General features: G+C 72.3%; 55 protein-coding genes and 1 pseudogene (2 of these 56 cut by a window edge). 37 read left to right on the plus strand and 19 right to left on the minus strand.

The genetic code is table 11. From position 1 onward, the window contains the following. The 3 genes in view from C569_RS0112550 to C569_RS0112560 are tightly spaced (at most 59 nt apart) and all read left to right on the plus strand, a layout consistent with a single transcriptional unit that may run on beyond the window. A protein-coding gene (locus C569_RS0112550; protein WP_026268067.1) for a ketopantoate reductase family protein crosses the window boundary here: on the plus strand, window positions 1-152 show its final stretch. The gene continues 832 nt to the left of window position 1, outside the view; 152 of the gene's 984 nt are visible here — the last part of the coding sequence; its start codon lies beyond the left edge, outside the window; its stop codon occupies window positions 150-152. A gap of 59 nt (window positions 153-211) precedes the next feature. Beyond that, window positions 212-712: a SigE family RNA polymerase sigma factor gene (locus C569_RS0112555; protein WP_018786130.1), complete on the plus strand. Its 501-nt coding sequence runs from the start codon at window positions 212-214 to the stop codon at window positions 710-712. After that, window positions 705-1,577 carry a hypothetical protein gene (locus tag C569_RS0112560; RefSeq protein ID WP_018786131.1) on the plus strand — a complete coding sequence of 291 codons (873 nt, stop codon included), beginning with the start codon at window positions 705-707 and terminating at the stop codon, window positions 1,575-1,577. Before C569_RS0112555 ends, C569_RS0112560 begins: the two co-directional genes overlap by 8 nt. 42 nt (window positions 1,578-1,619) lie before the next feature. Here the strand turns inward: C569_RS0112560 and C569_RS0112565 are convergent, their stop codons facing one another. Continuing rightward, window positions 1,620-3,203 (minus strand): acyl-CoA carboxylase subunit beta, encoded by a 1,584-nt coding sequence (locus tag C569_RS0112565; RefSeq protein WP_018786132.1) that lies wholly within the window; start codon window positions 3,201-3,203, stop codon window positions 1,620-1,622. A gap of 72 nt (window positions 3,204-3,275) precedes the next feature. Here C569_RS0112565 and C569_RS0112570 point away from each other — a divergent pair, with 72 nt between their 5' ends. Together C569_RS0112570 and C569_RS0112575 are read left to right on the plus strand one after the other, a co-directional pair. Beyond that, window positions 3,276-4,148, plus strand: coding sequence for a biotin--[acetyl-CoA-carboxylase] ligase (locus C569_RS0112570; RefSeq protein WP_018786133.1), 873 nt, complete (start codon window positions 3,276-3,278; stop codon window positions 4,146-4,148). Between the two features lie 166 nt (window positions 4,149-4,314). Then, the gene (locus C569_RS0112575; protein WP_018786134.1) at window positions 4,315-4,884 is read left to right on the plus strand and encodes a PH domain-containing protein; all 570 of its coding nucleotides are present in this window, start codon (window positions 4,315-4,317) and stop codon (window positions 4,882-4,884) included. A 51-nt stretch (window positions 4,885-4,935) separates the two neighbouring features. On the opposite strand, the gene C569_RS0112580 is transcribed toward C569_RS0112575, so the two are convergent. Further along, window positions 4,936-5,631, minus strand: coding sequence for a GtrA family protein (locus tag C569_RS0112580; RefSeq protein WP_026268068.1), 696 nt, complete (start codon window positions 5,629-5,631; stop codon window positions 4,936-4,938). Between the two features lie 62 nt (window positions 5,632-5,693). Continuing rightward, on the minus strand, window positions 5,694-6,230 hold the full coding sequence (locus C569_RS0112585) for a GtrA family protein (protein ID WP_036345717.1): 537 nt from the start codon (window positions 6,228-6,230) through the stop codon (window positions 5,694-5,696). Window positions 6,231-6,723: 493 nt separating this feature from the next. Here C569_RS0112585 and C569_RS0112590 point away from each other — a divergent pair, with 493 nt between their 5' ends. The 4 genes from C569_RS0112590 to C569_RS0112605 are packed head-to-tail and all read left to right on the plus strand — an operon-like array spanning window position 6,724 to window position 11,517. Next, window positions 6,724-8,565 carry a phosphoenolpyruvate carboxykinase (GTP) gene (locus tag C569_RS0112590; protein ID WP_018786137.1) on the plus strand — a complete coding sequence of 614 codons (1,842 nt, stop codon included), beginning with the start codon at window positions 6,724-6,726 and terminating at the stop codon, window positions 8,563-8,565. A gap of 40 nt (window positions 8,566-8,605) precedes the next feature. Further along, the gene (locus C569_RS30190) at window positions 8,606-9,496 is read left to right on the plus strand and encodes a hypothetical protein (RefSeq protein WP_018786138.1); all 891 of its coding nucleotides are present in this window, start codon (window positions 8,606-8,608) and stop codon (window positions 9,494-9,496) included. Between the two features lie 13 nt (window positions 9,497-9,509). Further along, entirely contained in the window at window positions 9,510-10,715 is a 1,206-nt protein-coding gene (locus C569_RS30195; RefSeq protein WP_051090484.1) for a geranylgeranyl reductase family protein, read from the plus strand. A gap of 31 nt (window positions 10,716-10,746) precedes the next feature. Next, window positions 10,747-11,517, plus strand: a complete 771-nt coding sequence (locus tag C569_RS0112605) for an isoprenyl transferase (protein WP_026268069.1) — start codon at window positions 10,747-10,749, stop codon at window positions 11,515-11,517. Between the two features lie 16 nt (window positions 11,518-11,533). Here C569_RS0112605 and otsB read toward each other — a convergent pair whose 3' ends face one another. The 3 genes from otsB to C569_RS0112620 all read right to left on the minus strand — a co-directional run bounded on the left by otsB (window position 11,534) and on the right by C569_RS0112620 (window position 13,386). Continuing rightward, window positions 11,534-12,358 (minus strand): trehalose-phosphatase, encoded by an 825-nt coding sequence (gene otsB, locus C569_RS0112610; RefSeq protein ID WP_018786141.1) that lies wholly within the window; start codon window positions 12,356-12,358, stop codon window positions 11,534-11,536. A 70-nt stretch (window positions 12,359-12,428) separates the two neighbouring features. Next, window positions 12,429-12,782, minus strand: a complete 354-nt coding sequence (locus C569_RS0112615; RefSeq protein WP_026268070.1) for a hypothetical protein — start codon at window positions 12,780-12,782, stop codon at window positions 12,429-12,431. A gap of 163 nt (window positions 12,783-12,945) precedes the next feature. Further along, the gene (locus tag C569_RS0112620) at window positions 12,946-13,386 is read right to left on the minus strand and encodes an XRE family transcriptional regulator (RefSeq protein WP_026268071.1); all 441 of its coding nucleotides are present in this window, start codon (window positions 13,384-13,386) and stop codon (window positions 12,946-12,948) included. 264 nt (window positions 13,387-13,650) lie between these two features. Between C569_RS0112620 and C569_RS0112625 the strand changes: the two genes are divergently transcribed. The 6 genes from C569_RS0112625 to C569_RS0112650 all read left to right on the plus strand — a co-directional run bounded on the left by C569_RS0112625 (window position 13,651) and on the right by C569_RS0112650 (window position 18,874). Beyond that, window positions 13,651-13,992: a hypothetical protein gene (locus tag C569_RS0112625; RefSeq protein WP_018786144.1), complete on the plus strand. Its 342-nt coding sequence runs from the start codon at window positions 13,651-13,653 to the stop codon at window positions 13,990-13,992. After that, on the plus strand, window positions 13,989-14,414 hold the full coding sequence (locus tag C569_RS0112630) for a hypothetical protein (RefSeq protein WP_026268072.1): 426 nt from the start codon (window positions 13,989-13,991) through the stop codon (window positions 14,412-14,414). Before C569_RS0112625 ends, C569_RS0112630 begins: the two co-directional genes overlap by 4 nt. Window positions 14,415-14,712: 298 nt before the next feature. Further along, a complete protein-coding gene (locus tag C569_RS0112635; protein ID WP_018786146.1) occupies window positions 14,713-16,119 on the plus strand; it encodes a PhoH family protein in 1,407 nt (468 codons plus the stop codon). Between the two features lie 233 nt (window positions 16,120-16,352). Then, a complete protein-coding gene (locus C569_RS0112640) occupies window positions 16,353-17,042 on the plus strand; it encodes a lytic transglycosylase domain-containing protein (protein ID WP_018786147.1) in 690 nt (229 codons plus the stop codon). Window positions 17,043-17,145: 103 nt separating this feature from the next. After that, window positions 17,146-17,799: a rhomboid family intramembrane serine protease gene (locus tag C569_RS0112645; protein ID WP_018786148.1), complete on the plus strand. Its 654-nt coding sequence runs from the start codon at window positions 17,146-17,148 to the stop codon at window positions 17,797-17,799. A 106-nt stretch (window positions 17,800-17,905) separates the two neighbouring features. After that, on the plus strand, window positions 17,906-18,874 hold the full coding sequence (locus C569_RS0112650) for an NAD(P)/FAD-dependent oxidoreductase (RefSeq protein WP_018786149.1): 969 nt from the start codon (window positions 17,906-17,908) through the stop codon (window positions 18,872-18,874). A 12-nt stretch (window positions 18,875-18,886) separates the two neighbouring features. On the opposite strand, the gene C569_RS0112655 is transcribed toward C569_RS0112650, so the two are convergent. Next, a complete protein-coding gene (locus C569_RS0112655) occupies window positions 18,887-19,573 on the minus strand; it encodes a TetR/AcrR family transcriptional regulator (protein ID WP_018786150.1) in 687 nt (228 codons plus the stop codon). Between the two features lie 140 nt (window positions 19,574-19,713). Here C569_RS0112655 and C569_RS0112660 point away from each other — a divergent pair, with 140 nt between their 5' ends. Next, window positions 19,714-20,652, plus strand: coding sequence for an NAD-dependent epimerase/dehydratase family protein (locus tag C569_RS0112660; RefSeq protein WP_018786151.1), 939 nt, complete (start codon window positions 19,714-19,716; stop codon window positions 20,650-20,652). Here the strand turns inward: C569_RS0112660 and C569_RS0112665 are convergent. Together C569_RS0112665 and glpX are read right to left on the minus strand one after the other, a co-directional pair. Further along, window positions 20,649-21,533 (minus strand): DMT family transporter, encoded by an 885-nt coding sequence (locus tag C569_RS0112665; protein ID WP_231394782.1) that lies wholly within the window; start codon window positions 21,531-21,533, stop codon window positions 20,649-20,651. The genes C569_RS0112660 and C569_RS0112665 overlap by 4 nt on opposite strands. A 92-nt stretch (window positions 21,534-21,625) precedes the next feature. Further along, window positions 21,626-22,657, minus strand: a complete 1,032-nt coding sequence (gene glpX / locus C569_RS0112670; protein ID WP_026268073.1) for a class II fructose-bisphosphatase — start codon at window positions 22,655-22,657, stop codon at window positions 21,626-21,628. 147 nt (window positions 22,658-22,804) lie between these two features. Between glpX and C569_RS0112675 the strand changes: the two genes are divergently transcribed. Continuing rightward, the gene (locus C569_RS0112675; RefSeq protein WP_018786154.1) at window positions 22,805-23,494 is read left to right on the plus strand and encodes a DUF4245 domain-containing protein; all 690 of its coding nucleotides are present in this window, start codon (window positions 22,805-22,807) and stop codon (window positions 23,492-23,494) included. A 93-nt stretch (window positions 23,495-23,587) separates the two neighbouring features. Then, on the plus strand, window positions 23,588-24,427 hold the full coding sequence (locus C569_RS0112680; protein WP_018786155.1) for a hypothetical protein: 840 nt from the start codon (window positions 23,588-23,590) through the stop codon (window positions 24,425-24,427). 40 nt (window positions 24,428-24,467) lie between these two features. Here C569_RS0112680 and C569_RS0112685 read toward each other — a convergent pair whose 3' ends face one another. Both C569_RS0112685 and xseA read right to left on the minus strand, forming a co-directional pair. Next, entirely contained in the window at window positions 24,468-24,680 is a 213-nt protein-coding gene (locus C569_RS0112685) for an exodeoxyribonuclease VII small subunit (RefSeq protein ID WP_018786156.1), read from the minus strand. Between the two features lie 11 nt (window positions 24,681-24,691). Continuing rightward, the gene (xseA, locus tag C569_RS30200; protein WP_051090486.1) at window positions 24,692-25,858 is read right to left on the minus strand and encodes an exodeoxyribonuclease VII large subunit; all 1,167 of its coding nucleotides are present in this window, start codon (window positions 25,856-25,858) and stop codon (window positions 24,692-24,694) included. A gap of 196 nt (window positions 25,859-26,054) precedes the next feature. Here xseA and C569_RS0112695 point away from each other — a divergent pair, with 196 nt between their 5' ends. Next, window positions 26,055-27,044, plus strand: a complete 990-nt coding sequence (locus C569_RS0112695; RefSeq protein WP_026268074.1) for a 4-hydroxy-3-methylbut-2-enyl diphosphate reductase — start codon at window positions 26,055-26,057, stop codon at window positions 27,042-27,044. A 38-nt stretch (window positions 27,045-27,082) separates the two neighbouring features. Next, entirely contained in the window at window positions 27,083-27,499 is a 417-nt protein-coding gene (locus C569_RS0112700) for a hypothetical protein (RefSeq protein ID WP_026268075.1), read from the plus strand. 58 nt (window positions 27,500-27,557) lie between these two features. On the opposite strand, the gene C569_RS0112705 is transcribed toward C569_RS0112700, so the two are convergent. Continuing rightward, a complete protein-coding gene (locus tag C569_RS0112705) occupies window positions 27,558-30,848 on the minus strand; it encodes a S8 family serine peptidase (protein WP_018786160.1) in 3,291 nt (1,096 codons plus the stop codon). A 148-nt stretch (window positions 30,849-30,996) separates the two neighbouring features. Next, window positions 30,997-32,175 carry a DNA recombination protein RmuC gene (locus C569_RS0112710; RefSeq protein ID WP_018786161.1) on the minus strand — a complete coding sequence of 393 codons (1,179 nt, stop codon included), beginning with the start codon at window positions 32,173-32,175 and terminating at the stop codon, window positions 30,997-30,999. A gap of 54 nt (window positions 32,176-32,229) precedes the next feature. Here C569_RS0112710 and C569_RS0112715 point away from each other — a divergent pair, with 54 nt between their 5' ends. Then, window positions 32,230-33,021, plus strand: a complete 792-nt coding sequence (locus C569_RS0112715; RefSeq protein WP_018786162.1) for a hypothetical protein — start codon at window positions 32,230-32,232, stop codon at window positions 33,019-33,021. Between the two features lie 82 nt (window positions 33,022-33,103). Here the strand turns inward: C569_RS0112715 and ppc are convergent, their stop codons facing one another. Both ppc and C569_RS0112725 read right to left on the minus strand, forming a co-directional pair. Continuing rightward, window positions 33,104-35,890 carry a phosphoenolpyruvate carboxylase gene (gene ppc, locus C569_RS0112720; protein ID WP_018786163.1) on the minus strand — a complete coding sequence of 929 codons (2,787 nt, stop codon included), beginning with the start codon at window positions 35,888-35,890 and terminating at the stop codon, window positions 33,104-33,106. Window positions 35,891-36,013: 123 nt separating this feature from the next. Beyond that, window positions 36,014-37,042, minus strand: a complete 1,029-nt coding sequence (locus C569_RS0112725; protein ID WP_018786164.1) for a membrane protein — start codon at window positions 37,040-37,042, stop codon at window positions 36,014-36,016. Between the two features lie 84 nt (window positions 37,043-37,126). Here C569_RS0112725 and C569_RS0112730 point away from each other — a divergent pair, with 84 nt between their 5' ends. Next, window positions 37,127-38,167, plus strand: a complete 1,041-nt coding sequence (locus C569_RS0112730; RefSeq protein ID WP_018786165.1) for a S66 peptidase family protein — start codon at window positions 37,127-37,129, stop codon at window positions 38,165-38,167. A 443-nt stretch (window positions 38,168-38,610) separates the two neighbouring features. On the opposite strand, the gene C569_RS0112735 is transcribed toward C569_RS0112730, so the two are convergent. Continuing rightward, window positions 38,611-39,513, minus strand: coding sequence for a cyclase family protein (locus tag C569_RS0112735; protein ID WP_018786166.1), 903 nt, complete (start codon window positions 39,511-39,513; stop codon window positions 38,611-38,613). A 155-nt stretch (window positions 39,514-39,668) separates the two neighbouring features. Between C569_RS0112735 and mfd the strand changes: the two genes are divergently transcribed. From mfd to C569_RS0112755, 4 genes are all read left to right on the plus strand, one after another. After that, on the plus strand, window positions 39,669-43,334 hold the full coding sequence (gene mfd, locus C569_RS0112740; protein ID WP_018786167.1) for a transcription-repair coupling factor: 3,666 nt from the start codon (window positions 39,669-39,671) through the stop codon (window positions 43,332-43,334). A gap of 164 nt (window positions 43,335-43,498) precedes the next feature. Beyond that, window positions 43,499-44,269, plus strand: coding sequence for a SurA N-terminal domain-containing protein (locus tag C569_RS0112745; protein ID WP_018786168.1), 771 nt, complete (start codon window positions 43,499-43,501; stop codon window positions 44,267-44,269). Beyond that, entirely contained in the window at window positions 44,266-45,255 is a 990-nt protein-coding gene (locus C569_RS0112750) for a nucleoside triphosphate pyrophosphohydrolase (RefSeq protein WP_018786169.1), read from the plus strand. The genes C569_RS0112745 and C569_RS0112750 overlap by 4 nt, the downstream gene beginning before the upstream one ends. A gap of 452 nt (window positions 45,256-45,707) precedes the next feature. After that, window positions 45,708-47,327 carry a DUF885 domain-containing protein gene (locus C569_RS0112755; RefSeq protein WP_018786170.1) on the plus strand — a complete coding sequence of 540 codons (1,620 nt, stop codon included), beginning with the start codon at window positions 45,708-45,710 and terminating at the stop codon, window positions 47,325-47,327. 280 nt (window positions 47,328-47,607) lie between these two features. On the opposite strand, the gene C569_RS0112765 is transcribed toward C569_RS0112755, so the two are convergent. Continuing rightward, window positions 47,608-48,300 carry a hypothetical protein gene (locus C569_RS0112765; protein ID WP_026268076.1) on the minus strand — a complete coding sequence of 231 codons (693 nt, stop codon included), beginning with the start codon at window positions 48,298-48,300 and terminating at the stop codon, window positions 47,608-47,610. A 213-nt stretch (window positions 48,301-48,513) separates the two neighbouring features. Between C569_RS0112765 and eno the strand changes: the two genes are divergently transcribed. The 10 genes from eno to C569_RS0112815 all read left to right on the plus strand — a co-directional run bounded on the left by eno (window position 48,514) and on the right by C569_RS0112815 (window position 54,951). Then, a complete protein-coding gene (gene eno / locus C569_RS0112770; protein WP_018786172.1) occupies window positions 48,514-49,797 on the plus strand; it encodes a phosphopyruvate hydratase in 1,284 nt (427 codons plus the stop codon). Between the two features lie 28 nt (window positions 49,798-49,825). Further along, window positions 49,826-50,461 carry a septum formation initiator family protein gene (locus C569_RS0112775; protein ID WP_036345723.1) on the plus strand — a complete coding sequence of 212 codons (636 nt, stop codon included), beginning with the start codon at window positions 49,826-49,828 and terminating at the stop codon, window positions 50,459-50,461. 23 nt (window positions 50,462-50,484) lie between these two features. Then, window positions 50,485-51,042 (plus strand): DUF501 domain-containing protein, encoded by a 558-nt coding sequence (locus C569_RS0112780; RefSeq protein ID WP_018786174.1) that lies wholly within the window; start codon window positions 50,485-50,487, stop codon window positions 51,040-51,042. Window position 51,043: 1 nt separating this feature from the next. Beyond that, a complete protein-coding gene (locus tag C569_RS0112785) occupies window positions 51,044-51,553 on the plus strand; it encodes an amino-acid N-acetyltransferase (protein WP_018786175.1) in 510 nt (169 codons plus the stop codon). Between the two features lie 42 nt (window positions 51,554-51,595). Beyond that, window positions 51,596-52,537: a Ppx/GppA phosphatase family protein gene (locus tag C569_RS0112790; protein ID WP_018786176.1), complete on the plus strand. Its 942-nt coding sequence runs from the start codon at window positions 51,596-51,598 to the stop codon at window positions 52,535-52,537. A 35-nt stretch (window positions 52,538-52,572) separates the two neighbouring features. After that, window positions 52,573-52,776, plus strand: a complete 204-nt coding sequence (locus C569_RS0112795; RefSeq protein WP_013731632.1) for an Arc family DNA-binding protein — start codon at window positions 52,573-52,575, stop codon at window positions 52,774-52,776. Beyond that, window positions 52,773-53,150: a type II toxin-antitoxin system death-on-curing family toxin gene (locus C569_RS0112800; RefSeq protein WP_018786177.1), complete on the plus strand. Its 378-nt coding sequence runs from the start codon at window positions 52,773-52,775 to the stop codon at window positions 53,148-53,150. The genes C569_RS0112795 and C569_RS0112800 overlap by 4 nt, the downstream gene beginning before the upstream one ends. Before the next feature lie 284 nt (window positions 53,151-53,434). Next, on the plus strand, window positions 53,435-53,623 hold the full coding sequence (locus tag C569_RS0112805; RefSeq protein ID WP_231394775.1) for a hypothetical protein: 189 nt from the start codon (window positions 53,435-53,437) through the stop codon (window positions 53,621-53,623). Window positions 53,624-53,671: 48 nt separating this feature from the next. Beyond that, window positions 53,672-54,004: a PadR family transcriptional regulator gene (locus C569_RS0112810; RefSeq protein ID WP_026268078.1), complete on the plus strand. Its 333-nt coding sequence runs from the start codon at window positions 53,672-53,674 to the stop codon at window positions 54,002-54,004. After that, window positions 54,001-54,951 carry a hypothetical protein gene (locus tag C569_RS0112815; RefSeq protein WP_018786180.1) on the plus strand — a complete coding sequence of 317 codons (951 nt, stop codon included), beginning with the start codon at window positions 54,001-54,003 and terminating at the stop codon, window positions 54,949-54,951. Before C569_RS0112810 ends, C569_RS0112815 begins: the two co-directional genes overlap by 4 nt. 81 nt (window positions 54,952-55,032) lie before the next feature. On the opposite strand, the gene C569_RS0112820 is transcribed toward C569_RS0112815, so the two are convergent. Both C569_RS0112820 and C569_RS32290 read right to left on the minus strand, forming a co-directional pair. Continuing rightward, complete coding sequence (locus tag C569_RS0112820; RefSeq protein ID WP_018786181.1) at window positions 55,033-55,350, minus strand: helix-turn-helix domain-containing protein; 318 nt, start codon at window positions 55,348-55,350, stop codon at window positions 55,033-55,035. Next, a pseudogene (locus C569_RS32290) lies at window positions 55,347-55,710 on the minus strand (type II toxin-antitoxin system RelE/ParE family toxin). Before C569_RS32290 ends, C569_RS0112820 begins: the two are co-directional and overlap by 4 nt. Window positions 55,711-55,887: 177 nt before the next feature. Between C569_RS32290 and C569_RS0112825 the strand changes: the two are divergent. Further along, window positions 55,888-56,248 carry the 5' portion of a dienelactone hydrolase family protein gene (locus C569_RS0112825; RefSeq protein ID WP_018786182.1) on the plus strand. Its footprint extends 344 nt past the window's final position, so only the first 361 of its 705 coding nucleotides appear in the window; the start codon lies at window positions 55,888-55,890; its stop codon lies beyond the right edge, outside the window.

Here is a 56,248-nt window from a genome sequence, read left to right on the forward strand (position 1 = left end):
ACCTCAACGGAGAGATCGTGTTGCTCGGGCGCCTGCACGGCGTGCCGACCCCGGCCAACGCGGCGGTGCAGACCGCGGTACGCCGGGCGGTCCGCGACCGGATCCCGGCCGGTGGCTTCCCGCTCGGCGAACTGGAGAAACTGGTCGGCTGAGCGGGCAACCCGCACCGCGCCGCCAGGCGTGTCCCCTCACGAACACGGGGAGGTGGCAGGTGCCCGACAGCGACGGCTTCGACGAGTTCTACCGGGGCAGCCGGCAACGGCTGCTCGGCTTCGTCTACGTGCTCACCGGCGACCTCGCCGAGGCGCAGGACGCCGTGCAGGAGGCGTACATCCGGGCCTGTCAGCGGTGGTCCACGGTGCGCGGGTACGACGACCCGGAGGCGTGGACACGGGTGGTGGCGAGCCGGATCGCGGTGAGCCGCTGGCGCAGCCTGCGCAGCCGGGCGCGCGCCTACCTTCGGCACGGCGCCGAGGAGAGCATGCCGGCGCCGAGCACCGACACGGTGGAGGTGGTGACCGCGTTGCGGCGGCTGCCCGAAGAGCAACGTGTCGCTCTCGCGCTGTACTACCTGCTCGGCATGCCGGTCGCCGAGGTCGCCCGGGAGACCGCCGCGCCGGTCGGCACGGTGAAGGCGCGGCTGTCCCGGGGCCGAGCCGCCCTGGCCGAACTGCTCACGGTTGTGGATCTGGAGGAGCCCGCCGATGCGTGACGACGACCTGGCATTCATCGACTCGATGCAGCGGGACCTGCGCAACGTCCGCTGGGCGGAACCGGCCGAGCTGCGGGCACGCGCCAGGCGTCGCAGCCGCCGCGCGGTGGCCGCCGCGGCGGTGGCGGTGCTCGCGCTCACCTCCGGGGCCGCGTTCGTGGTGTCCGGCCATGCCGCCCCACCGGCACCGGCACCGGTCGCCGCCATCCCGTCGGCGACCCCGTGGAGCGCCACCGACGTGCCCGCCGAGGTGCTGCTGCAACCGGTCGACCTGCGGCCGGCCGGCATCACCCCGTGGAGCGACGCCGGTCTCGAGGAGGAGATCCGGCTGGACCAGATGCTGGAGTTCTGCCGGCAGGATCAGGGTCTGCGGACGGAGTGGGTGAAGTCCCGCTACTCGCGGTCGACGACCCTCCTGCGGCAGCGGCCGGGCACCACCGACCCGTCGGAATGGCAGGCGGCGGCCCTTCAGGATGTCTACCGGCTCGCGGCGCAGGACGGCGAGCGGCTGTTCGACGGTCTGCCCGCGCTGCTGGCGCCCTGCCGCGCGTGGCGATCCGCCGGCCCGGTGGAGTGGAAGGGCAAGCGGATCCAGGCGGAGGTCGTCCACTCCTGGCAGATGGTCGACAGCGGCTTCGCGGGAGACGAATCGGTGCTCGTGCGGCACACCGTCGGGCAGGGCCGGCGGCTGGACACTGGAGCGTCGCTCGGCGCCGCGAGCCCGCCGAGCGATCAGGCGGTGGTGCGGGTCGGGGATCTCGTCACGGTGCTGCGCACCGGACCGGGCGGTGACGAGGTGGCACTGCGGGATCTGGCCCGGGTCGCGGCCGAGCGACTGTGCGTGGCCGCGAACCCGGGCTGCTGACGCCGGTGCCCCGCCGCTGAACCGGCGGGGGCACCCGGCGCGTCACAGCGGGATGTTGCCGTGCTTCTTCGGCGGCAGCGTCTCGCGCTTGGTGCGCAGCACCCGCAGCGCCCGCACGATCTGGGTACGCGTCTCGTGCGGCGGGATCACCCCGTCGACGTAGCCGCGCTCCGCGGCGATGTACGGGTTGGCGAGCGTGTCCTCGTACTCGGCGATCTTCTCGGCGCGGACGGCGGCCGGGTCCTCGGCGTTCGCCAGCTCCGAGCGGTAGAGGATGTTCACCGCACCCTGCGCGCCCATCACCGCGATCTGCGCGGTCGGCCAGGCGAAGTTCAGGTCCGCGCCGAGGTGCTTGGAGCCCATCACGTCGTACGCGCCGCCGTACGCCTTGCGGGTGATGACTGTGACCTTCGGGACGGTGGCCTCGGCGTACGCGTAGATGAGCTTCGCACCGCGCCGGATGATGCCGTCCCACTCCTGGCCGGTGCCGGGCAGGAAGCCGGGCACGTCCACGAAGGTGAGCACCGGGACGTTGAACGCGTCGCAGGTGCGCACGAACCGGGCCGCCTTCTCCGACGCGGCGATGTCGAGCGTGCCGGCGAAGTGCATCGGCTGGTTCGCCACCACGCCGACCGGGCGCCCCTCGACGCGGCCGAAGCCGACCACCATGTTCTGCGCGTACAGCGGCTGCACCTCGAGGAACTCGCCGTCGTCGAGCACGTGCTCGATGACCCGGTGCATGTCGTACGGCTGGTTGGCCGAGTCCGGGATCAGCGTGTCCAGTTCCCGGTCGGAGTCGGTGACCTCGAGGATCGCGGGGGCGTCGAAGACCGGCGGCTCGTCCAGGTTGTTCGACGGCAGGTACGACAGCAGCGCCTTGACGTACTCGATCGCGTCCTCCTCGTCGGTGCCGAGGTAGTGCGCGTTGCCGCTGCGGGCGTTGTGGGTCCGGGCGCCGCCCAGCTCCTCCATGCCCACGTCCTCGCCGGTCACCGTCTTGATCACGTCGGGGCCGGTGATGAACATGTGCGAGGTCTGGTCGACCATGACGGTGAAGTCGGTGACCGCCGGGGAGTAGACGGCTCCGCCCGCGCACGGGCCCATGATGAGCGAGATCTGCGGGATGACGCCGCTGGCCCGGACGTTGCGGAAGAAGATCTCGCCGTAGAGGCCGAGTGACGCCACGCCCTCCTGGATCCGCGCGCCGCCGGAGTCGTTGATGCCGACGACCGGGCAGCCGGTCTTCATGGCCAGGTCCATCAGCTTGACGATCTTCTCGCCGAAGACCTCGCCGAGGGAGCCGCCGAAGACGGTGAAGTCCTGCGCGAAGACGCAGACCTGCCGGCCGTCCACGGTGCCGTAGCCGGTCACCACGCCGTCGCCGTACGGGCGGGTCCTCTCCAGCCCGAAGTTGGTCGAGCGGTGCCGGGCGAACTCGTCCAGCTCGATGAACGAGCCCTCGTCGAGGAGCATCTCGATCCGCTCGCGGGCGGTCTTCTTGCCCCGCGCGTGCTGCTTCTCGACCGCGCGTGCCGACCCGGCGTGCACCGCCTCGTCGAGCCGTCGCTCCAGGTCCGCCAGCTTGCCGGCGGTCGTGTGGATGTTGAACCCGGTCTCGGTAGTCACCAGGGGAATATAACGATGGTTCAGGTCGAAGAGGCTGTGCAGTGCGCCTCACTCGGGCCGTAGGCTGGCGGGATGCCCGGCTCGCCGTACACCGATCTGGACCGACCGCCGCTGTCGGCGGCCCGGCTGCGGCGCGCGCTCGTCGCGCCGCACGGGCCCTGGCGCCGGTTGGAGCTGCTGGCCGAGACCGGCTCGACGAACGCGGACGTGGTGGCCGCGGCCCGGGCCGGTGAGCCGGAGGGCCTGGTGGTGGTCGCCGAGCGGCAGACCGCGGGCCGCGGCCGGCGGGGCCGCGTCTGGCAGTCGCCGCCGCGCGCGGGTCTCGCGACGAGCGTGCTGCTGCGGCCCGGTGAGGCGGTCGCGGAGCGTGGCTGGCCGCCGGTGCCCGCCACCGGGTACGGCTGGCTGCCGCTGCTCGCCGGTGTCGCGCTGGCCGAGGCGGTACGCCTGCTGGCCGAGCTGGACGCGCGGCTGAAATGGCCCAACGACCTGCTGGTGGACGGCGCGAAGTGCGCCGGGGTGCTGGCTGAGGCGGTGCCGGGGGAGAGCGACCGGCCGCCCGCGATCGTGGTCGGTGTCGGGCTGAACGTGACGCTGCGCGCCGACGAGCTGCCGGAGAACCCGAGCGGCCTGCCCGCCACCTCGCTCCAGCTCGCCGGCGCGACCGCCACCGACCGGGATCCGCTGCTGCGGGCGCTGCTGCGCTCGCTCGCCGACTGGTACGAGCGCTGGCGTGACGCCGGTGGCGACGCGGAGGCCAGTGGGCTGCGCGAGGCGTACCTGGCGGGGTGCGCCACCGTCGGCCGCCGGGTGCGGGTGCTGCTGCCCGACGGCCGCGAGGCGCACGGCACCGCCACCGGCGTGGACGCCGACGGGCAGCTCCTGGTCGAGACGGACGCCGAGACGCTGCGGCTCGCGGCGGGCGACGTGCTGCACCTGCGGTGAAAGAAGGGGCACCTTCTTAACGCCTCCGGTAGAGGAAGGGCCCCCTGTTAACAAAGCGCGGGCAGCCGCCCGCACAATCCACGGGCGGCCGCCCGCGCGGCCGATGCCGGCCGGGTGCGGCGACCGGTTACGGTCAGCGCGTCCGGTTCTGCGAGGAGGTTCCGCCGTGGCGTTCCCCGAAGACGTGCTCACCGAGGACGAGCACGTCGTGTTGCACCTGCACCCGCACTGGAAGGCCCTGATCCGGCCGGTCCTGGTGCTGGTGCTCGCCGTCGCGGCGGTCGTCGCCGGGTGGCTCCTGCTGCCCGACGGCAGCGGCGGCACGATCGCGCTCTACGCGATCGCGGTGGCCGGTCTGCTGCTGGTGTTGTGGCTGGGGCTGTGGCCGTTCCTGGTCTGGCGCACCACGCACTATCTGTTCACGAACGAGCGGGTGCTGCTCCAGCAGGGGGTGCTGTCGCGCAACCGGCGGGATCTGCCGCTGACCCGGATCAACGACCACGCCATGCACCAGCGTTTCGTGGAGCGGCTGCTCGGCTGCGGCACGCTGACCATCGAGTCGGCGGGTGAGCGCGGCCAGTCGGTGCTGCACGACGTGCCGGGCGTGGACAAGGTGCAGACGAAGCTCTACGAGCTGGTCGAGGCGCACCACGACAAGCACAGCCTGGGCGACGGTGAGATGCGCGAGATCCTGGCCGACATGGCCGAGGGCAAGTCCACGCGCGACCAGCCCTGACCCGCCGACGGAGAGGCCGGCACCCCTGACGGGGTGCCGGCCTCTCGTCGTTCAGCGGCGGGCGCGGCGGGGCTGGAGTTCCGCGGCGAGTTCGGCGTCCAGGTCGGTGCCGAGCGCGCCACCGAGTCCGGCGTCCGCCGGTGCGGGGCGGCCCCGCGGTGGCGGGAAGCCGGCCGCCCGGCCGGCACCCGGACGCGGTTCCTCCTCCTCCAGCTCGCTGACCGACTCGGCCAGCTCGGCCACCGGGTCCATCTCGGCGACGTTGTCCCACTCGTCACGCGGCACCGAATGCCACGTCTCCTCGGCGTGCTTGGGGACCGGCTGGAAGACGAACGTCCGGTAGGACCAGAAGCGGAAGAGCGTGGCCAGCAGGACACCGACGGTCTTGGCGACGTTCAGCGCGAGCAGGCCGTGTACGCCGAGGCCGTACTTGGCCAGGGCCAGGACGCCCAGCTCGATGACCAGACCCGCGCCGTTGAAGAGGAAAAACAGGGCGTATTCGCGCCGCAGTGCCGATTTCGGTCGATCGCGGTACGTCCAGTGACGATTCATCAGATACGACGTGATCGTGGCGACGATGGTCGCGATCACTGTCGCCTTCAGTTGGCCGTCGCGGAAAACCGTGAGTGCCAGAGCATTGAACACCGCGTAATTGATGACGGTGTTGATGCCGCCGACGATGCCGAATTTGAGCGCCTCGTGGATGAACTTCTGCCAGCGCTCGGGCAGCAGACGGACTCCAGGCATGCGGAACACCTTAGGCAGTTGGCTGGGCCGGCTGGGCCCGGCGGGTCGGGATGGGCGGTTCGTCACGCCCCGGACTCTCGGTCGTGGCTCGTTGCCGGAACGGGAGGTGTTCCCGCCTCGACGAAGACGAACCGTCGGTACGACCAGAACCGGAAGAGCGTGCCCAGGCCGGTGCCGACCACGAAGCTGGCGATGTTGTCGGCCAGGGGGGTCTGGAACACCGCGGGCCAGATCGCGCCCAGACCGTAGTGGCTGATCGCCAGGCAGGCCACCGCGATGCCGAGGCCGACCGCGTTGAAGAAGAAGAACAGCGCGTACTCGCGGGCCGGGTTCGACCGCTGCCGGTGCCGCCAGGTCCAGAACCGGTTGCCGAGGAAGGCGACTGTCGCGGCGATCACCGTGGAGACGGTCTTCGCGGCCAGTGGAGCCATGTCCCGGCCGCTGGACAGGTAGTTGAAGAGGATGAAGTCCACGACGAAGGCGAAGCCGCCGACGGTGGCGAACTTGCTCAGTTCATGGATCAGGTGGCCGAAACGGTCGAGCAGTGCTCCGATCGGACCCCGGCGGGTCTGCGGAGCGCCCGGTTGGTCTCCGGTCATCGTCGCGGCCACCCGCCGAGAGTACCGGTTGCGCGGTAACCGGGCGGACTGCAACGGCGAGTCGGCCACGACGGCTTCGCCGCGGCCGTCGCGCTCGGGCCCGCCGGGGTCGCCAGGGGCGCGGCCCGTTCTCGATGTCCGTGACCAGAGCGTAACGCGCTGTGCGAATCTGTGGAGCGCATCACCGAATCGTCTTCCGCGACAGGTTCGTACGCTTCCCCGCGATCGGACGTCGTGATCACTCCGGTGCCGGACCCGGCCGTCGGAGGTTCACCGCAGGATTTGCGTGAAACTGCGCGCGAAAGCGGGTATCAGATCGTGATGCCGCAGCGTGGCCGTACCTTGTGCAGTTCTTCACAACCAGTCCCACTGACTGACAGGGCAGTCCGGTTTACGCTGAGCCCAATCCCAGGTTTCCACGAGGCGGCGTACCAGCCCGCCGGAACTCGTGCACCCCATAGATCGGTCAGCGTCGACCACAAGGAGAAGTGACATGGTTGCTCCGGCTGCTGTTCGGGGTATCGATCAGGCCCCGACGTCCCACCCCAAGCTGCTCGCCTGGGTCCGTGAGGTCGCGGAACTGACCACCCCGGACCGCGTGGTCTGGGTGGACGGGTCTGATGAGGAGTGGCGCCGCCTCACCGACGAACTCGTCGAAAGCGGCACCCTGATCCGCCTGAATCCCGAGAAGAAGCCCAACTCGTTCTACGCGCGTACCGACCCCACGGACGTCGCCCGGGTGGAGGAGCGCACCTTCATCTGCTCCGTCGACGAGGCGGACGCCGGCCCCACCAACAACTGGATGGCGCCGGCCGAGATGAAGCGGACCATGACGGAGCTGTACCGCGGCAGCATGCGCGGGCGCACCATGTACGTCATCCCGTTCTGCATGGGCCCGGTCGAGGCCGAGAACCCCATGTTCGGCGTGGAGATCACCGACAGCCCGTACGTCGTCGCCTCGATGCGGATCATGACCCGGATGGGGTCGTCGATCCTTTCGGCCATGGGCGACGACGCCGACTTCGTGCACGCGCTGCACTCCATCGGCGCCCCGCTCGCGCCGGGCGAGCAGGACGTGGCGTGGCCGTGCAACGAGACCAAGTACATCTCGCACTTCCCGGAGACCCGGGAGATCTGGTCGTACGGCTCCGGCTACGGCGGCAACTCGCTGCTCGGCAAGAAGTGCTACTCGCTGCGTATCGCCAGCGTGATGGGGCGCGACGGGGGCTGGCTGGCCGAGCACATGCTGATCCTCAAGATCACCTCGCCGGAGGGCAGGGTCTACCACATTGCGGGCGCCTTCCCGTCGGCCTGCGGCAAGACCAACCTCGCCATGCTGGAGCCGACCATCCCGGGCTGGAAGGTCGAGACCATCGGCGACGACATCGCCTGGATGCGGTTCGGCGCGGACGGCCGCCTCTACGCGATCAACCCCGAGTACGGCCTGTTCGGCGTAGCCCCCGGTACGGACTGGAAGACGAACGCCAACGCCATGCGGACGCTGGACCGCGGCAACTCCGTCTTCACCAACGTGGCGCTCACCGACGACGGCGACATCTGGTGGGAGGGCATGGGTGAGCCGCCGGCGCACCTGATCGACTGGAAGGGCAACGACTGGACGCCGGAGAGCGAGAATCTCTCCTCGCACGCGAACAGCCGTTTCTGCACCCCGATCACGCAGTGCCCGATCCTGGCCGACGACTACTACGACCCGAACGGCGTGCCGATCGACGCGATCCTGTTCGGTGGCCGACGGCGGGACACCATCCCGCTGGTGACCGAGGCCCGCGACTGGGTGCACGGCGTCTACATGGGCGCCACGCTCTCCTCGGAGACGACCGCCGCCGCCTCCGGCGCGGTCGGCGTGGTCCGCCGCGACCCGATGGCCATGCTGCCGTTCATCGGTTACCACGCCGGCGACTATTTCCGGCACTGGATCGAGATGGGCAAGGGCGCGGACGGCGACGAGGCCAAGCTGCCCAAGATCTACTACGTGAACTGGTTCCGCAAGGACGCCGAGGGCAACTTCCTCTGGCCGGGCTTCGGCGAGAACTCCCGTGTGCTCAAGTGGGTCATCGAGCGGCTGGAGGGCCGGGCCGAGGCTGTCGAGACGCCGATCGGCATGGTCCCGGCGCAGGACGCGCTCGACGTCGAGGGTCTGGACATGACCCCCGAGGACGTCCGGATCGCGCTGAAGGTCGACGCGGACGAGTGGCGCAACGAGCTGCCGCTGGTCACCGAGTGGTTCGAGAAGTTCGGGGACAAGCTCCCCGGCGTGCTCTGGGCGGAGCTGGACGCGCTGCGCGCCCGGCTGGACGCGGAGCCGCAGAGCTGACAGGTGTGCCCGTTGCCCCCACCGGGCAACATCGGATGCCATGAGGACGGCCGCTGAACCTGTCGAGGTCCGGCGGCCGTCCGCCGTCCGGGCGCTCACCACGCTGCTCGCCGTGACCGCGGCGGCCACCGTCGTGGTCGAGCTGCTCAACTACTGGTACGCCCCGGAGCAGGAGTTCGGTCTGGCCGTACGCACCGGCTGGGCGATGCTCCGGTCCCTCGGCTTCCTGCTGCTGATCGGTCAGGTGAACAAGGGCCGGGTGGGCGCCCGGCCGTTCGGGCTGATTCTGGCCGTGACCACGATCTTCGCGGTCGGGCGGTTGATCGTGCCCCGGCAGGGGGTGCCCGCGCTGCCCGGCCTGATCGGGTTCGCTGTCCTCACCGCGCTCTGCGTCGCCGTGGTGGTGCTGCTCTACCGCTCCGAGACGATCCGCGCGCACCTGGTCCGGCACCGCAAGGGCCTGGTCGTCGAGGGCGGGACGATCGCCTGGCGGGAGATGACGCCGAAGCGCCCGCAGGCGAACGGCTGGCTGCTCACCGCCCGGGTCGCGGCGTTCACCTACAGCCCGCTGATGCTGGTGCCGGCACTCGTCGCGACGGGTGCCGTGCTGGACGGGCGGCTGGCCGCCGTACCGGCGGTGATCCTCTGGTTCGGCGCGGGCATCGCGGTCAGCTACGCCGTGCTGTTCTGCACCGCCTTCCTGTTGCGCGACAAGGCCTGGGCGCGGAAGGGCCTGGTGGCCGTCACGCTCGGCGTCCTGGCGATCGACCTGCCGCTGTGCTGGTGGCTGCTGGGCACCGACGGCCTGATCCGCGACGGCGCCCCGATCGTCACCGCCGCCGCCCTCACCCTCTACTCCCTCCGCCGAGCCACCCGAACCCGCCCGCACCCCGTTGATGATGAAGGTGGCGGCGAATTCGAACTCCGTTGATGCCGTCAACCTCATGATCGACGCCCCGGGGCGGGGCGCGGCGGGGCAGGATGAGGGGGTGTGGGACGTCGTGGTGGTGGGGGCGGGGCCGGCCGGAGCAGCCGCGGCGATCGGTGCGCGGCGTGCGGGCGCGACGCGGGTGCTGCTGCTCGACCGGTCCGACTTCCCCCGGGACAAGGCCTGCGGAGACGGCATCGCCGCGCACGCGCTGGACGTCCTCGCCGAGCTGGGCGTGACCGGCGCGGTCGACGGCTACCCGCCACTGCCCGCGCTGCGCCTCGTCGGCCCCGGTGGCGGCACGGTCGCCCGGACGCTGCCCCGGCCCGCGTACACGGTGCCCCGCCAGGTGTTCGACGCACGCCTGGTCGCGGCGGCGGTGGCCGCGGGCGCGGAGTTGCGGCGGCACACCGTACGGCGGATGGAGATCGCCGCCGACCGGGTGGTGCTCGACGGCGAACTGTCGGCGCGGGCGGTGGTGGGTGCGGACGGCGCCGGATCGGTGGTACGGCGCGCGCTCGGCCACCCGGTCAACCCGGACCGGCACCTGGCCCTCGCGATCCGGGGCTACGCGCCCGCGCCGGCCGGGCCGCCCGAACAACTCATCGTCACCTCGGCGGCGCGCTGGCCCGCGTACACCTGGGCCTTTCCGATCGGCGACGGTCGCGCGAACGTCGGGTACGGGGAGGTGCTGCGCGGCGAGCCGCTGACCCGGGCGCACCTGCTGGACCGGATGGCCGCGCTGCTGCCCGGCGTCGACCCGGCCACGGTGACCGGCCTGCGGGCGCACCACCTGCCGCTGTCCACCCACCGACCGGCACCCGGCCGGGGGAGGGTGCTGCTGGCCGGGGACGCGCTGTCGCTGATCAACCCGTTCACCGGTGAGGGCATCTTCTACGCGCTGCGCTCCGGGGCGCTCGCCGGCGCGGCGGCGGCCGGCTCGCCCGCCGAGGCCGCCCGGGTGTACGCCGCCGCGCTGCGCGCCCGGCTCGGCACCCACCTGCGGCACAGCTCGGTCGCGGCGTGGCTGGCCCGGCGGCGCCGGGTGGTCGACGCGGTGGTCGGCGCGGCCCGGCGGGACGAGCGCGTCTACCGCACGGTGGTGGAGCTGGGACTCGGCGACGGCCGGCTGGACGCCCGCACCCTGATGGCGATCGGGGCGGACCTGCCGCGACCGCGCCGGACCGGCTCACCGTCAGGTGATATGCCACCGAGACACTGATCTCTCCCGCGGGTCGCTACCCTGCAAGGTGATGACTCTGCGGAAACTCCTCTACTCCGTGTACGAGCGCCGGCTGACGGCGAAGCTCGCGGGCAAGCCCGTACCCGCGCACGTCGGCGTGATGTGCGACGGCAACCGCAGATGGGCCCGGGAGATGGGCTTCGTCGACCCGAACGACGGCCACCGGATGGGCGCCGAGCGGATCAAGGAGCTGCTCCGGTGGTGCGACGCGGCCGGCGTCGGGCACGTCACCCTCTGGCTGCTCTCCACCGACAACCTCTCCCGTCCGGCCGCCGAACTGGATCCGCTGCTCCAGATCATCGAGGACCTCACCACCGAGCTGGCCGAGGAGGGCAACCCCTGGCGGCTACGGATGGTCGGCGCGCTCGACGTGCTGCCGGCGCAGCACGCCGCCGCGCTCAAGGCCGCCGAGGAACGCACCCGCGACCGCGACGGCGGGGCTCAGGTCAACATCGCGGTCGGGTACGGCGGGCGGCGCGAGATCGCCGACGCGGTCCGCTCGCTGCTGCTGGAGCACGCGGCGAACGGCGGCACGATCGAGGAGCTGGCCACGTCGATCGACGTCGACCACATCTCCGAGCACCTGTACACGAAGGGGCTGCCGGACCCGGATCTGATCATCCGGACCAGTGGCGAGCAGCGGCTCTCCGGTTTCATGCTCTGGCAGAGCGCGCACTCGGAGTTCTACTTCTGCGAGCTGAACTGGCCCGACTTCCGCAAGGTCGACTTCCTGCGGGCCCTGCGCTCCTACGCCACCCGTCAACGCCGCTTCGGCAGCTGACCCCGCCCCGCCACCGTCAGCGGAGGTGGGGCAGGGCGGCGGTGAGGAAGTCGGCCAGGGCCGCCGGGGAGTCCAGGGTCAGGTCGGCGGCGTCGGCCACCTCGTGACCGGTCTCCGGGTTGGCGACGGCGACGCAGATGCCGAGGAAGTCGGGATCGGCGGCGGCGCGGGCGCGCAGCGCGGCGAACGCCTTGATGTCGGAGACGTCGTCGCCGAAGTACCAGGCGCCACCGGCGTCCCGGACCGTCTCGCCGATCACCATGCCCTTGTCCCGGTCGACCGGGGGCTTGAGTTCCAGCACCATCCGGCCCGGCTGGGCGCGCAGGCCCAGCCGCTCGGCCTGGGCCCGGCCCCACTCCTGCACGAGGTCGCCGAGATGCGGGGCGGTACGCCAGTGCAGCGCCACGGACAGCCGCTTGAACTCGACGAGCGTGCCGGGCGGCAGCTCGGCGCGCGCCTGCTCGGCCAGCTCGGACATGGTCGGCACCCACGGCAGGGCGGCCGGCTCGGTGACCGTCTCGCCGCCGGAGTGGCTGTGCTCCAGGCCGTAGAGGCCGTACAGGTCGATGCCGGCGAGGCCGCCGAGGTGGTCGCGGAGGAAGTCCACCGGGCGGGCCGAGACGATGGCGATCCGGCGGACGTGCGGGGCGAGCGCCTCCAGCGCGGTGAGCACGTTTGGCGCGGGCCGTACGGCCGTGGGGTCGTCGTCGACGGGCGCCAGTGTGCCGTCGAAGTCGAAGAAGAGGACGACGTCACCCGCGCGGGCGGCGGTCGCACGCCAGGCGTGCTCCGCGTTCAACGGGGTCTTCGGCTGCTGGTTGCCCAGATTCAACGGCGGCACGCGCGTCAGCGTACCCCGCGCCGGGCGGCGTATTCGTGGCCGAGATGTGACGTCGGAACGACGTGGGGAATCAGCGTTCGGCGGCTCCTCGTCCCCGGCGACCGAACGGCACCACTGCCGCGTCCTGGCCGTGGCTGAGCAGGTAGCCCTCCACGAAGCCGGTGTTGCGGTCGCCGGTGTGCGCCTCGATCTCGTTGAGTCGCGCCACCAGGAACTCGGTGAGCGCGCTGACCCGGTCGTTGAGCCGATCGTGCAGCTCGGCGACGACGGCGAGGATCACCGCGGTGCCGGCTGTGGTGAGCGCGAACAGGTTGACGACCAGGGGAAGCTGCCCGCCGTCCAGTACGCCGACCACCACGTTGCCGGTCACGCACGATGTCAGCGACACCACCGCGACCACTACTGCCAACCATTTCAGGGTCATGGACAGACCCCTCCTTCTGTCCCGCAGGGCTGGGTTCGGCTGTGTCCCGTCCCCCCGCCGATGACGAGCCCCTAGCAGTACAAACGTGGACGCTAGCGGGTCCGTTCCGTCCCCGCGGCGAAACGATCGGGTCCGACCTTCCGTTCTTTCGCCATCTGAGGAACTAGCCCGCCTGTTTGCCCCTATTTCGGGCAACGTCCGGCAGGGTCGGGCGATATGCGAGGTAGCGGATGGTTTCTCGAATGTGGAACTTCTCCGCGTCGGACACGTTCGGGTCGACCAGCCGGCGCAGCAGCGCCTCCACGTCCGGGTCCATCGCGGGCGGGGTCGGCGTGGTCCGCGGTCCGGCGGCCCGGTCCCAGCCGAGCGCGGTGAACGCGGCGGCAGGTTCGAGGCCCAGCCCTTCACAGAAGGCGACCACCCGCTCGGCCTCCGGGTCGCTGGCCCAGTCGCCGCGTACCCATCGGTTGATGGTCTGCCGGGAGACGCCGGTACGCCGGGAGACCTCGGTGCCGCTCCAGGCCCGCAGCGCGCGGGCGTCGTCGAGCGCGCGCCGGACGAAGGTGGCGAACGCGATCTTCCGTGCGTTGGTCGTCTCGGTCACCCCGTGACGGTACGGCCAGTCGGTCCCGAGAGGCTGGCTCGGCACGCTGCTGTCACGCTGACGTGACGGTGATCCGGGATTTCCGGTAAACGATCCGGTGCTGCTCCTGAGGGGTGTCACAAGAGCAGATTAGATCGACGCGAGTACGGCGGCAAAGGTCTGAAAAGCTGATACTGTCACGCTCATGAGACAACTTACGGTGTGTCACGTGCCTGAGACGATGAGTGCTCACATGCGTCACTCCGCGGGTGCCGAGGGGGTCTCGTGACCGAGCTCTCGACCCGTGCCCAGGCCTTCGGGCTGATCGCGGACGGGGTGTCCGCCGGGCTGAGCGCCCCCTGGCGTCTCTATCTGGCCCGCGGGTGCCGGTACCTCTCACTCAGCGTCGGCGACCGGGGGGAGTGGGACGCCTGGCGGACCCACCTCGGCTGCCCCGAGCTGAGCGTGCGGGTGTACGACTCCGGCGGGGAGATCCGCCGGGCGTCGGTGGCCGAGGTGATCCTCGACGGATGCCGGATCAGCGTCGAGCTGGTCGAGGAGGTCAGCACCGACGACCTGGAGCGGCTGCTCGTGGTCGACCCGCTACCCGGGACGGACGAGCGATGACCCCCTTTCTCGCCGTGGTGCTCGTTCTCGTGTTCGGCTCCACCTGCTACGCGGCCGGCCGCCTGCACGGCCAGCTCAGCTACCGCATCGGCTACCGGTTCGGCTACCGCCAGGGCTACTTCGACGGCGACCGGGGCGCCTGGAACCGCCGTCGGCGCGACGCCCAGGCGGCGATCGCGTCCGCGCTGTCCGGTCCCGGCCCGACGGTGGTGACCTCGGCCGGGCGCTCGGCGGTGCCGTTCGCCGGTACCTCCGTACCCGCGGCGGTCGCCGCCCGGCCCGGCTCGGCCCCGGCCGTCCGCGTCACCGCGACCGGCCGGCTCGGCGCCGTCGGCCGGGTGGGGACCACGTACACCGGATCGTCGTTCGGCGCGGCCGGCGCCGGTCCGCGGGCCGGCACGCTGGTGCGCCGGCAGGGCTGAGGCCGCCACCGACGACCGGCCGGGGTGCGCGCAGGGGGCATGCATCCCGGCCGGTTCCGGTCCGCCGGTCACTCGAACGGGTGTACGCCCGGCGAAGACCGCGCGATGATCCACGCGCACCTCTAGCCCCGCGGGCCCGGTGCGATTAGCGTCTAGGCATGGCGCGGGGTTTTCCCGGGCCAGCCGGACAGCCCGGACCTGCGTCCTCGCGCACGGGGCCCGCATCCGACCCCGTGTCCTCCGGGCACCGGAAGAGGCGGAACTCGGGTGGCCGGGTGCCCATCCGCGGAGCAGGCCTGTGACCACTCGCCGTACCCCCGCCGGAGCCGAGCAGACCCCGGCTTCGACCGCCCCGACCCGCCGGACCACCCGCAGCCGCCGCGGCGCCGCCGCGGAGGCCGAGGAGCCCCGACCAGCCGGACCGGCCTTCGTCCTGGACACCTCGGTGCTGCTGTCCGACCCGGCGGCGTTCCATCGCTTCGCCGAGCACGAGGTGGTGCTGCCGCTTGTGGTGATCTCCGAGCTGGAGGGCAAGCGGCACCACCCCGAGCTGGGCTGGTTCGCCCGCCAGTCGCTGCGCGTGCTGGACGAGTTGCGGGTGCGCCACGGCCGGCTGGACCGCCCGGTGCCCGCCAACGACCAGGGCGGCACGCTGCGGGTGGAGCTGAACCACACCGACGACGGGGTGCTGCCGCCCGGCTTCCGCAACGAGTCGAACGACGCCCGCATCCTGTCCGTGGCGCTCAACCTGGCCGCCGAGGGGCGCGAGGTCACGCTCGTCAGCAAGGACATGCCGCTGCGGGTGAAGGCGGCCTCGGTGGGCCTGCGCGCCGACGAGTACCGGCACGGCCAGGCCAGCGACCCGACCTGGACCGGGATGGCCGAGCTGGACCTGGCCGAGGAGGAGATCGGGCGGCTGTACGCGGGCGAGACGCTCGACGTCGACGCCGCGGCGGGTCTGCCCTGCCACACCGGCCTGGTGCTGCACTCCGGGCGGGGCTCGGCGCTGGGCCGGGTGCTGCCGGACAAGACGATCCGGCTGGTCCGGGGCGACCGGGAGGCGTTCGGCGTGCACGGGCGCTCGGCGGAGCAGCGGGTCGCGCTCGACCTGCTGCTGGACGAGTCGATCGGCATCGTGTCGCTCGGTGGGCGGGCCGGCACCGGCAAGTCCGCGCTGGCGCTCTGCGCCGGCCTGGAGGCGGTGATGGAGCGGCGCCGGCACAAGAAGGTGATCGTGTTCCGTCCCCTGTACGCGGTCGGCGGTCAGGAACTCGGCTACCTGCCCGGGTCGGAGTCGGAGAAGATGTCGCCCTGGGCGCAGGCCGTCTTCGACACGCTCGGCGCGGTGGTGCACGAGAACGTGCTGGAGGAGGTCACCTCGCGCGGGCTGCTGGAGGTGCTGCCGCTGACCCACATCCGTGGCCGCAGCCTGCACGACGCGTTCGTCATCGTGGACGAGGCGCAGTCGCTGGAGCGTGGCGTACTGCTCACCGTGCTGTCGCGCATCGGCCAGGGGTCGCGGGTGGTGCTCACCCACGACGTGGCCCAGCGGGACAATCTGCGGGTCGGCCGGCACGACGGGGTGACGGCGGTGATCGAGGCGTTGAAGGGGCATCCCCTCTTCGCGCACGTCACGCTCAGCCGATCGGAGCGTTCTCCGATCGCCGCGATGGTCACCGATCTGCTGGAGGACACGTCCGGCTGACCGCCGTTTTCGCCCGAATTCGTCCCTATTTTCACGGTGACGCAGATCACTTTTGTGCCCGGCCATTTCCCACGGGCCTCACTGTGCGCGATGGTGTCCATCGAGCGTCACCTACCACTCGGGAGCCGGACACGGCCCGTAGTCACACCGGTACCGGTGCGCTCACGGCACCCGGCGTGACCCGACCCGGCCATGCGCATGCCGTGACCCTGCCCCCGACGAAGGGACACTTCGTGAGTCGGCTGTGGAGCCGGTTCGGCGCCCGTACGGCCGCTGTCGCGCTGCTCTCCGTGGGCGTCGCCGGCGGCTTCTATCTGGGTGAGGATCGACAGACCCAGCAGCAGGGCCTGACCGCACAGGTCGGCCTGGAGGTCGACCAGGCGGAGTACGCGTACCAGCGCGACCGGCTGTCCGACCACCGCGTGGACTCGTCCCGGCAGCGCGCCGCCGAGTACCAGGCGAAGCTGCGCGCCGCCGCGGCGGCGAAGGAGGCCGCCGAGCGGGCCAAGCGGGCCGAGGCGGCCGCCGCCACCCGCAAGAAGGAGCGGGAGAAGGAGGAAGCCGAGGCCGAGGCGAAGGTCAAGCCGTACGACGGCCCGATCCCGTCCTCGTGCGCGGAGTACAGCGGCAACCGGAAGATCGGCTGCGCCGTCATGCTCGACGAGGGCTTCGGCATCGACCAGTTCCCCTGTCTGGACAAGCTCTGGACCAAGGAGAGCGGCTGGAACCCGAAGGCGGAGAACCGCTCCTCCGGGGCCTACGGGATCCCGCAGGCCCTTCCGGGCAGCAAGATGGGCTCGGTGGCCGACGACTGGAAGACCAACCCGGCGACCCAGATCAAGTGGGGTCTCGGTTACATCGAGGGCCGGTACGACACCCCCTGCGGCGCCTGGCAGAAGTCGCAGAGTTCGGGCTGGTACTGACATCACCACGACGGCGGGACACGCGGACGGACCCGCGTGTCCCGCCGTCGTCGTACCGGCACCCGAGTGGCGGCCCGCCGAATTTGCTGATAGCTCTTGGTAGGTGACCTGGTACGGCCCTAGTGGCGACCCCCACCGGTTCGGCACCGACGCGTTCTACGCGGCGCTCGGCCGGGCCTTCGTCGCCATGTGCGCGGTCGTGCCGGTGCTGTTCCTCATCGAGGCGCTCGACGTCGGCCTGCGGCTCGGCCTGGACTACACCGCCGGCATCATCCCGCAGCGGATCCAGGGCCTCGACGGCGTCTTCTTCTCGCCGTTCCTGCACGCCGGCTGGAACCACCTCTACAGCAACAGCATCCCGCTGATCCTGCTCGGCACGTTCGTGCTCGCCGCGGGCACCCGCCGGTTCCTCTGGTCCACCGCGGTCATCATCCTGGTCAGCGGCCTGGGCGTCTGGTTCACCGGCTCATCCGACTCGGTGGTGGTCGGCGCCAGCGGCGTGATCTTCGGCTACCTGGGCATCCTGCTCACCCGGGGCGTGGTGGAGCGGAGCTGGTGGAACTTCGCCGTCGGTCTGCTGGTCGGGTTGCTCTACGGCTGGCAACTGCTCGGCATCCTGCCTACCGACGAGCGCATCTCCTGGCAGGGTCACCTGTTCGGGCTGCTCGGCGGCGTGGTCGCGGCGATCCTGTTCCGCCGCCGCAACGACACCGGCGACGCGGGCCACCTGGGCTCACCGAGGATGACGCTGCCCTGACGGCGCGTTGATCAAACCGCGGGACGAGCTTGCCCGCGGTCATCCGCCCGCCTACCGTTTCCGCATCAGCACCGGGCGATCCCGAAGCGGAAAGTGACGGTACGCCATGCGCGAGGTCGATGTCGCCGTGATCGGGGCCGGTCCCGCCGGGCTCTTCGCCGCCTACTACGCCGGTTTCCGTGGGCTCTCCGTCTCGGTGATCGACGCGCTGCCCGAGCCGGGCGGTCAGGTCACCGCGATGTACCCGGAGAAGCTGATCCTCGACGTCGCCGGCTTTCCCGCGATCAAGGGCCGCGAGCTGGTCGCCAACCTGGTCGCCCAGGCCGCGCCGTTCCACCCCGACTACCGCCTCGGCGTACGCGCCGAGAAGCTGTCCTACCTCGACGGCCGGCCCGTGCTCGGTCTGGCCGGCGGCGAGCAGCTCAGCTGCGGCGCGGTGGTGGTCACCGGCGGGCTCGGCAGCTTCACGCCCCGGCCGCTGCCGGTCGCGGAGAGCTTCACCGGCGGCGGGATCGTCTACTTCGTGCCGCAGCCGGCCGAGCTGACCGACCGGCACGTGCTCATCGTCGGCGGCGGCGACTCGGCGTTCGACTGGGCGGCCACGCTCGCGCCGCTGGCCCGCTCGGTGACGCTGGTGCACCGGCGGGACCGCTTCCGGGCGCACGCGGCCACCATCGAGCGGGTCCGCGCGCTGCCGGTGCGGATCGTGGTGAACGCCGAGGTGAGCCGGCTGTACGGCGAGGAGACGGTCACCGGCGCCGAGCTGACCGTACGCGGCGGCGAGGTGGAGACACTGCCGGTGGACACCGTCGTCGCCGCGCTCGGCTTCACCGCCGACCTCGGCCCGCTCGGCGAGTGGGGGCTGAACCTCGACCGGCGGCACATCGTGGTGGACAGCGCCATGGCCACCAACCTGCCCCGGGTGTTCGCGGCCGGTGACATCACCGAGTACCCGGGCAAGGTCCGCCTGATCGCCACCGGATTCGGCGAGGCCGCCACCGCCGTCAACAACGCGGCTGTCGTCATCGACCCGACCGCCCACCTGTTCCCCGGTCACTCGTCCGACGGCACCTGACGCCGATCGGCGTCAGGGCAGGCCGACCAGATCCGCCATCAGGCCGATCTGGTGGTCGAAGTACTCGTCGCGGTGCGGCAGCGCCCGGTTGATCCGGCCGAACAGCTCGAAGCTGATCAACCCGAACAACTGGGTCCAGCCGGCCATGCCGCGGGCCAGCAGCGCGGGTGGCACGTCCATGCCGAGCAGCCCGACCAGTTCGGCCACGTCGCCGCGCAGCGGCTCGGGCAGGTCCTCGCCGGGCGGGGCGAGCCGGCCGGTGGCCAGCCCGTCGCGCAGGATGCCGACCAGGGTCACCGGGGGACGCTGGGCGGGCGCGACCGTGTCGTCGGGTGCCGCGTACCCGGGCACCGGGCTGCCGTAGAGCAGTGCGTACTCGGCGGGGTGGGCGAGTGCCCACGCGCGGGCGGCCCGGCAGGCGGCGAGCCAGCGTCCGCGCAGGTCGGCCTGGTCGGCGTCGGCGTCGGCGGCCTCCACCGCGTCGCCGAGCGCGTCGTACGCCTCCAGGATCAGCGCGGTGAGCAGGTCGTCGCGGCTGGGAAAGTAGCGGTAGATCGCCGAGGACACCATGCCGAGGTCCCGGGCCACCGCGCGCAGGGACAGGTTCGCGCCGTCGGTGTCCAGGTGGCGGCGGGCGACGGTCTTGATCTCTTCGATCATCCCGGCGCGGACCCGGGCGCGGAGCGAGGGAGCGACCATGCCCTCACTCTGCCACGGATGAGAGCGGCAATCAAAAGCGAGAGCACCGCTCTTGACGCAGTGCCTCGGCGTGGGTCATGCTCCTTTGCGAGAGCGATGCTCTCGATTTGGATTACTGCTTCAGAGAAGGTGGACCCGTCATGGCACTGCACGTGATCGTCGGAGCCGGCCCCGTCGGCACCGCAACCGCCCGCCTCCTCGCCGAACGCGGCGAGCGGGTGCGGGTGGTCACCCGGCGTGGCACCGGCCCCGAACACCAGGCGATCGAGCGGGTGGCCGCCGACGCCGCCGACGCGGACCGGCTCGCCGCGCTCACCGACGGCGCGGACGCGCTCTACAACTGCGCCAACCCGGAGTACCACACGTGGGCGACGGACTGGCCGCCGCTGGCCGCCGCCCTGCTCACCGCCGCCGAGCGCAGCGGCGCCGTGCTCGCCACCGTCGGCAACCTCTACGGGTACGGCCCGGTCGACGCACCGATGACCGAGACGACAGCGCTCGCCGCCACCGGCGTCAAGGGCCGCGTCCGCAACCGGATGTGGGCCGACGCCCTGGCCGCCCACCGCGCCGGCCGGGCCCGGATCACCGAGGTACGCGGCTCCGACTACATCGGGCTCGGCGGCACGTCGCTGCCCATGATGGTGCTGCCCAAGGTGCTCGCCGGGCAGCGGGTGTTCCTGCCCGTGGCCTGGGACGCGCCGCACACCTGGACGTACGTGGGGGACGTCGCCCGAACCCTCGTGGCCGCCGCCACCGACCCGCGGGCCTGGGGACGGGCCTGGCACGTGCCGAGCGCGCCCCCGGTGTCCATGCGGGTGGTCGCCGAGCGGGCGGCGAAACGGGCCGGGGCGCCGGCGCCGCGACTGACCCGGATGCCCTACCCGGTGCTCTGGCTCGGTGGCCTGGCCGACCCGTTCGCCCGGGAGATGCGGGAGACCGCGCACCAGTTCACCGGGCCGTTCGTGATGGACTCCAGCGCCGCCGGCGAGACGTTCGGGATCGAGCCGACGCCGCTCGACCGGGTGATCGACGAGATGGTCACCGGCCTGCGCGCCTCGACGCCCGCCGCCGCCCGTTAGGGGCGGCGGGTCGGGCCGAACGCGGCCACCAGCACGGCGACCATGGTCAGCGCCGCACCGAGCAGCGTGTCCAGCCCGGGGTGCGAGGCGGCCGTCGGCAGCACCAGGTCCAGCAGCACCGCGCCGACGATCTGCCCGGCGATCGTGGCCAGGCCGAGCAGCAGCACCCCGGTGAACCGGACCAGGGCGGCGGCCAGCGCGATGAACACGATGCCGAGCGGGCCGCCGAGATAGAGCCACGGCTCGTCCGGAAACGCGCCGGCCGGCCGGCCGCGAACCGCCAGGTCCACCGCGAAGGTCACGAGCAGCGCCGCCGTGCCGACCGTGAAGTTCACGAGCGTGGCGGTCATGGCGCTGCCCGAGGCCGCCCGGACCCGCCCGTTGACCGCCTGCTGCCAGGCGATGCCCACCCCGGCCGCCAGCGGCAGCAGGGCCAGCGCCAGCGCGTCCGGGTCGCCGAGCCGGTCGCCCACCGCCAGCAGGACCGCGAGCACGGTGAGCACCGCGCCGATCAGCCGGTTCGGGGTGACCGGCTGCCGGCCGGTCGGGCCGATGCCGGCCCGGTCGACGAGCAGGCTGCTGCCGGACTGCCCGGCCACCACCGCGACGGTGAAGACCGCGACGCCGAGCGCGCCGATGGTCAATCCCTGCGTCGCCACCAGGAACGCGCCGCAGACGCCACCCAGGCACTGCCAGGGCCGCAGCGTGCCGGTGCGCAGCGCGCCACGCAGGGCGGCCAGTCCCCGCCGGCCACCGGGGGTGGCGGGGACCAGCACCAGCAGGATCAGCAGGCCCACGCCGAACGAGACCACCGCGGCGGCGATCCCGTCGGCCAGGCGTACGCCCAGCTCGCCGTTGATCCGGGACTGGACGGCGACCATCACGCCCGAGGCGGTGGCCAACCCGACACCGGCGACACGTCGCCCGGCCGGCAGCGTCGGCGGTGCCGCTGGTGCCGCCGTCCCGGTCCTGATCACTCCTGCTCGGCCAGCGGGCGTCCGTCGAAGTCGACAGCCGAGTAGAGGGCGAGCTTCTCCAGGCGGTGGTACGAGTCGATCACCCGGATCGTGCCGCTCTTGGAGCGCATCACGATCGACTGGGTGTACGCGCCGCCGGCGCGGTAGCGTACGCCACGCAGCAGGTCGCCGGAGGTGACGCCGGTGGCCACGAAGAAGCAGTTGTCACCGGTGACCAGGTCGTCGGTGAACAGCACCCGGTCCAGGTCGTGCCCGGCGTCCAGCGCGCGGCGGCGCTCCTGCTCGTCCTTGGGCCAGAGCTTGGCCTGCATCATGCCGCCCATGCACTTGAGCGCGCAGGCAGCGGTGATGCCTTCCGGGGTGCCGCCGATGCCCATCAGCACGTCCACGTCCGACTCGCCCCGGGCCGCCGCGATGGCGCCCGCGATGTCGCCGTCGGAGATGAACCGGATCCCGGCGCCGGTACGCCGGATCTGCTTGACCAGGTCGTCGTGGCGCGAGCGGTCCAGCACGCACACGGTCACCTCGGCGGCGTCGGTGCCCTTGACCTCGGCGATCCGGTTGATGTTCTCGGCCACCCCGGCGTTGATGTCCACCACGTCGGCGTACATCGGGCCGACCGCCAGCTTCTCCATGTAGAAGACCGCGCTCGGGTCGAACATCGCGCCGCGCTCGGCCACCGCGAGCACCGCCAGCGCGTTCGGCATGCCCTTGCTCATCAGCGTGGTGCCGTCGATCGGGTCGACCGCCACGTCCACCTCGGGGCCGGTCCCGTCGCCCACCTCCTCGCCGTTGAACAGCATCGGGGCGTTGTCCTTCTCGCCCTCGCCGATCACCACGACGCCGCGCATCGGGATCGAGTTGATCAGCTTTCGCATGGCGTCGACCGCTGCGCCGTCGCCGCCTTCCTTGTCGCCGCGGCCGACCCAGCGGCCGGCGGCCATCGCCGCGGCCTCGGTGACCCGGACCAGATCGAGGGCGAGGTTGCGGTCGAGATCCTGGGGCGTCCGCGTCCTGATGGTTGTCATGGCGGCCTCCTCGCGACGGTGCGGGGTGGGACCGGCGGTCACCGCCGCCGGTCTTGTCGCTGATCCTCACACGATCTCAGGTTCGCCGTCCCGGCGGGGCGGAGGAGGCCAGGATCACGTCGTCCGGTCGGCTGCGACAATGGCCCGGTGGAAGCCGCGCAGCCTGCCGACCGCACACCGACCGACGCCACCCCGCCGGAGGGTCAGCCGCCGGTCCGGCCGGACGACGGCCCGACCCCGTCCGAGGGTCAGCCCGCGCTCGTCGCGGACCGGGAGGAGCCGGCCGCCGCGGTGGACACCCCCGCGCCGCCCGCGGGCAAGGAGAAGGCCCGGTCCGAGCGGTCCCCGAAGGACATGGCGCTGTCCCTGCTCATCCTGCTGGTCCCGATCGCCCTGCTGCTCGCCTTCTACCGGGGCTTCCTCGGCGGCGACTCGCCGGTCACCGTCGACCCGGCGCCCGCGCTGGAGCAGGCCCGCTCAGCGAACGCCTTCCCGGTGAGCGAGCCGGCCGGGCTGGGCGACGACTGGCGTACGGTGAACGCCCGCTTCCGGACCGAGGCGGACGGCTCGACGCTGCGGATCGGGTACGTGACCCCGGAGGGCCGGGGCGCGCAGCTCGTCGAGAGCAACGTCCCGGCGGAGAAGCTGCTGCCGGCCGAACTGGCCGAGGGACAGCCGCAGGGCCAGGCCGACCTGCCCGGCGGGTTGAGCTGGCAGCGCTACACGGCCCGCGGCAACGAGCAGGCGCTCGTCCTGCTGGAACCGGACCGCACGGTGATCGTGGTCGGTGACGCGGGCGAGACGGAGCTGCGCAAGCTCGCCATGTCGCTGCGCTGACCGTCCTTCCTCCGGGTGACGCGGGATTGCGCAACCCCGCTTGCGGGAACAGAAGGGACATCGAGCCCGGACGACCCACCTGGAGAGGTTGACGTGAAGATACGACGCTTCAGCGCCACCGCGTTCGCCGCGGCGCTGCTCATTCCCGGCCTGGCGGCCTGCAACGGCAACGGGTCGACGTCCGACGCCTCCGCGACCCCGAGCGCCTCCGGCAGCGTCGCACCGAGCGCCACGGCGTCCAGCAGTGCGGCCAAGCAGGCGCTGCTCGACTCCACGAACGCGATCCGCGAGGGGAACTTCAAGTTCTCCATGACCGGCGCGGGCTCCACCGCGGAAGGGCAGGTGCACGAGCCGAGCCAGAGCGCCGACATGCGGATGACCATCGGCGACCCGTCGTCGGATCTGATGATGAAGCTGGACCTGATCCACGCCAAGCCGGACAGCTGGGTCAAGCTGGAACTCGGTGGCACGGCGGCCACGCAGATCCCCGGCGTGAAGAACCTCAACACCGGCAAGTACCACCACCTCGACCAGAACCGGATCAAGGGCAACCGGGCGCTGGGCTTCGACTTCGAGAAGCTCGACCCGGCCGGCAGCGCCGTGCTCACCCAGGGCATCACCGAGGTACGGCAGACCGGCGAGGGCGCGTACGAGGGCACCGTCGACGTGTCGAAGGCCGCCGAGGCGGGCTCGCTCGACCCGGCCGTGATCACCGCGCTCGGCGCGCAGGCCGAGTCGGTGCCGTTCACGGCCAAGGTCGACACGCAGGGCCGGCTCAGCGAGATGGTGCTCAAGATCCCGGCGGCCGGCCAGAGCGCCGCGCAGGACCTGAAGATCACCTACACGGATTACGGCAACGCGTCGGCGGTCCAGAAGCCCTCGGCCGACCAGGTCGTCGAGGCGCCCGCCGAGCTGTACAACCTGTTCAACTGAGGTCTGCGGTGGGGGCCGGCGATCACGCCGAGCCCCACCGTCAGTCCTCGGAGCGCTGGCGGGCGGCGTCGATGCGGGCGCGGGCGCCGTCCAACCAGCGCTGGCACACCCCGGCGAGCTGCTCGCCGCGCTCCCAGAGCGCCAGGGACTCCTCCAGCGAGGTGCCGCCCGCCTCCAGCTTCTCCACCACCGAGGCCAGCTCGGCGCGGGCCTGCTCGTAGCTGAGCTGTTCGTCCTGCTTCGTCCCGGTCATCGTCTCTCTCCTCAGCCGTCGACGGTGGCGGTCAGCTCGCCCTCGGCGAGGCGTACCCGCAGTGGATCGCCCTTGGCGACGTCGGCGGCCGCGCGGACGACGTGGCCGTCGGCGCGCTGCACGATCGCGTAGCCGCGCTCCAGCGTGGCCGCCGGGGACAGCGCGCGCAGCCGGGCCAGCGTGTGCCGCAGGTCGTCGGTGGCGCCCCGCAGCCGGTGCTCCAGAGACCGGCCGGCGCGGTCGCGCAGCGCGGCCACCTCCACGGTCCGCTGCTCGACCATCACCTGCGGCCGGGCCAGCACCGGGCGGGACCGCAGCAGGTCGATCCGGTGCTGCTCCCGGTCGACCAGGTGGCGCACCGCCCGCTCCAGCCGGGACCGGGCCTGGCCGATCAGCCGGACCTCCTCGGTCAGGTCCGGCACGATGCGCTTGGCCGCGTCGGTGGGAGTGGAGGCGCGCACGTCGGCCACATAGTCGAGCAGCGGCGCGTCCGTCTCGTGACCGATCGCGCTGACCACCGGTGTGCGGCAGGCGAAGACCGCCCGGCACAGCGCCTCGTCGGAGAAGGGCAGCAGATCCTCGATGCCGCCACCGCCCCGGGCGATGACGATCACGTCGACGGCCGGGTCGGCGTCGAGCACCTTGAGCGCCCCCACGATGTCGGGAACCGCGCCCGGGCCCTGCACCGCCACGTTGATCGTGCGGAAGTCGACGGCGGGCCAGCGGCGGCGGGCGTTCGTCAGCACGTCGCGCTCGGCCGCCGAGGCGCGGCCGGTGATCAGGCCGACCCGGCCCGGCAGGAACGGCAGCCGCCGCTTGCGGGACCGGTCGAACAGGCCCTCGGCCGCGAGCAGCTTCTTGAGCTTCTCCAGCCGGGCCAGCAGCTCACCGAGGCCGACCTGGCGGATCTCGTCGGCCCGCAGACTGAGCGTGCCCCGCGCGGCGTAGAACTCGGGCTTGGCGTGCAGCACCACCCGCGCGCCCTCGCGCAGCTCCGGCGCGCCCGCGTCCAGCACGTCGCGGTTGGTGGTGACGGTCAGGCTGAGGTCGGCCGAGGGGTCGCGCAGCGTGAGGAAGACCGTGCTCGCACCCGGTCGGCGGCTGATCTGCGCCACCTGGCCGTCGACCCAGACCCAGCCCAGGCGGGCGATCCAGGCACCGACCTTCTGGCTGACCACCCGGACCGGCCACGGCTCCTCGGCCGTGCTCCGCCCGTCCGGGGTGCTCCGCCCGTCCGGGGTGCTCCGCTCGTCCGAGGTGCTCCGCCCGTCCTCTCCCGCGCTCACCCCGCCCACCCTACGGCCCGGGACCGACAGCGCCCCCGTGCGCCTCGCGGCCGCTGCCGTGCGGGAACGCGGCACGTACGATGGGCGGGTGACTGACGCTGAGACGACTCCCCGGACCGGCAAGCGCGTGCTCCTGGCGAACCCCCGCGGCTACTGCGCGGGCGTGGACCGGGCGGTGCAGACCGTCGAGGAGGCGCTGAAGCTCTACGGCGCACCGATCTACGTCCGCAAGCAGATCGTGCACAACAAGCACGTGGTGCGCACGCTGGAGGCCCAGGGCGCGATCTTCGTGGAGGAGAACGAGGAGGTGCCGGAGGGCGCCACAGTCATCTTCTCCGCCCACGGTGTCGCCCCCGAGGTCTACGAGCAGGCCAAGCAGCGCTCGCTGCGGGCGATCGACGCCACCTGCCCGCTGGTCACGAAGGTGCACCACGAGGCCCGCCGGTTCGCCGCGCAGGACTACGACATCCTGCTCATCGGCCACGAGGGGCACGAGGAGGTCATCGGCACCGCCGGTGAGGCGCCGGCCCACATCCAGCTCGTCGACGGCCCGGACGGGGTCGACAAGGTCACCGTGCGCGACCCGGAGAAGGTCGTCTGGCTCTCCCAGACCACGCTGTCGGTGGACGAGACGCTGGAGACCGTGGCCCGGCTCAAGAAGCGGCTGCCGCTGCTCCAGTCGCCGCCCAGCGACGACATCTGCTACGCGACCTCCAACCGCCAGCACGTGGTCAAGGAGATCGCCTCCGAGTGCGACGTGGTGATCGTCGTCGGCTCGCGCAACTCATCGAACTCGGTCCGGCTGGTCGAGGTGGCCCTCGACGCCGGGGCCCGCGCCGGCTACCTGGTCGACTTCGCGCACGAGATCGAGGACGCCTGGCTGACCGGCGCCCGGACCGTGGGTGTGACCTCCGGCGCGAGCGTGCCCGACGAACTGGTCCAGCAGGTGCTCGCCCACCTGGCCGAGCGGGGCTTCGGCGACGTCGAGGAGATCACCACCGCCGACGAGCGGCTGACCTTCTCGCTGCCGCAGGAACTCAAGCGCGACATGAAGGCCGCCGCGGCGGCCCGCGGCTGACCGGGAACGAATCGGCCGGCCGCTGCGTCCAACCAACCATGAAGACTCCTCGTACGGTGCTCGTCGCACTGCTCGCCGGCCTCGCGCTGACCGCCTGCGCCGCACCCGGCGACGGGTCCGCCGATCCCAGCCCCAGCCCCAGCACGACGGGAGCCGCCCCGGTGACCAGCCAGCCCGATCCCGTGCCCAGCGCGACGCCCAGCCGGCCGAACCCCACCTGGAAGGGCGGCCCGTCGACCCCACCGGGCGTCGGCGGCACCACCATCACCGGCACGATCCGGGCGGGTGTGGAGCCGAACTGCCTCCTGCTCGACGACCACCTGCTGGTCGGCGGTCCGCGCGACGTGCTCAAGGCCGGCGCCCGGGTCGAGGTCACCGGCCGCCCCGAGCCGGGCATGATGACCACCTGCCAGCAGGGCACCCCGTTCGTGGTCGAGTCCGCCCGCCCCGTCTGACGACACGAAGGAGCCCCGCCCCCTACGAGAGGGGACGGGGCTCCGTCGTGTCAGCGGATCAGTTGACCGCGAGGACCTCGACCGAACCGCGGCCGACGACAGCGCCCTCGGTGGTGGTCACGGCCATGTCGCCGTACAGCTCCCGGCCGGCGGCCGGGGTGGACAGGGCGGTCACCGCACCGGTGAGGGTGGCGGTGGCGCCGTTGGCCAGGGACAGCGGCGTGGACGGCGCGGAGAGCGTGCCCAGCGCCGGGGACGCGAACGAGTCCCGGTAGTCGTACGCGGTGCTCGGGTCACTCACCGAGTAACCGTCGACCACGACCCGGTAGGTGCCCGGGATCGGGTTCGTCAGCGTGACGGCCTCCTCCGAGTCACCGTCGGCGGCCTGCCCCACCTGGGTGGTGCCGCGGAAGACGGTCAGGTCCAGGTCGGCGCTCAGGTCGGACGGGTTGCCGATCCGGGCGGTGAACGAGGTGGCGCCCTCGGGCACCTCCACCACGTACTCCTGGCTGTCGCCCTCGGCGATGCTCGGCCGCTCGGCACGGACGCTGGCCAGCGGACCGCCGACACCGGTCACCTGGACCGGGCCGAAGGCGTTGGTCAGCTTCCAGCTCACCGGGGCCGGGGTGCCCGCGGTGACCGACGGGAGCTGGACCACGGCCGGCTCCACAGTGACGCCCTGCACGCGGGCCTGGAGCTGGAACGGGTTGTCCAGCGCCGGCGAGGTGCGACGCGACTCCACCTCGATCTCCCACACACCCGGCAGCGGGTTCTGGTAGTCCCGCTCCTGCGGCTTGCAGACCGCGGCGTCGGAGAAGTTGGTGTAGCAGGCGGTGCTGGCGGTGCTCTCGACCGGCACGCCGTACGGGTTGATGGCGATGAAGCGGGTCTGCGAGCCGGTCGCGATGCCGGACAGGTTGACCTGCAACGCGCCCGCACCCGGCGGCACCGTCACGAAGTACGAGGTGAAGCTGTTCCGCTCGACCGAGCCCTCGGCCGAGAAGGAGTACGCCGGAGCGGGCACCGGGTTCGACGCGATCACGACGGTGGCGACCTCGAAGTCGACCACGTTGGTGGCCGGGTCGTCGACGGTCATGATGGCGCCGTGCGCGCCGGCCGTCATCGGCTTGGCCTTCACCTTGACCGTGACGGTCTTGTTCAGCGGCAGCCAGACCACCTTCGGGGCGCTGTAGGTGCCGTCGTTGCCCCGGAAGGCGACCTCGTGCTTGATGCCCTTGTTCGGGCCGCTGGTCCGGGTCAGCTTGACCTCGTAGTGACGGCTCTCCTTGACCTTCTGGCCACCCCGGTCGGCGGCGCAGCGGTTGTAGAGGCCGCTGCCGACGTTCGGGGTCGGCACGAACGTGCCGGAGGCCCGGTCGTAGCGGGTCAGGTTCGGCGACAGCTCGGTGCAGACCGCCGCCTCCGAGGTGTAGGTGCGGGTCGGCACGCCCTTGGCGAGCAGTTTCCACGCGCCCGGCACGTTGAACATGCCGTAGCCCTGCGCGTACGTCGGGACGCCGGTGATCGGCTTGGCCGAGGTGAAGACGGCCCGGCGCAGCGCGGCCGGGGTCACGCCCTTGCCGGTCGCCTTGGCTGCCGACAGCAGCAGCGCGGCGGCGCCGGCGGCCTGCGGCGCGGCCATCGAGGTGCCGTTGAGCATCTGGTAGCCCGGGGGCAGCGGGTAGCCCGCCTCCGGCACCGCGTTGCCCGGCTGCCAGGTCGGCGCGGTGGAGATGGCCGAGCCGGGGGCGGCGATGTTCGGCTTGAAGCCGCCGTCCTCACGCGGGCCGCGCGAGGAGAAGTTGAACAGCGCGTTGCCCTTGCGGACCACCGAGCCGTAGTTGGCCAGCCAGGTGTCCTTGCTGATGCTCGCCGCGACGCTGACCACGTCGGTGGCGACCGACGGGTCACCGACCGTGTTCACGCCCGGACCGGAGTTGCCGGCCGAGATGAACAGCTGCACGCCGTAAATGTTGATCAGGTCGTTGTAGAGGACCGCGCGGGCGTTCGAGCCGTCGTTCAGCGCGGGAAGACCGCCGATCGACATGTTCACCACGTCGACCCTACGGTTGATCACCAGGTCGGCCATGCCGGTGGTGAGCGCCGCCGCGGTGCAGCCGCCACCCCACGAGCAGGCGCGGGCGGAGACCAGCTTGGCGCCCGGGGCGGCGCCGTCGAAGGCGCTGTTACCCAGCATGTCGTTGGCGGCGGTGATGCCGGCGACGTGGGTGCCGTGGGTGCTCTCGACGATGCCGATGTTGACGTAGTCGACCAGACCGGGGCCGCCGACCGGCGCCGTGTTGACGTTGCGCCGGTACTCGACCACGAACGGGATCTGCTCCCGCACGGCGGTGGCCGGGTTGTCGGTGCCGAAGCGGCCGACCTGGAACCGCTCCTTGTACGGCCGCATCACCTCGTCGTCGGTGAAGTCGTTGTTCTGGTTCGCGTCGACGCGCACGTCACCGGTGGCGGGGTTGTAGAGCACGCCCCAGAAGTCGGTGGTGTCGCCGTCGCGGTTGAGGTCACCCCGCGCGTCGCTGTTCGCGGTGATGTTCTCGCGGAAGACGTTGAAGCGGTAGTTGCCGGCCGGCGCGGTCCACGTGCCGAGCGAGGTGGTGAACGTCGGGCCGCTGACCTCGGTGAGCATCGGCCGCCAGGAGGCGTCCTCCAGCGGGTCGGTGGCGGTGACCCAGTCGACGATCTTGCGCTCGCCGGTGGTGGTCTGCTGGAGCGCCGGGTGGTCGAGGTCCACACCGGAGTCCATGATGCCGATGGTGACCCCGCGGCCGTCCCACGCCGGGTTCGCGGCCTTGAACGCCTCCGCGCCGGTCTCGCTGGTCGGCATGTACGGGTTCACCGCACCGGTGTCACCACCCGGCCCGGCCGTCGCCTGGGCCTGGGCGGCGGTCTTCGCGCCCTTCGGAGCCGCCTCCGGCGCCGGGTCGGGGAGCTTGATCGTCTCGTCCAGGTCGACGGCGGAGACACCCGGCAGCGTGGCGGCCTTGAGCGCCTTCGCGGTGGGGACCTTGGCCAGCACGTAGCCGATCTGGTCGTACCGCTGGCTGACGGTGGCGCCCAGGCCGGTCAGGCCGTCGACGACCTTCTTGGCCGAGCCCTTCTTCGCCGCGATGATCATCGTGACGGTCGGCGCGTTCTTCGCCTCGGCCTCGTCGAGCAGCTTGGCGTCGTGTGCGCCCAGTGCCTTCGCGGCGGTCGGCTGCGAGGGTTGGGTGGCGGGGGCGGCGCTCGCGGTGCCGGCGCCACCTCCCACGGTCAGGGCACCGGCCGCGAGAACCGAGGCCAGGAGCGCGGCGGACGGTCGCCGGCTGCGCGTGCGGGGTTTACTCAACGTTCTCTTCCTCCAGAGAACAGGGCCCTTGAGGGGCAGGGCACGTGTGACGGTGATCCTGCGTGTCACGACGCCATGTGTCACTACCCGGATCGGGTTTGTGACCAGTCCGTGACACGGATCGGTCTACATCGTCACGTGTGCCGTGTTAGGCGTCGACGTCCGTCGACCTTTCGGCCGATGTGGACGGCGAGCCGAGCAGCTCCGGTGCCTGCGGCTGCCTCGGCGCCAGCTCGACCTGCGCCGGCGCGTCCAGCTCGTCGTCCGAGACGCCCAGCTCGGCCAGTTTGCGGGCGCTGACGAGCACCCGCGCCTCCAGCGAGCCCACCGCCCGGTTGTAGGCCGTCACCGCCCCGCTCAGCGAACTGCCGAGCTTGCCGACGTGGTCGCCCAGAGTGGACAGCCGCCCGTACAGCTCGCGGGCCAGCGAGTGGACCGTGGCGGCGTTGCGGGCCAGCGCCTCCTGCCGCCACGAGTAGGCCACCGTGCGCAGAAGCGCCACCAGCGTGGCCGGCGTGGCCAGCACCACGTTGCGGGCGAACGCGTGTTCCAGCAGAGACGGGTCGCGTTGCAGTGCCACGTCGAGGAACGGGTCCGCCGGCACGAACAGCACCACGAACTCGGGTGTCTGGTCGAACGCCGACCAGTAGGACTTGGCGGCCAGGCCGTCCACGTGCGCGCGCAGGTGCCGGGCGTGCGCGTCCAGGTGGGTGTCGCGGCCCCGCTCGTCGCGCGCCTCCATCGCGGTCAGGTACGCGTCGAACGGCGCCTTCGCGTCCACCACGACCGTCCGGCCGCCGTGCAGGCGTACCACCAGATCGGGGCGTACCCCCTGGTGGTCGGTCGCGGCGGTGACCTGCTCGCTGAAGTCGCAGTGTTCGAGCATGCCGGCGGCCTCGACGATCCGGCGGAGCTGGTGCTCACCCCAGCGGCCCCGCACCTGCGGCGCGCGCAGCGCGGCGACCAGCTGCTTGGTCTCGGTGCGCAGCTCGCCGGAGACGGCGCTCATGGACCGCACCTGCTCGCGCAGCTCGGCGTACGCGTCGACCCGGTCCCGCTCCAGTTCGGCCACCCGCTGCTCGTAGCGGCGCAGCGTGTCGTGCAGCGGCGCGACCGCGCGGGCCACCGCCTCCTGGGACTGTGCGGTGGCCTCGTAGCTGAGCGCCCGCATGGACTGCTCCAGCCGGCCCTCGCCGGCCTGGGTGGCGGCCAGCGTCGCCTCCAGGCGGGCGATGTCCGCCGCGGCCCGCGCCCGGGCGGCCAGCCAGCCCACCGCGCCGCCCGCGGCGAGGCAGAGCACCACCACGGCCAGCGTCGCAAAGCTCATGGCCAAGAGCTTGCCAAACGGGTACGACGGGCGCCCGGTGGGTACGTTCGAGTCATGGAATTCGCGTTGTGGCTGGTCCTGATTCTGCTGCTCGGGGGTGCCTTCGTGCTCTGGCGCCGGGGGAGCAGATCCCGTCAGGCCAACGAGCTGGCCGACGCCCGCGCCGAGGCGCAGCGCTGGTACGAGCGGCTCGGCGGCCAGCTGATGAACCTGCACGGCGAGGCCCCGGCGGTCCGGCAGGCGCTCGCCGACGCCGGTGAGCGGTACAACGCCGCCGGTTCGCAGCTGGAACAGGCGACCACGCCGCGCCAGTTCGGGCTGGCCCGGGAGACCGCGCTGGAGGGGCTGGCGTACATCCGGGCGGCGCGGACCGCGATGGGCATCGACCCGGGCCCGGAGCTGCCGCCGCTGGCCGCCGCGCAGGGCGCGGGCGCGCTCACCAAGGAGCGCGAGGTCGACGTGCAGGGGCAGACGTTCCGGGCCGGCCCGCAGCCGGGGAACGCGACGCCCTACTACTACCCGGGTGGCCGGTTCCAGGGGCGGCCGGTGCCGGCCGGCTGGTACTCCACGCCGTGGTGGAAGACCGCACTCGGCGCGGGCGTCGGCGTGGTCGGTGGTCTTCTGATCGCTGATGCGCTGTTCTCACCCGCGTTCGCCGACCCCGGGTACGGCGCCGGCTACCAGGAGGGGTTCGGCGACGGTCAGGACTTCGGTGACCAGGGCGGCGACATGGGTGGCGGCGACCAGGGCGGCGACTTCGGCGGCGGCGACTTCGGTGGCGGGGGCGACTTCGGTGGCTTCGGTGGCGGGGACTTCGGTGGTGACTTCGGCGGCGGCGACTTCTAGCCCGCGCCGTGCGCCGGTCGCAGGCGTTAAAAAGGGCCCCCTCCTATGCACGAGGCGTTAAGAGGGGGCCCTTCCTTACACCTCAGCCGGTGTTGCGCATGCCGGCGGCGATGCCGTTGACAGTGGTCAGCAGCGCCCGCTCCAGCGCGGTCCCGTCGTTCGGGGCCCGCCGCCCGCCCGGCGCGGTCACCACCGCCCGCCCGGCCGCGCCGGATTCGCGGTACTGCCGCAGCAACGCCACCTGGAGGTGGTGCAGCGGCTCCAGGTAGGTGTCCCGCACGGCGAGCGTGCGCTGCAGCACCGGCGAGTTGTCCAGCAGCGCCGGTGCGGCGGTGATCGCCAGCACCTCCTGCTTGGTCAGCTCGTACTCCTGCTCGATCTTGTCGAAGATCGGGTGCAGCTTCTTCGGCACCAGCGTCTCCACGTACCGCCGGGCGATGGTCAGGTCGGTCTTGGTCAGCATCATCTCGACGTTCGACAGGAACGTGCGGAAGAAGTGCCAGTTCCGGTTCATCTCGGCGAGCACGTCGGCCAGCCCGGCCGCCCGCGCGGCGGCCAGACCCGAGCCCACGCCGAACCAGCCCGGCACGATCTGCCGGGTCTGCGTCCAGCCGAACACCCACGGGATGGCGCGCAGGCCGGACAGGCCGGCGCCGGTGTTCGGGCGCTTCGCCGGCCGGGAGCCGATGTTCAGCGCGCCGAGCAGCTCGGTCGGGGTGGAGGCCCAGAAGTACGCGGGCAGGTCCGGGTCCTCGACCAGCGACCGGTACGACCGGAACGCCGACTCCGAGACGACGTCCATCGTCGCGTCCCAGCGCTCCAGCATCTCGGCCGGCTGCCGCGGCGCGGTGTGCAGCAGCGTGGCCTGGAGCACGGCGGCCACCGTCAGCTCCAGGTTCTCCCGGGCCAGCGCCGGCAGCGTGTACTTGTCGGAGATGACCTCGCCCTGCTCGGTCACCTTGATCGCGCCGTCGAGCGTGCCGTACGGCTGGGCCAGGATCGCGTCGTGCGTGGGCCCGCCACCACGGCCGACGGTGCCGCCCCGGCCGTGGAACAACCGCAGGTGTACGCCGTGCCGCGCGGCCACGTCCCGCAGCGCGCGCTGCGCCCGGTGGATGGACCACTGGCTGGTGGTGATGCCCGCCTCCTTGTTGGAGTCGGAGTAGCCGAGCATCACCTCCTGCACGTCGCCCCGGGCCGCCACGAGCGCCCGGTACGCGGGCAGCGACAGCATCTCGTCCAGCAGCTCACCACCGGTGTTCAGCTCGGCCGGGGTCTCCAGCAGCGGCACGATGCCGATGCGGGCGCGCCCCGAGTGCACGTCCACCAGGCCGGCCTCGCGGGCCAGCACCACGGCGGCGAGCACGTCGTCCACGCCGAGCGTCATCGAGATGATGTACGACTCGATGACCTCGGGGCCGAACCGGTCCTGCGCCTCGCGAATCGCCGCGAACACGTCGAACGTCTTGCGGGCCGACTCGGTGAGCGGGCTGTCCTGGGTGGAGAGGGGACGGCGGCCGGTCAGCTCGTCGGCGAGCAGCTTGGTGCGCTCCAGCCGGGACAGCGCCGGGTAGTCGGACACCTCGCCGACCGCCTCGTAGAGCTGGGCCAGCACCTCGTGGTGCTTCTCCGCGTGCTCCCGGATGTCCATGGTGGCCAGGTGCAGGCCGAACGCGGACACCGTACGGATGGCCGAGGCGAGCCGCCCCACGGCGGTGAGCTGGCCGGAGTTGCGGGCCAGCGACGCGCGCAGCAGCTCCAGGTCGGCGATCAGCTCGGTCGAGCCCCGGTAGTCCCGGCCCGGCACGTGCGGGGTGTCGGCCCGCAGCCGCTCCCGGGTGTTGGCGAGCTTCGCCTTCACGCACCGCGCCTTGAGCCGGTACGGCTCCTCCGCGTTGACCCGGCGGAACCGGGGCGCCACCTCGGGCAGCGCGTCCAGGTCCTTGGCCAGGCTGGCGGACAGGTCGAGCGACACCGCGCGCAGCCGCCGGGAGACGCTGACCTCGGTGATCAGCTCGTCCATCGCCTTCTCGGTGGCGGCGATGCCGTGCTCGTGCTGGATGCGCAGCACCTCGCGGGTGACCACCGGTGTGACGAACGGGTTGCCGTCGCGGTCGCCGCCGATCCAGGTGCCGAAGCTCAGCGGGCGCGACGTCGGCGACGTCTCCACGCCGAGCGTGCGCAGCGTGTCGGCGAGGTCGTCGAGGACCTGGGGCGCGGCCTCGGCGTACAGGTCGCGCAGGTAGTAGATCGCGTTGCGCGCCTCGTCGGTCGGGTCCGGCCGGTCGAGCCGCAGCTCGTCGGTCTGCCACATGAGATCGAGCAGTTCGGCCAGGCGGCGGTTCGCCGGGCCCTCGTCGCTGGCGCCGTACAGGATCGCGTTGGCGGTCTCGGTGTCCAGCTCGTCGGCGACCGCGCGCAGCTTGGACAGGATGGACCGGCGGGCGGCCTCGGTGGGGTGGGCGGTGAAGACCGGGCGCACGGCCAGCCGCCGGGCCGCGGCGGCGATCTCCTCGGCCGGTACGCCCCGCTCGGCGATCATCTTGGCCGCCTGGTCCAGCCAGCCGCCGTGGGTCGCCCGGCGGCGGCGCAGGTCCCGGGCGCGGTGCACCTGCTCGGTGATGTTCGCCAGGTGGAAGTAGGTGGAGAAGGCGCGGGCCAGTTTCGTGCCGGTGGTGACGTCGAGCCCGGCGAGGCGCTGGGCCGCGGCCGGCGCGTCGGATCGGACCTGGGCGCGGATCTCCTCGACCAGGTCGAGCAGCGGGCGGCCCTCCTGACGGGCGAGGGTCTGCCCGAGCAGCGTGCCGAGGCGGCGGATGTCGGCCCGGAGAGCGGCGTCGGGGCCGTCGTGGTCGTGCTGGTCGGTCACGGTTGCGCTCCTTACGCGAGGACGAAGGACAGCGCTGTCCGACTCCTCTGGATGGTATCCGCGCGGCCCCGGCGGACAGGAGGGGGACGGCGTGATGATCTGCACTCTGGGACGACCCGGAGGTCAGCCCTGCTTGACGGCGTGCCGATCCGGCTGGATTCGGCGGCGGGCGCGGAACGGCGTCGCGGTGAGCAGACCGGCCAGCCCGGCGACCACCCAGACCAGCAGTCCGGTCAGTGCCCAGCCGCCGCCGCGCCAGTCGAAGTAGATGGCCGACTTGAACAGGTCGGTGGCCAGGCCGGGCACGTTCCAGCGGTGCATCCCGCGCAGGAACGGCGGCAGGAACTCGGGCGCGTAGATGCCGCCGGAGCCGGGGTTGCCGAGCACCACGAGCAGCAGGATCACGATGCCGGTGCCGAGCAGTCCGAGCCAGCCCTGGACGGCGGCGGCGACCATCCCGGCCGCGAACGCGGCGAGCGCGCCGACCACCGCCACCGTCGCCACCTGATCGGGGAACACGCCGAGCACCGGTCCGACCAGGATCGCCCCGATGACGCCGAGCAGGATCGCGTGCACCGCGAGCGTGGCGATCCGCAGCCCGGCCCGGCGCAGGTCGCGCGGGCTGGTGCCGAGCGAGATGCCGAGCGCCGTGGACGCCAGGTAGCCGCCGAGCACCACGCCGACGGCCAGGTAGAACGGGACCAGGCCGCGCGGGTCGTCGGCGGAGACGGGAACGTCGTCGGTGACCTCCAGCGGCACGCCGGCCTGCCGGGCCGCCTCGGTGAACACGTCGGTGACGAGTTCGGTGGCGGCGGGCGCGCCCGCGCTGGCGGTGGCGAGCGTCAGGCCGCCGCCGGGGGCGGAGCTGAGCACCGCGTACACGGACCGGTCGTTGAGGCCGCCGAAGGCGGCGTCGCGGCTGTCGTACCCGACGGGTTCGACCGTGTCGGTGCGGGCGCGGACGGCGGACATCACGGCCTGGGCCTGCTGGTCGCTCGTGACGACGGCGACCGGCACGTCGCGCGGGTCCGGCTTGTGCAGGGCGCCGACGTAGGCGGCGATGAACGCGCTCGCCAGCGCCAGGGTGCCGAGGATCAGCGCCGCCGTTCGCGGCAGCCAGTCCCGGGTACGCAGCTCCGGCTCGTCGTCCACGGCCTCAGCCTATTGCGGGCATATGCCCGGCTCGTGGGGTTTCGTCGGGCGAAAACCGCTGGCCCGGGCCGATAGCGTCGGGCCATGACGGTGCCTGTCTATACCGCCAAACCGCAGCCGGGCGACCGCGTCGCGGTCGTCTCACCCTCCGCCGGCCTGCCGGGTCTCTTCCCCCACGTGTACGAGCTGGGGCTGCGCCGGCTCCGCGACGAGCTGGGGCTGGAACCGGTGGAATATCCGACCACCCGGGTCATGGGCGCCAACCCGCGCGACCGGGCGCGTGACCTGACCGCCGCGTTCGCCGACCCGACGATCACCGCCGTGCTGGCCACAGTCGGCGGGGACGACCTGATCACCGTCACTCCCTACCTGGACGACGACGTGCTGCGGGCCAACCCGAAGCCGTACTTCGGCTACTCGGACAACACCAACGTGCTCAACCACCTGTACCGGCTGGGCGTGGTCGGCTACCACGGCGGCTCGGTGCTGGTGCACCTCGGGCGCTCCGGCAAGCCGCACCCCCTCTCGCTCGACTCGCTGCGGGCCGCGCTGTTCACCACCGGCTGGTACGAGCTGACCGCCGCTCCCGAGTGGGGCGACGAGCCGTGCGACTGGCGCGACCCGGCCACGCTGGCCGAGGAGCCGCCGATGTACCCGTCCGAGGGCTGGCGCTGGCACGGCCCGGCCGAGGTGGTGCAGGGCCGGACCTGGGGCGGCAACCTGGAGATCCTGCACTGGCTGGCGGCGGCCGACCGGGTGCCGTCCGCCGCCGAGCTGGCCGGCTCGGTGCTGGTCGTCGAGACCTCGGAGGAGATGCCGCCGGCCGAGGAGGTCTTCCGGATCGTGCGCAACCTGGGCGAGCGCGGGCTGCTCGCCGGCTTCCCCGCGATCGTGGCCGGCCGCCCCAAGGCGTGGGACTTCGACCGGCCGCACTCCGTGGCGGAGCGGCTGTCCTGGGCCGCCGACCAGCGGGAGGCGATCCTGCGGGCGATCGGGCCGTACACCGACGACCCGGTGGTGGTCTTCGACGTCGACCTGGGCCACACCGACCCCCAGCTGATCATCCCGTACGGCGGCGAGATCCGGGTGGACGCGGTCGAGCGCCGGATCGCCGTGCGCTACTGAGCCCCGCCCGAGGGCACCTGCGCCGGGGACGTCGAACTCGGCGCAGAGTTCGGTGCGCTCGGTCAACTTGTCGCGCCTCCAGCGCCTGCTCCACCGACTCGACCCGGCAGCCCTCTCCTGGCAGCCGCGCCGCTCCATCCGCCGCTCCCTGCGGGTGGGTGGAACGTCATGTGTCTCTCCGGCCCGGTTTGGCACCCATGACGTTCCACCCACCGCCGTTTCACCGGCTGGATGGAACGTCATGGGTGTCTCCGGTCTGCTGTGGCACCCGTGGCGTTCCACCCGCCACCCTTTGCGACTCGACCCGCTGGCCGGGGTGCGGGCGGACGGCGGGCAGCGTGCGCGAGACACGAAAGATCCACTCCGCCTCGCCGAGGTGGCGGCGTCGGCGGGCGCTGATCCCCGCCACCTCGGCGCACTGGAGTGGATCTTGCGGAGCGGGATCAGACGATCGCGAAGGCGCGGACCGGGAACGTGCCCATTCCGGCGACCCGCGGCGGGGCGGCGGTGAACCGGAAGCCGGTCGGGGGCAGCGCGTCCAGGCCGGTCAGGTGCTCCACGATCGGCACCCCGGCGGCCAGCAGGCCGGTGTGCGCCGGGCGCTGACCCGCAGCGGCCGGAGTCATGTCGTCGATGTTGATCGAGTCGATGCCGACGAGCGCCGCGCCCGACTCGACCAGCCACTGCGCGCCGTCACCGGTCAGGTAGGGCGCCTCCGCGGCGGCGTACGCGTCGGTGCCGAAACGCTCGTCCCAGCCGGTGTGCAGCAGCACCGCGCACCCGGCCACGTCGTACGGGGCGAGCATCAGCCGGTCCACCGCCCGGGTGCCGGCCGGCACGCGTACCACCAGGCCGGGCAGGTCGGCGAGGCGGTCCAGCGGCACCCCGGTCAGGTCCGGGCCGTCGGCGAAGCGGTGCGACGGCGTGTCCACGTACGTGCCGGTGTTGGCGATCATGTCGATCCGCGCGACGTGGAACTCGACACCCGGCGCGTACCGCCCCCGGGACGCCTCCCGGGTCAGCCACTCGGTGACCTTCGGAGCGGGCCAGCCGGGCAGCGTGACCATCCCATCGGTGATCACGTGACTCAGCTCGACCAGCCGCCGGCCGCCGGAGACCGGGGGCTCGACGCCGCGCCCGCCCTTGTGCGGCTCCTCGACGACGGTCCGGTTGGTGATCCGTACCTCGCCGACCATGAGCAGCCCGAGGTGCCGGACCAGCAGTGCGGCCACCTCGTCGTCGGTGACGTCCGGGTGCGGCACGTCCAGCCGGAACCCGTCGGTGCGCAGACCGCCGCCGTTGGAGAAAACCACCTCCGCGTCGAAGACCGTCCGATACTCGACCATCCGTCCACCGCACCACGTCCGGTCGCGGCCGGTCAAGATCGAAGATCGGGTGGGCCCGGTTCGTCGGTGGAGGGGGATAGGCTCGAACGGTGCACCCCCCGTCCGGCTGGACGCGGGGTCGTCGTCGTGTGTCGATCCGCTGGAAGTGATCACTGATGCTCACCGGACTCTTCTCCGCCGCCCTGGCCGACCCGGGGTTGGCCCGGGCGCGTGACCTGGCGCGCTCCGGTGCCGCACAGGTCGACGGGCTCGACCTGACCGGCCCGGCCGCGCTGCGCCCGTTCGCGGTCGCAGCCGTCGCCGCCGACGAGCCGGCCGGCGGCGCGGGCCGCCCGGTGCTCGCGGTCACCGCCACCACCCGCGAGGCCGACGACCTGGCCTCCGCGCTGGGCAGCCTGCTGCCGCCGGAGCAGGTGGCGGTCTTCCCGTCCTGGGAGACGCTGCCGCACGAGCGCCTGTCGCCCCGCTCCGACACGGTCGGGCGGCGCCTCGCCGTGCTGCGCCGGCTCGCCCACCCGGACGCCGCCGACGCGCACGGCCGCACCGGGCCGCTGCGGGTCGTCGTCGCGCCCGTCCGGTCACTGCTCCAGCCGCAGCTCAAGGGCCTCGGCGACCTGGAACCGGTGCAGCTCGCCGCCGGGGACGAGGCCGACCTGGAGGACGTCGCCCGCCGGCTCACCGACATGGCGTACGCCCGGGTCGACCTGGTCACCAAGCGCGGCGAGTTCGCGGTACGCGGCGGCATCCTGGACGTCTTCCCGCCCACCGACGAGCACCCGTCCCGGGTCGAGTTCTGGGGCGACGAGGTGGAGGAGATCCGCACGTTCGCGGTAGCGGACCAGCGCACCATCGAGGGCGTAGCGCAGCTCTGGGCGCCGCCGTGCCGGGAGTTGCTGCTGACCCCGGCGGTGCGGGAGCGGGCCGCCGCGCTCGCCGCCGAGCACCTCGAGCTGGCCGAGATCCTGGACAAGCTGGCCGAGGGCATCCCGGTCGAGGGCATGGAGTCACTGGCCCCCGCCCTGATCGGTGCCGACGCGCTGGAACTGCTCATCGACTGCATGCCGGCCGGCACCCACGTACTCCTCTGCGACCCCGAGCGCATCCGCACCCGCGCGCACGACCTGGTCCGTACCTCGGAGGAGTTCCTCCAGGCCAGCTGGGCCGCGGCCGCCGTCGGCGGCCAGGCCCCGGTCGACCTCGGCGCCGCCGCCTTCAAGACCCTGGCCGAGGTACGCACGGCGGCCCGCGCCCTGCGCCAGCCCTGGTGGACGCTCGCGCCGTTCGGCCTGGTCGAGGCAGACGCGGCACCGGCCCGGCAGCCCTGGGAGGACGAGCCGGCCGCTGTCGACGTCACCCCCGACGACGCCATCGCGGTGAGCCTGGCCGCCCAGCCGGCTCCGCTCTACCACGGCGAGACCGCCCGGGTGGTCGACGACCTGTTGCGCTGGGCCGGTGAGGGCTGGTCGATCGCGCTCGTGTTCGAGGGGCACGGCCCCGCCCAGCGGGCCATCGAGGTGCTCCGCGACGCCGGGCTCGGCGCGCGGCTCACCGAGGAGGTGCCCACCGCGCCCGCACCTGGCGAACTGCTCGTGTCGTGCGGCTGCCTGACCGCCGGTTTCGTCGACGAGGCGTCGAAGTTCGTGCTGCTCACCGGCAACGACGTCACCGGCGGCCGGGGCACCTCCACCCGCGACATGCGCAAGATGCCCAGCCGGCGGCGCAACACCATCGACCCGCTGGAGCTGAAGGCCGGCGACCACGTGGTGCACGAGCAGCACGGCATCGGCCGGTACGTCGAGCTGGTGCAGCGCACGGTCAACGGTGCGAGCCGCGAATACCTGGTCATCGAGTACGCGCCGAGCAAGCGCGGCCAGCCCGGCGACCGCCTGTTCGTCCCCACCGACCAGCTCGACCAGCTCTCCCGCTACGTCGGCGGCGAGCAGCCCACGCTGCACAAGATGGGCGGCTCGGACTGGCAGAAGTCCAAGGCCCGGGCCCGCAAGGCGGTCCGTGAGATCGCCGCGCAGCTCATCCAGCTCTACGCCGCGCGCAAGGCGTCGAAGGGGCACAACTTCGGCCCCGACACCCCGTGGCAGCGGGAGCTGGAGGACGCGTTCCCCTGGCAGGAGACGCCCGACCAGCTGGCCGCCATCGAGGAGGTCAAGCGGGACATGGAGCAGACCGTCCCGATGGACCGGCTGATCTGCGGCGACGTGGGCTACGGCAAGACCGAGATCGCGGTCCGGGCGGCGTTCAAGGCGGTGCAGGACGGCAAGCAGGTGGCCGTGCTGGTGCCGACCACGCTGCTGGTGCAGCAGCACTACAACACGTTCGCCGAGCGGATGAGCCAGTTCCCGGTGTCGATCCGGCAGCTGTCCCGGTTCCAGACGCCGAAGGAGACCGAGCAGACGCTGGAGATGGCCGCCGCCGGCACCGTCGACATCGTCATCGGCACCCACCGGCTGCTCCAGGCGTCCACCCGGTTCAAGTCCCTCGGGCTGGTGATCATCGACGAGGAGCAGCGGTTCGGCGTCGAGCACAAGGAGCACCTGAAGACGCTGCGCGCCGCGGTCGACGTGCTCGCCATGTCGGCCACCCCGATCCCGCGCACGCTGGAGATGGCGATCACCGGCATCCGGGAGATGTCCACCATCGCCACCCCGCCGGAGGAGCGGCACCCGGTGCTCACGTTCGTCGGCGCGTACGACGACCGGCAAGTGGCCGCCTCCATCCACCGTGAGCTGCTGCGCGACGGCCAGGTCTTCTACCTGCACAACCGGGTCGAGTCGATCGAGAAGACGGCCCGCAGGCTGCGGGAGCTGGTGCCGGAGGCCCGGGTCGCGGTGGCGCACGGCCAGATGGGCGAGGAGGCGCTGGAGAAGGTGATGGTCGGCTTCTGGGAGAAGGAGTTCGACGTCCTGGTCTGCACCACGATCGTCGAATCAGGCATCGACATCCCGAACGCCAACACGCTCATCGTGGAGCGGGCCGACCTGCTCGGCCTGGCCCAGCTGCACCAGATCCGCGGCCGGGTCGGCCGGGGCCGGGAGCGGGCGTACGCGTACTTCCTCTACCCGCCGGAGAAGCCGCTCACCGAGAACGCGCACGAGCGGCTCGCCACCATCGCCCAGCACACCGAACTCGGCGCGGGCATGTACGTGGCGATGAAGGACCTGGAGATCCGCGGCGCCGGCAACCTGCTCGGCGGTGAGCAGTCCGGCCACATCGAGGGCGTCGGCTTCGACCTGTACGTGCGGATGGTCGGCGAGGCGGTGTCCGCCTTCAAGGGGGAGAGCGCGGAGTCTGGCGATATGGCGGCGGAGGTCCGTATTGATCTGCCGATCGACGCGCACCTGCCGCACGACTACGTGTCGGTGGAGCGGCTGCGTCTGGAGATGTACCGCAAGCTCGCCGAGGCCCGTGACTCCGAACGCCTGCGCGAGGTGGTCGCCGAGATGACCGACCGGTACGGCGAGCCGCCCGCGCCGGTGCAGAACCTGGTCGCGGTGGCGCGGTTCCGGCTGCTGGCCCGCCGCTACGGGCTGACCGACGTGTCGATGCAGGGCAAGCACATCCGGTTCGGCCCGCTGCCGCTACCCGACTCGAAGCAGATGCGGCTCAAGCGCTACCACCCGGACTCGGTCTACAAGCAGGCGCTCGACCAGGTCAGCGTGCCCCGGCCGAGCACCCGGCGGATCGGCGGCGAGCCGCTGCGCGACCAGGCGTTGCTGGAGTGGTGCGGGCAACTCCTGGCCGACGTTCTCGGCAAGCCCGAGGAGCTGGCCGGTGTTGCCAGCCCCGCAGTGGCGAGCGGAAGGTGACCCGGCAAGCCCGAGGAGCTGGCCGGTGTTGCCAGCCCCGCAGTGGCGAGCGGAAGGTGACCCGGCGAGCCCGAGGAGCTGGCCGGTGTTGCCAGCCGAGCGGTGGGTGCGCGATGAGGTGGGCGGAGTCACAGGCTGGTACTCGGCGTGAGAGAGTGACCCTCATGCGTGCTCGCCGTTCCCTCGTCGCCGTCAGCGTCGCGGCCCTCGCCGCGCTCTCTCTCGCCGCCTGTGGCCGATCCGCCCCGGACGTCGCCGCCTACGTCGGCGACACCCGGTACTCCGTCGACCGGGTCGACGCGATCTACGAGGACGCGCAGCGGCAGTACGCGGACGCGGTCCGTACCCAGGCCCCGCAGACGCCGTCGCCGGAGGAACTGCGGTCCCCGGTGACCCGGCAGGACGTGCTGAACCTGCTGGTCGCGCTCGACCTGGGCAAGCGTGTGGCGGCCGACAAGGGCCTCCAGGTCACCGACGAGGTCGCCCCGGAGCAGCTCCAGCAGCAGCTCCGCATGCCGGCGACCACCGAGTACACGAAGCTGTGGGGTGAGTGGGTCGACCTCTCCGCCACGCTCCAGCAGAGCCTGCCTCCGGCCGACCTCAGCGACGAGTCCCTGATGGCCGTCTACCGTGCCATCGAGAAGACCGGGGCGATCCAGCCGGGCCTGAGCGTCGCCGAGGTGCGGCAGGCGTTCGGCGAGGCCGGTTTCGTGCGTAGCGCCACGGCCCTCAGTAACGCGCTTCAGGAGCAGGCCGAGAAGTCGGACGTCCGCGTCAACCCGCGCTTCGGGGTCACCGGTGTGCCGTCGCTGGTCAACACCGGCCAGTCGCTCGTTTTCTACTCCCTGCCGTACGTCGACCAGGACGGCCCGGTCACCGACATCTCGACGCCGGAGGCGCCGGCCGGTGACTCGCCGGCTCCCGGAGCCGCATGACCGCGCGCATCGTCCTGCTCGTCACCTCACCCCGGCTCCCCGCCGGCCTGCTGACCTCGGCCGCGTGGGACGCCGTACGCTCCGCACCGGTCCTCGCCGGTGCGGAGAGCGAGCTGACCCGGGCGGTCCGGGCGGCCGGCGCCGACGTGGGCGTGGTGACCGAGGGTGCGACCCAGGCCCTGCTCGACGCCGCGTCGGCGCACGGCGGGGCGGTGTGGCTGGCCGGTCCGGCCGGCGACGAGACGCTGGCCCGTGAGCTGGGGCTGCGGCTGGCCCGGGAGCCCGGCCTGGCCGAGCTGGAACTGATGTACGGCTCGTGGGATCCGCCCGGTGCCCGGCTGCTCGACGCGGTCGAGGTGATGGACCGGCTGGCCTCCCCGGGCGGCGATCCGTGGAAGCGGGCGCAGACCCACCGCACCCTGGCGGGTTTCCTGCTGGAGGAGTGCTACGAGGCGTACGACGCGATCAGCGCCGACGACACCGACGCGCTCCGCGAGGAACTGGGTGACGTGCTGCTCCAGGTGCTGCTGCACGCCCGGCTGGCGGAGAACCTGCCGGAGGGCGAGAGCTGGACCGTCGACGACGTCGCGGGCACCCTGGTCGACAAGATGGTCCGGCGCAACCCGCACGTGTTCTCCGGCGCGCCGGCCGGCTCGATCGAGGAGATCGAGGCGAACTGGGAGCGGATCAAGCGGGCCGAGAAGACCCGCGACTCGGTGCTCGACGGCATCGCGCTGAGCCAGCCCGCGCTCTCGCTGGCCGCGAAGATCCTGGATCGGGCCGGCCGGGTCGGCCTCGCCGTGCCGCCCCCGCTGGCCGAGTCGCAGGTGGATCCGGAGGCCCGGCTCGGCGCGAGCCTGTTGGCCACTGTCGCCGCCGCCCGGCAGGCCGGTATCGATCCGGAGGCCGCGCTGCGGCGGGCCACGTTGGCGTACGCCGAAGCGGTCCGAGCCGCCGAACGCGCCACCCCGGACCACCCCGCCTGACCCAAGCCGCCCCCGCCCGCGACGCCGCCCCGCACCCCGCCCCAGGCCCGCCTGCGCCCACCCCGGCCCGCGATCTTGCACTTGCTGCCCCGTGGATGTCGCGAATGGCCCATCCGCCCGGGCGCAAAGTGCAAGATCGCCGCAGATGGCCGCCCGTCTCCCGCCACGCGAGACATGCAGTCCACATTCCGGCCTGCCCGGGCCGTGGCGCTCGCCCGCCGTGCTGGACGGGGTGGCCCGGTCGAGACACGCGCCTCCAGGCGACTCCGAGCGGTGATCAAGGAGTTTGTGTCGGGATTGGACGCTGACGAGGACACAAACTCCTTGATCAACGCGGAGGGGGGGAAGGGGCGGCGAGGCGGGAGAGTGGGCGGGAGGGGTGGGAAGGGGCGGGAGGGGCGGGAAGGGTCGGGAAGGGTGGGTAGGGTCGGGAGGGTCGGTAGGGTCGGGGGATGGAAGCGTTCGGGCCGCTGGCGGAGCGGATCGTGGAGGCGTTGCTGGAGAGCCGGCCCGGGCTGGCGACCTCCGCCGGGGACCACCGCTACGACGACCGGCTGCCCGATCTCTCCGCCGGTGCCCTCGCCGCCGATCAGGCGATGCTCAAGGACGCGGCCGACGCGCTCGCGGAGATCGACCCGGACGCGCTCGACGTGGCGGAGAGCGTCGACCACGCGCTGCTCACCAGCCTCGTCGACCGGGGCCTGTTCGAGGCCACCGAGATCCGCGGCCACGAGTGGGATCCGCTGCGCCACAATCCGGGTCCGCTGCTGCACGCTCTGCTGGCCCGCCCCTTCGCCCCGGCCGAGGAGCGCCTGACCAGCCTGGCCGGGCGTCTGTCGGCCGTACCCGATGCGCTGTCGACGGCGCGCGCGACGCTGCGGGACATGCCGCGGGTCCACGCGGAGACGGCGGTCGGGCAGTTCACCGGCACGGCGGCGCTGATCCGCGACGAGGTGCCCGGCCTGCTGGCCGAGGCGCCGGCGCTGCGCGACCGGGTCGGCCCGGCGGCCACCGACGCGATCACCGCGCTGGAGGAGTTCGTCGCCTGGCTGCGGCAGGGCCTGGCCGCCGATGCCGGCCCGGGGCGTGACCCGCGGCTGGGCCGGCGGCGGTGGGAGGCGCGGCTGTGGCACACGCTCGACACCGAGCTGAGCGCCGCCGAGGTGCAGCGCCGCGCCTGGGCCAACCTCGACCGGGTCACCGAGGAGATCCGCGCGGCGTCGGTCGAGCTGGTCGGTGGTCCGGCCGACGACGAGACGGTACGCCGGGCGCTGGACCTGCTCGCCGCCGAGCACCCGGACGACGCCACGATCGTCGACCTCGCCTCGATCACGCTGGACGAGGCAAGTGACTTCGTCCGCCACCACGACCTGGTCGGCATGGTCGGCGATCCGTGCGTGATCCAGGAGATGCCGGAGTTCGCGCGGGGCGTGGCGGTGGCCTACTGCGACTCGCCGGGCCCGCTGGAGACGGCCGACGTGCCGACGTTCTACTGCATCTCGCCCACCCCGGCGGACTGGCCGGCGCAGCGGGTCGAGTCGTTCTACCGCGAGTACAACGACCACATGATCCGCAACCTGACCGTGCACGAGGCGATGCCCGGCCATTTCCTCCAGCTCGCCCACGCCCGCAGGTACGACGGCCCGACCCGGGTGCGCGCGCTCACCGAGTCGGGTGTGTTCGTCGAGGGGTGGGCGGTCTACGCGGAGGAGCTGATGGCCGGGCTCGGCTTCGGCGGGCTGCCGGTGCGGTTGCAGCAGCTCAAGATGCAGCTCCGGATGACCATCAACGCGCTGCTGGACCAGCTCGTGCACTGCGACGACCTGCCCGAGTCCGAGGCGATGGCGTTGATGACCGGACGCGGGTTCCAGGAGGAGGGCGAGGCGGCCGGCAAGTGGCGGCGGGCGCTGCTCACCTCGACGCAGCTGTCCACGTACTTCGTCGGCTACAGCGAGATGGCCGGCATCGCCGCCGCCCGGCCGGACGGCGTGCCGGTGCGCGACTGGCACGACGCCATGCTGGCGCACGACTGCCCGCCGCCGCGTCACCTGCGGACGCTGCTGGGGGTGTGAGGCTCACCGGCCGGCGGCGACCCCGGCCCGTCGTCAGCGCCCGGCGGCGACCGCGTCGATCAGCCAGCGCGACAGCGAGTACGCGGTCAGTACCGCGACGGACAGCGGCACGAACACGGTGAGTCCGGCCGCGGAGCCCGTCCGTGATCGGCGGCGGGCCGGAGGCCGGCGCCCGGCCGGCGGGCGTCGGCGGATCGAGCGTCGGCGCCGGCTGAATCGCCGGCGGCCGACGCCCCGGCGCCGGACGCGCGAGCGCCGGACGCGGCACCGCCGGGCGGGGTCACGACGTGGCGGGGCGGCGGTCCACCACACCGGCGCCGGCCGGCACGGCGAACGCGCCGGCCTCGACGCTCTCGGTGTAGCGGCTCAGCGTCACCTCGGCGGGCTTGCCGTCGAGCGTGCCGGCGAAGCTGCCCAGCACACCCTCGTTCGTCACGCAGGCGGCGAAGCGCTCCCCGTCGTGGGTGACGTCGACGCAGGTGGCGTGGCGTCCGGCGAGCGTGGTGTCGCTCTGCTCGATGACCGCCTCCGGCGCCAGCGCCGCGTCGGTGAGCAGCCGGATCACCGCGGGCGGCGTGACCAGGCCCTGCTTGCGCGCCTCGTCGTAGACGATCACCGACGGCTTCCCGGCGGTGAGCACGGGGGGCGAGACGGTGCAGGAGGTGCGGGCGGCGGTGCTGGCGCACCGGGTCACCGACTCCTGGGTCACCGTGATCTTGCCGCCGGGCCAGGTGTACGTGGACCGCAGCGGCTTCTTGGTCTGCGCGATCGAGGCGGTCCGGCCCCCGTCGAGCTGGTAGTCGGCGGCCCAGGTCTGCTCCAGCGCCCGGTCCATCCGCGCGGCGAGGTCGTTGACCAGGTCGGACCGGCCGAGCGCGACGTTGGCGTCGTCCAGGGCCTGACAGCCGGTGACCGAGAGCGACGCGATGACCGAGGCGGCGAGCACGCGGAGAGTCGTCGAGGCGGCAGGCATGATGCCCAGCCTTGTCGATCGACGCAACGTCTCGCAAACCGGTTGCCGGTTGACGCCCGGTAATCCGGGAATGTCCGTCTCAGTAGGCGCCTCGGGGGCCGCCCCGAGCGGGGTGCGGGAGGGCGGGGACCGATACGCTGCGTTCAACACCTGCCTCAGCCGCACCGTCGCGGCCCATACCGGACCGGAACCACACAAACGAGGAGCGACTCAGTGGCAACCATCGAGGGAATCGTCGCCCGGGAGATCCTGGACTCGCGGGGCAACCCGACGGTCGAGGTCGAGGTCGGGCTCGACGACGGCACGATCGCCCGCGCCGCGGTGCCGTCCGGCGCCTCCACCGGCGCCTTCGAGGCGGTCGAGCTGCGCGACGGTGACAAGGATCGCTACCTGGGCAAGGGTGTCGAGAAGGCGGTCGCGAACATCGAGGACCGGATCGTCGACCAGCTCATCGGCTACGAGGCCAGCGAGCAGCGGCTGATCGACCAGAAGATGATCGACATCGACGGCTCGGACAACAAGGGCGAGCTGGGCGCGAACGCCATCCTCGGCGTCTCCCTGGCCGTGGCCAAGGCCGCCGCCGGCAGCGCCGAGCTGAGCCTGTTCCGCTACCTGGGCGGCCCGAACGCGCACCTGCTCCCGGTGCCGATGATGAACATCCTCAACGGTGGCGCGCACGCCGACTCGAACGTCGACATCCAGGAGTTCATGATCGCGCCGATCGGCGCGCCGACGTTCCGGGACGCGCTGCGCTCCGGCGCCGAGGTCTACCACGCGCTGAAGTCGGTGCTGAAGAAGAAGGACCTGTCGACCGGCCTGGGCGACGAGGGCGGCTTCGCCCCGAACCTGCCCACGAACGCCGCCGCGCTGGACCTGATCGCCGAGGCCGTGGAGAAGGCCGGCTACCGGCTCGGCACCGACATCGTCTTCGCGCTCGACGTGGCCGCCACCGAGTTCTTCGACAACGGCACCTACACGTTCGAGGGCAGCGCCAAGAGCGCCGAGGAGATGAGCAACTACTACACCAAGCTCGCCGGCGACTACCCGATCGTGTCGATCGAGGACCCACTGGCCGAGGACGACTGGAGCGGCTGGGCCACCCTCACCGCCGCGCTCGGCGACCGCGTCCAGATCGTCGGCGACGACCTGTTCGTGACCAACCCGCAGCGCATCGCCCGGGGCATCGTTGAGCGGGCCGCCAACGCGGTGCTGGTCAAGGTCAACCAGATCGGCTCGCTCACCGAGACGCTCGACGCCGTCGACCTGGCCCACCGGGCCGGCTTCAAGTGCATGATGAGCCACCGCTCCGGCGAAACTGAGGACACCACCATCGCCGACCTGGCCGTCGCCACCGGCTGCGGGCAGATCAAGACCGGCGCGCCGGCCCGCTCGGACCGGGTGGCCAAGTACAACCAGCTCCTGCGGATCGAGGAGGAACTGGCCGACGCGGCGCGGTACGCCGGTGCGGGCGCCTTCCCGCGCTACCGTTCGGCCTGAGCGAGCGCTCCGGGGGAGGGGTGTGACGATGCAGCAGCGCCGCACACCGGGTGGCCAGCGGCCCGCCCGTCGGCCGGGTCAGCCCGGCCGGACGGGCGGTCCCCGGGTCCGGTCCACGGCCCGCGACAACGGCGTCCGCGCGGAGGCGCGCGCCGCCGGCCGGTCACCCGGCGCGTCCCGTGCCGCCGACGGTGTACGCCCCGCGAGCCGCCCCGCCGCGGCCCGGCGTACCGCCGCCGGTGGCCCGGTGAAGCGGCTCACCGCACCCCAACCCCGGCGCTTCACCGGGCGCGCCACTGTGCTGTTCGCGGTGCTGATCGCGCTCGCCCTGGCGTACACCTATCCGGTCCGCGTCTACCTGGACCAGCAGGCCGACATCGAGCGGATGGAGGCCGCGCAGGCCGCCCAGCGGGCCGAGATCGACCGGCTCACCGCCGAGGCGGCCAAGTGGCAGGATCCGGAGTACGTCAAGACGCAGGCCCGGGAGCGGTTCTTCATGGGCAAGCCGGGCGAGACGCTGCTCGTGGTGCTCTCCGACCCGGAGGGCGCCGCGAAGGACGCCGGCAAGGACGCGGGGCCGGGGGCGCCGAAGCCGCCCGAGCCCTGGTACGACACCCTGTGGGGAAGCGTGCGGGCGGCCAACGCCGAGCGCCCCGACAAGTGAGCTTAGATCCGAGAGGCACTTCCTTGAGCGTCGTACCACCGCAGGAGCCGGCGGCGGACTCCGTACCCCCGCCGGAACGCCAGCCGGCCACCGAGGCCGACCTGGCCGCGGTGGCCGCGCAGCTCGGACGCCCGCCTCGCGGCACCCGCGCGGTGGCCCACAGGTGTCCCTGCGGCCTGCCCGACGTGGTGGAGACGACGCCCCGGCTGGCCGACGGCACGCCGTTCCCGACGCTGTTCTACCTGACCTGCCCGCGTGCCACGGCGGCGTGCAGCCGGCTGGAGTCGGCCGGGCTGATGAAGGAGATGGCCGAACGGCTGGCCGAGGACCCGGAGCTGGCCGCGCGGTACCGGGCGGCGCACGAGGACTACCTGGCCCGCCGGGAGGTGATCGGCGAGGTACCGGAGATCGCCGGCATCTCGGCCGGCGGCATGCCGGGGCGGGTGAAGTGCCTGCACGTGCACCTCGGGCACGCGCTCGCGGCCGGGCCGGGGGTCAACCCGTTCGGTGACGAGACGCTGGCGCTGGTGGAGAAGTGGTGGGTGGCCGGCCCTTGCGTGGCCGTGCCACCGGCCCGGTGAGATGAGCGCCGACGAGATCACTGTGCGCCGGGCCCGCACCACCGACGTACGCGGGATCCGGCGGCTGGTGGACACCTACACCGACGACCGGCGGCTGCTCAGCAAGGCGACGGTGACGCTGTACGAGGACGTGCAGGAGTTCCGGGTCGCGGTGACGCCGGACGGCGCGGTGGTCGGGTGCGGCGCGCTGCACGTCATGTGGGAGGACCTGGCCGAGATCCGGACGGTCGCGGTCGACCCGTCCTGCCGGGGTCACCGGATCGGGCACCGGATCGTCGGTGAGCTGATCGGCGTGGCGCGGGAGCTGGGCGTCGCCCGGATCTTCGTGCTCACGTTCGAGACCGGGTTCTTCGGCTCGTTCGGCTTCCGCGAGATCGACGGCGCGCCCGTTCCGCAGCCCGTCTACGAGCAGCTCCTGCGCTCGTACGACGAGGGCGTCGCCGAGTTCCTGAACCTGGAACGGGTCAAGCCCAACACCCTCGGCAACACCCGGATGCTGCTGCGTCTCTGAGCTTGGGCGGGCTGCCGTAGGGTGGGCGCCGTGAGCGCGCGTGTGGCAGCCATCGACTGCGGGACCAACTCGATCCGACTGCTGATCGCCGACCTGCCGGAGGCTTCGGCCGGCGAGACGGCACCACTGGTGGACGTCTCGCGGCGGATGGAGATCGTCCGGCTGGGGCAGGGCGTCGACCGGACCGGCAGGCTCGCCCCGGAGGCCATCGAGCGGACCCGCGTCGCGCTCGCCGACTACGCGGCCGAGATCGAGAAGTCCGGCGCCGAGCGGGTACGCATGTGCGCCACCTCTGCCTCCCGCGACGCCTCCAACGCCGCCGACTTCCGTGCCATGGTCGAGCGCACGCTCGGCGTGCCGCCCGAGGTCGTGACCGGCGACGAGGAGGCGCGGCTGTCGTTCACCGGCGCGGTGCGCGGCCTGCCCGCCGACGCCGAGCCGCCCTACCTGGTGGTCGACATCGGCGGCGGCTCCACCGAGTTCGTCGTCGGCACCCGCGCCGACGGTGTGCGCGGCGCGATCTCGGTGGACATCGGCTGCGTCCGGATGACCGAACGGCACCTGCACGGCGACCCGCCGACCGCGGCGCAGGTCGCCGCCGCCGAGGCCGACATCGCCGCCGCCGTCGACCGCGCGCTCGCCGACGTGCCCGGCCGGGAGGCCGCCACGCTGGTCGGGCTCGCCGGTTCGGTCACCACGGTGGTCGCCCTGGCGCAGGGGCTCCAGGAGTACGATCCCAGCCGCATCCACCACGCCCGGGTCTCGTACGAGCAGGTGGCCGCGGTGACCGCGGATCTGCTCGGCAGGAGCAGCGAGCAGCGGCTGGCGTACCCGGTGATGCATCCGGGGCGGGCGGACGTGATCGGCGCGGGCGCGCTGGTGCTGCGAGTGATCATGGAACGGGCCGGGATGCCGTCGGTGGTCGCCTCCGAGCACGACATCCTCGACGGCATCGCCTGGAGCCTGGCGGCGGCCTCGAGATAGGGGGTCTCCCTGCGTGTGGCCGGTATGATTTCCATATGGTCACCACAGTCAATCTTCCTGACGGACTGCACGAGCGGCTCAAGCAGCTTGCCGAGCAGGAGCACCGATCGATGAACGCCACCATCGTCGTGGCCGTCGAGGAGTACGTCTCGGCGCGCAATCATCGTGCCCGCGTGCGGGATCTTGCGCGGGAAGTTGCCGAGCGTGACGCCGAGTTGCTGCGACGGTTGGCGGAGTGATCAACTACCTCGAGGTCGACGACCTCGTGGAGATCGCCTCGATCGTGCTGGGTGAGACGCCGCAGGTCCGTGATTTCGGTCTGCTCTCTTCGGCGGTGGTCCGCCCGGCCACCGTGGCGTTCGGCCGGGAGGCTTACCCCGATCTCTGGACCAAGGCCGCCGCGCTGCTGCACTCGGTCTGCATGAACCATGCGCTGATCGATGGGAACAAGCGTCTCGCCTGGGCGGCGGCGCGTGTGTTTCTGGCCCTCAACGAGGTGCCGATCCAGGACGTCGATGTCGATCAGGCCGAGGCTCTCGTGATGTCGGTGGCCAGCGGCACCCTGACCGAGGTCTCGGACATCGCCCGCGAACTCCGCAAGCTCTATGTCTGAGCCATCAAGTCTCGCCTAGCCCTCGTCCGCGTTTCCGTGGCGGTGATCAAGGAGTTTGTGTCTGGGCGGGGCGCCGGTGAGAACACGAACTCCTTGGTCAACGGGACGGGCGGGGTTGGTCCGCCGCCAGGTCGGGGCGGTGTTCCCCTGATCCACTTCTCGACGTCGGACTTCCGTCAGATCTGGCCCATCCGGAGCACGGCGCGATCGGGGGATGGCCGTGAGGTCGCAGTCGCCGTGTGGTGCGGCCGCACGTGCCGATGCGGCCTCTGTGGTTGTGCCGGGTGTGCGCGGCCCCCTGGCCGTGCCGGGCGGCCCGCCTGTTGCTGCTGCTGGACTACCGGCGCGACCGCGTCGCCCTGTCGATCCACATGGCCGGCTGCCTGTTCGACGCCACCGCCGACCTGTTGGCCGCCAACCCGAACCCGGCCGACCTGTTCGACCGTTTCATCGGGTGGACCGCCCGCCTTTAGGTGTTGTGTCGTTGATGGTAGTGCGCAATGCGCACTAGTGTGCTGAGCGTGGATACCACGCAGCTCCTCAAGGGCGTGCTCGACCTGGCGGTGCTCGCCGTGCTCAAGGACGAGGACGGATACGGCTACGACATCCTGCGGCGGCTACGCGAGGCCGGCCTCGCTGAGGTCGGCGACGCCTCGGTCTACGGCACGCTGCGCCGGCTGTTCGCGGCCGGTCTGCTCACCACGTACGTGGTGCCCAGCGAATCCGGGCCGCACCGCAAGTACTACTCGCTGAACGCCGCCGGGCGTGACCAGCTCACCCGCTCCGGCAAGACGTGGCGCTCGTTCGCCACCACCATGGACGCACTGCTCGACGATCGGGGGATGGCGGCATGACCGTCACTGGGCAGGAGATCACGGACTACGTCGACCGGGTACGCGCGGCGCTCGCCGACCTGCCGCCGAGAGTCCGCGACGAGCTGACCGAGGAGCTGCCGGAACACCTCGCCGAGGTGGCCGCCGAGGGCGAGGGCACGCTCGTGGACCGGCTGGGCACCCCCGAGGCGTACGCGGCCGAGCTGCGTGCCGCCGCCGGTGCCGGGGAGGGGCGGCGACCGGCGCGCTTCCATCGCCTGGCCGAGGCGTGGGAGCAGGCGGCCGTTCAGGTGCGACTGCTGGACCGCCAGCTCGGCCCGGTGCTCGGGCACGTGACGGTGAGCGACTTCCTGCGTCCGCTGCGTCCGGCCTGGTGGCTGCTCCGCGGCTGGCTGGCCGCCCTGCTGATCAGCGTGCTGGTGGACGGTGACCGGCCGGGCCTGCTGCCACGGCCGAACAACAACGCGTCGGCCGGCCTGCTGCTGCTCATCGGCGCGGTGGCCGTTTCGCTGTGGTGGGGTCGCCGTTCGGCCGGGATCACGGGGTGGCAGCGACAACTGCATCAGATCGTCACCGCCGCGCTGCTGTTGTTCTCGTTCGCCGTGCTGGCCCAGGTGGACGAACGCGCCGGCTCCGACGTCTACAGCGGCTACGAGCAGACGTCCGTGGATAGGCGGTACGACCGGATCGAGGACGTCTTCGTCTACGACCAGCAGGGGCGGCTGATCCGCGACGCGCGGCTGTTCGAGCAGAACGGCGTGCCGATCCGGCTCGGCTGGCCGAGCTGCATGGACGGTTCGGGTGTGGTGCCGGAGATGCGCAACACCTACCCGTACTGCCCGGAGCGGGCCCCGTTCGGCCCGCCGGCCCCGCCGTCGACCGCCCCGCCCGTATCCACGCCCACGGACAGCCCCACCCCGACCGCGCCCACCATCAGCGCTTCCCCGGCACCCACGTCGACCCCCTGACGCACTCGAACCCGGCGAGATCTTGGAAGGAAAGGGCCCTCATGGGGGCCGGATTCCTCCAAGATCTCGCGGGATCCGCTGTCAGGCGATGGCGGCGATGTCACCGTCGTCGAAGTAGATCGCCTGGTGGAGCCGGCCGCCCAGCGCTGCGGCGAATCGGGCCACCACCTCCTGGCCGGAGATCTTTCCCTGCTCGATCTGGGAGACCCGTCCCTTGGTGACGCCCATCCGGTCGGCGACCTGTTGCTGGGTCAAGCCGCGCGCTCGCCGTACCTCCGCGAGGCGGTGGCCGATAAACTCGGCGAGGAGTTCCTGCTTACCCGCATCGACTGCCTCTTCCCCGCCGGCCCGGGCGACGTGGTCGGCGCGGATGTCCTGCCACCGGGAGTAGTCGCTCATGCCTTCCCTTCCTCTCGTGCCCGGTCCTTGAGGTAGAGCTCGTAGCGGTGCTCGGCGACGGGAATGGCCTCCTGATACCACGTCTTCCACCGACCGGACTTGTCGCCGGCGACAAGGAGGATGCTCGAGCGCCACGGGTCGAACGCGAAAAAGGATACGCACGGTGCCCGGCCGGAGCTCCTTCAAGTTCGCCATCGACGAACCGTGAATGGTGTCGACAAGGGGCCGTCCGGGTCCTGGTCCGTGCTCGGCCAGGAGGTCGATTGCCTGCACCACCCGCGTATGGGTGGACGCGTCGAGAGTGTCGAGCCACTGCCGCGCCTCGTCGACCAGGTAGACGTCCCAGTCTCCAGCCACCACGCGGATAGTTTAGCAATCGCTATACCCGGCATGTGTGCCCGTCCGGCGCTTCGACAGGAGGTGAATGCCACTGTTGTTCCGTCTTCCCCGGGCCGCTCACCGCGTGGCACGCTACCGGCACGTAACAGCCAACTGTGCGACCAGCCAACGTTGACTGACCGCAAGGAGGACGGGCCCATGGGCGAGATGGTGAGCTTCACCGGCAACGGAGGGACGAGCGAGGGGTATCTCGCGATACCCACCGGCGGTGCGGCCAGCCCGGCGGTCATCGTCATCCAGGACTGGTGGGGACTGGTGCCCCACGTCCGGGCCGTGGTGGACCGCTTCGCCGAGGCCGGTTTCGTCGCCCTCGCGCCCGACTTCCGGCACGGCGGCCCGGCCGTGAAGCCGACCGAGCCGCGGCTGATGCTGAACAGCTCCCAGATGGACGAGGCGGCCAGCGACATCGCCGCCGCCGCCGAATACCTGGCCGGGCGGTCCGAGGTCGCCGGCAAGGTGGGCTGCGCCGGGTTCAGCGCGGGCGCCAGCCTGGCCCTGT

This window comes from Micromonospora sp. CNB394, assembly GCF_000374985.1.
GTDB classification, from domain to species: domain Bacteria; phylum Actinomycetota; class Actinomycetes; order Mycobacteriales; family Micromonosporaceae; genus Micromonospora; species Micromonospora marina.

Excerpts from the sequence above, each read along its gene's own strand:
- C569_RS0112560 (WP_018786131.1), top strand. The coding sequence starts at position 705 with ATGCGTGACGACGACCTGGCATTCATCGACTCGATGCAGCGGGACCTG.
- C569_RS0112570 (WP_018786133.1), top strand. The coding sequence starts at position 3,276 with ATGCCCGGCTCGCCGTACACCGATCTGGACCGACCGCCGCTGTCGGCG.
- C569_RS0112580 (WP_026268068.1), bottom strand. The coding sequence starts at position 5,631 with ATGCCTGGAGTCCGTCTGCTGCCCGAGCGCTGGCAGAAGTTCATCCAC.
- C569_RS0112585 (WP_036345717.1), bottom strand. The coding sequence starts at position 6,230 with ATGACCGGAGACCAACCGGGCGCTCCGCAGACCCGCCGGGGTCCGATC.
- C569_RS0112590 (WP_018786137.1), top strand. The coding sequence starts at position 6,724 with ATGGTTGCTCCGGCTGCTGTTCGGGGTATCGATCAGGCCCCGACGTCC.
- C569_RS30190 (WP_018786138.1), top strand. The coding sequence starts at position 8,606 with ATGAGGACGGCCGCTGAACCTGTCGAGGTCCGGCGGCCGTCCGCCGTC.
- C569_RS30195 (WP_051090484.1), top strand. The coding sequence starts at position 9,510 with ATGATCGACGCCCCGGGGCGGGGCGCGGCGGGGCAGGATGAGGGGGTG.
- C569_RS0112605 (WP_026268069.1), top strand. The coding sequence starts at position 10,747 with ATGACTCTGCGGAAACTCCTCTACTCCGTGTACGAGCGCCGGCTGACG.
- C569_RS0112615 (WP_026268070.1), bottom strand. The coding sequence starts at position 12,782 with ATGACCCTGAAATGGTTGGCAGTAGTGGTCGCGGTGGTGTCGCTGACA.
- C569_RS0112630 (WP_026268072.1), top strand. The coding sequence starts at position 13,989 with ATGACCCCCTTTCTCGCCGTGGTGCTCGTTCTCGTGTTCGGCTCCACC.
- C569_RS0112650 (WP_018786149.1), top strand. The coding sequence starts at position 17,906 with ATGCGCGAGGTCGATGTCGCCGTGATCGGGGCCGGTCCCGCCGGGCTC.
- C569_RS0112655 (WP_018786150.1), bottom strand. The coding sequence starts at position 19,573 with ATGGTCGCTCCCTCGCTCCGCGCCCGGGTCCGCGCCGGGATGATCGAA.
- C569_RS0112660 (WP_018786151.1), top strand. The coding sequence starts at position 19,714 with ATGGCACTGCACGTGATCGTCGGAGCCGGCCCCGTCGGCACCGCAACC.
- C569_RS0112665 (WP_231394782.1), bottom strand. The coding sequence starts at position 21,533 with ATGGTCGCCGTCCAGTCCCGGATCAACGGCGAGCTGGGCGTACGCCTG.
- glpX (WP_026268073.1), bottom strand. The coding sequence starts at position 22,657 with ATGACAACCATCAGGACGCGGACGCCCCAGGATCTCGACCGCAACCTC.
- C569_RS0112685 (WP_018786156.1), bottom strand. The coding sequence starts at position 24,680 with ATGACCGGGACGAAGCAGGACGAACAGCTCAGCTACGAGCAGGCCCGC.
- C569_RS0112700 (WP_026268075.1), top strand. The coding sequence starts at position 27,083 with ATGAAGACTCCTCGTACGGTGCTCGTCGCACTGCTCGCCGGCCTCGCG.
- C569_RS0112710 (WP_018786161.1), bottom strand. The coding sequence starts at position 32,175 with ATGAGCTTTGCGACGCTGGCCGTGGTGGTGCTCTGCCTCGCCGCGGGC.
- C569_RS0112715 (WP_018786162.1), top strand. The coding sequence starts at position 32,230 with ATGGAATTCGCGTTGTGGCTGGTCCTGATTCTGCTGCTCGGGGGTGCC.
- C569_RS0112730 (WP_018786165.1), top strand. The coding sequence starts at position 37,127 with ATGACGGTGCCTGTCTATACCGCCAAACCGCAGCCGGGCGACCGCGTC.
- C569_RS0112735 (WP_018786166.1), bottom strand. The coding sequence starts at position 39,513 with ATGGTCGAGTATCGGACGGTCTTCGACGCGGAGGTGGTTTTCTCCAAC.
- mfd (WP_018786167.1), top strand. The coding sequence starts at position 39,669 with ATGCTCACCGGACTCTTCTCCGCCGCCCTGGCCGACCCGGGGTTGGCC.
- C569_RS0112745 (WP_018786168.1), top strand. The coding sequence starts at position 43,499 with ATGCGTGCTCGCCGTTCCCTCGTCGCCGTCAGCGTCGCGGCCCTCGCC.
- C569_RS0112750 (WP_018786169.1), top strand. The coding sequence starts at position 44,266 with ATGACCGCGCGCATCGTCCTGCTCGTCACCTCACCCCGGCTCCCCGCC.
- C569_RS0112755 (WP_018786170.1), top strand. The coding sequence starts at position 45,708 with ATGGAAGCGTTCGGGCCGCTGGCGGAGCGGATCGTGGAGGCGTTGCTG.
- C569_RS0112765 (WP_026268076.1), bottom strand. The coding sequence starts at position 48,300 with ATGCCTGCCGCCTCGACGACTCTCCGCGTGCTCGCCGCCTCGGTCATC.
- C569_RS0112775 (WP_036345723.1), top strand. The coding sequence starts at position 49,826 with ATGCAGCAGCGCCGCACACCGGGTGGCCAGCGGCCCGCCCGTCGGCCG.
- C569_RS0112785 (WP_018786175.1), top strand. The coding sequence starts at position 51,044 with ATGAGCGCCGACGAGATCACTGTGCGCCGGGCCCGCACCACCGACGTA.
- C569_RS0112795 (WP_013731632.1), top strand. The coding sequence starts at position 52,573 with ATGGTCACCACAGTCAATCTTCCTGACGGACTGCACGAGCGGCTCAAG.
- C569_RS0112815 (WP_018786180.1), top strand. The coding sequence starts at position 54,001 with ATGACCGTCACTGGGCAGGAGATCACGGACTACGTCGACCGGGTACGC.
- C569_RS0112820 (WP_018786181.1), bottom strand. The coding sequence starts at position 55,350 with ATGAGCGACTACTCCCGGTGGCAGGACATCCGCGCCGACCACGTCGCC.